The following is a 56929-nucleotide window of genomic DNA, read 5'->3' as shown; positions in this document are numbered from 1 at the left end:
CGCCTTCTCCGGGTCGGTCTCGCCCTCGCCGTAGGAGGGGCAGAGCGGCGCGATCGGGCAGGCGCCGCAGGCGGGCCGGCGGGCGTGGCAGATCCGGCGGCCGTGGAAGACGACCCGGTGCGAGAGCATCGTCCACTCGCTCTTCGGGAAGATCTCCGCGACCACCGCCTCGACCCGCTCCGGGTCGGTCTCGTCCGTCCACCCGAAGCGGCGCGCGAGGCGGCCGAAGTGGGTGTCCACCGTGATGCCGGGGACGCCGAAGACGTTGCCCAGCACCACGTTGGCGGTCTTGCGGCCGACGCCGGGCAGGGTGACGAGGTCCTCCAGCCGGCCGGGCACCTCGCCGCCGAAGCGGTCCCGCAGCGCGGCGGACAGCCCCAGCAGCGACCTGGCCTTGGCCCGGAAGAAGCCGGTCGGCCGGATCAGCTCCTCCAGCTGCTCCGGGTCCGCGGCCGCCATGTCCTCCGGCGTCGGGTAGCGCGCGAAGAGGGCGGGCGTCGTCTGGTTCACCCTCAGGTCGGTGGTCTGGGCGGAGAGCACCGTGGCCACGAGCAGCTGGAAGGGGTTCTCGAAGTCCAGCTCGGGGTGCGCGTACGGGTACACCTCGGCCAGGGCGCGGTTGATGCGCCGGGCCCGCCGGACCATGCCGAGCCTGGTCTCGTTCCCCGGGGCGGCCTTCGGGGCCGCCTTCGCGGCCTTCTCCGGGCCGCGTCCCGGCGCGCTCCGCGCCCCCGCCCCGGACGGCGCGGTCTCCGGTGCGGCGGCGGTCCTCGGGACCGCGGGGGTCTTCGGCGCGGGGGTCTTCGGCACCCGACCAGCCTACGGCCCGGCGCCGACGGCGAGCGGCGAAGCGGTCGATCCGCCCCGGTGGCGCCCTGCACGACCCCCTTCCTCATATGATCGGTACTGAATGCGTCATCCTTGTGATTGATCGCACTGTTTTCCCGTCGGGCATGATGGGGAGCCGGACGTACCCGGCGGAACAGGAGGACTCCCGTGGACGACGTTCTGCGGCGCGCGCCGCTCTTCGCGGCTCTCGACGACGAGCAGTCGGCGGAGCTGCGTGCCTCGATGACCGAGGTGACCCTCGCGCGCGGCGAGTCGCTCTTCCACGAGGGCGACCCTGGCGACCGGCTGTACGTGGTCGTCGAGGGCAAGATCAAGCTGCACCGGGCGTCCCCCGACGGCCGCGAGAACATGCTGGCCGTCCTGGGCCCCAGCGAGATGATCGGCGAGCTCTCCCTCTTCGACCCGGGCCCGCGCACGGCCACCGCCACCGCGCTCACCGAGGTGAAGCTCCTCGGCCTGGGCCACGGCGACCTGCAGCCGTGGCTGCACGCCCGCCCCGAGGTGGCCATGTCGCTGCTGCGGGCCATCGCCCGCCGGCTGCGCAGGACCAACGACAGCATGTCGGACCTGGTCTTCTCCGACGTGCCCGGCCGGGTCGCCAAGGCGCTGCTGGACCTCTCCCGGCGCTTCGGCGTGCAGTCGGAGGAGGGCATCCACGTGGTGCACGACCTCACCCAGGAGGAGCTGGCCCAGCTCGTCGGCGCCTCCCGCGAGACGGTCAACAAGGCCCTCGCCGACTTCGCCGGCCGCGGCTGGCTGCGGCTGGAGGCCCGCGCGGTCATCCTCCTCGACGTGGAGCGCCTCGCCCGCCGGTCCCGCTGACCCGGGGCCGCCCGCACCGGACCGGTGCGGGCGGGACCCGGTGCGCGGCGACCGCACGCGCCGGACAGGGCGCATGCCGGACAGGACTCGTGCCGGACAGGACTCATGCCGCCAGGGCGCATGCCCGGCGGAGCACACGCGGCCCGGACACCGTGCGGTGTCCGGGCCGCGGCGCGTCCGCGCTCAGATGAGTCCGTGGTCCTCCAGGTACCGCAGCTGCGCCCGCACCGAGAGCTCGGCCGCCGGCCACAGCGACCGGTCGACGTCCGCGTACACGTGCGCCACCACGTCCGCCGCGGTGCGGTGGCCCGCCTCCACCGCGGTCTCCACCTGCGCGAGCCGGCTCGCCCGGTGCGCCAGGTAGTAGTCCACCGCGCCGAGGGCGTCGGCCAGCACCGGCCCGTGTCCGGGCAGCACCGTCGCCACCCCGTGCTCGGCGGCGAGGATGCGCAGCCGGCGCAGCGAGTCGAGGTAGTCGCCGAGCGTGCCGTCCGGGTGGGCGACCATGGTGGTGCCCCGGCCCAGCACGGTGTCGCCGGTGAGGACGGCGCCGTCGGCGGGCAGGTGGAAGCAGAGCGAGTCGGAGGTGTGGCCGGGGGTGCCGAGGACCCTCAGCTCCAGGCCGCCCGTGGTGACGGTGGCGCCGTGGTGCAGCCCCTCGCCGCCCAGGCGGTGCGTCGGGTCCAGGGCGCGCACGGGCGTGCGGGTGAGCTCGGCGAAGCGGGCGGCGCCCTCGGCGTGGTCGGCGTGGCCGTGGGTCAGCAGGGTCAGCGCGACGCGCTTGCCGAGCTCCTCGGCGGTCCGCACCACGGCCCGCAGGTGGTCCTCGTGGAGGGGGCCGGGGTCGACGACGACCGCCAGGTCGGAGCCGGGCTCGGAGAGGATCCAGGTGTTGGTGCCGTCCAGCGTCATCGGGGACGGGTTGGGGGCGAGCACGCAGACGGCCCGCTCGGTGGCCGGGCCGCCGATCCGCGGCAGCGGGGCGCCGGGGAGTATGCCGGTCACCGCGCACCGCCCCTGGCCGGCGGGAAGAGGCCGTCGAGCGTGAGGTGCTCGTGGCCGGGCCAGCGCACCGTCACCCGGTCGCCGTCGACGGCGGTCTCGGCCATGACCGGGTCCAGGCGGCGGTCGCGGGAGGCCGCGAGCGCCGCCGCCGGGGTGCCCAGCGGAGCCAGTTCGCGGAGCACGGTGACGGTCGGCGGCAGCATGCCGAGCCGTCCCTCCTCGAAGCCGGCGACCGCCGCGGCGGGGGCCGTCCAGACCACCCTGTCCGCTTCCCCCGTGGCGTCCGCGGCATGCTGGCCGCCCGGCAGCACCGCCACGAAGAACCAGGTGTCGTAGCGGCGCTCCTCGAACTCCGGCGTGATCCAGCGCGCCCAGGCGCCCAGCAGGTCGCTGCGCAGCACCAGGCCGCGCTCCCGCAGGAAGGCGGCGAAGGAGGTCTCGTGGGCCTCCAGCGCCGCGCGGGCCGCCCGCCACTCCTCCCCCGAGGTGTCGGCGACCACCGAGCCGGCGTCCGGGCCCGCGAGCAGGACCCCGGACTCCTCGAAGGTCTCCCGCACGGCGGCGCAGACCACCGCCTGCGCCGCGGCCGGGTCGGTGCCCAGCCTGCGGGCCCACTCCCCGGGCGGCGGACCGGCCCAGTCGACGTGGAGGTCGGCGTCGCGCGGGTCGACGGCGCCGCCGGGGTAGGCGTACATCCCGGCGGCGAAGGCCATCGAGGCGCGGCGCCGCAGCAGGTACGCCTCCATGCCCGGGCCGGCGTCCCGCAGCAGCACCACGGTCGCGGCGCGGCGCGGGACCGGGGGCTCGTACGCGCCGGCCGCGAGGGCCCTGATCCGGTCCGGCCACGACGGCGGCATCGCGGCGGCCGCGGACGGGCCGCCCGCCGTCCGGCCGTCCGTGCGCCCGCCGCCCATGCGCTGATCACCCATGGGCGGATGCTACGGCCCCGCGCCCGAAAAGCGAACGGCCGCACTGCGGGGCCGCCCACCGGGCGCGGGGCCGGGAGGACTGCGGGGGGAGGTTCAGCCGGCGGAGACCCGCACCTGGATCTCGACCTCGACCGGCGCGTCCAGCGGCAGCACCGCCACGCCGACCGCGCTGCGGGCGTGCACCCCGGCGTCGCCGAGGACCTCGCCCAGCAGCTCACTGGCGCCGTTGACGACCCCGGGCTGGCCGGTGAAGTCGGGCGCGGAGGCGACGAAGCCGACGACCTTGACGACCTGCTCGACCCGGTCCAGGTCGCCGACGACCGACTTGACGGCGGCCAGCGCGTTGAGGGCGCAGATCCGGGCCTGGGCCTTGGCCTCCTCGGGGGTGACCTCGGCGCCGACCTTGCCGGTGTGCTCCATCGTCCCGGCGACCAGCGGCAGCTGACCGGAGGTGAACACGAAGTCCCCCGACCGGACGGCCGGGACGTAGGCCGCGAGCGGGGGGACGACCTCGGGCACGGTCAGGCCGAGCTCGGCGAGGCGCCGCTCCACCGCGCTCACGCCTGCTTCTCCCGCTTGAGGTAGGCCACCAGCTGCTCGGGGTTGTTCGGCCCCGGCACGACCTGCACCAGCTCCCAGCCGTCCTCGCCCCAGGTGTCCAGGATCTGCTTGGTCGCGTGCACCAGCAGCGGCACCGTCACGTATTCCCACTTGGTCATGGGGCGACTCTAACGGCTGCCGCGCCCCTCCCTCGCGGCGCACCCGCCGCGCGGGCGGGGGCGGGAACCCGTCCGGACCCCGACCCGGCCCCGCCCGGACACCCGTCCGGAGGCCTGTGAGGTCAGACACAAAAGGCTGCAAATCCCTCCGCATCCCCGGGCTCTCCCTGCATCCGCCGGGTGCGCTGGCTACCCTCGCAGCGTGGGCACGCCCCCGCCGGGCAGGGGTCCGGCGGCCAGGGATGCACCACGCGGACGATTCGGACGGAGCCGGCGGGATGAGGTCGAGCATGGCGGACACGCCGGAGGCGGGCCCGGACTGGGAGGGCGTCCGGCTGCACGTGGTCAGCGGCAAGGGCGGCACCGGCAAGACCACGGTGGCCGCCGCCCTGGCCATCGCCCTGGCCGCCGAGGGGCGCCGCACCCTGCTGATCGAGGTCGAGGGGCGGCAGGGCATCGCCGAGCTGTTCGGCATCGCGGCCCTCCCCTACGAGGAGCGGAAGGTCGCCTCCGTCTCCCCGGCGCAGCTGGGCCTGGACGGCGCCGGCACCGGCGAGGTGTTCGCGCTGGCGATCGACCCGGAGCAGGCCCTCCTGGAGTACCTGGAGATGTTCTACAAGCTCGGCCGGGCGGGCAAGGCCCTGCGCAAGCTGGGCGCCATCGACTTCGCGACCACCATCGCGCCCGGCCTGCGGGACGTGCTGCTCACCGGGAAGGCGTGCGAGGCGGCCCGGCGCAAGGGCCCCGGCGGCCGCGCCTACGACGCGGTGGTCATGGACGCCCCGCCGACCGGCCGCATCACCCGCTTCCTCAACGTCAACACGGAGGTCGCGGGCCTGGCCCGGTTCGGCCCCATACACAACCAGGCCCAGGCGGTGATGCGGGTGATCCGCTCGCCCGAGACCGCCGTCCACCTGGTGACCCTGCTGGAGGAGATGCCGGTGCAGGAGACGGTGGACGGCGTCGGCGAGCTGCGGGAGGCCGGGCTGCCGGTCGGCGGCGTCGTGGTGAACATGGTCCGGCCGCCGGTGCTGGACGAGGCGGCGGTGCGGGCGGTCGACGGCGACCACCGCGAGGAGGTGGCCCGCGCCCTCGTGGACGCCGGGCTGGGCGGCCGGTCCCGCAGCGCGACGGGGGTCCGCGCCCACGTGGAGCCGCTGCTGGACCCGCTGCTGGACCAGGCCCGCGAGCACGCCGAGCGGGTGCTGCTGGAGCGCGGGCAGCGCGCCGACCTGGAGCAGCTCGACCTGCCCTCGTACGAACTGCCGCTGCTGGGCGGGGGCGTGGACCTGGGGGGCCTCTACCGGCTGGCGGCCGAACTGAAGCGGCAGGGGGCGGCGTGAGCGCGCAGGCGAGGAGCCGGGCCAAGGCGGACGCGACCGGAGCGGACCGGACGGGGACGGACGGGACCGGGACGGCGGAGAAGAGCCCGGCCGGGCTCGCGGACCCCTCCCTCGACGTCGACGCCCTCCTCGACGACCCGGACACCCGGATCATCGTGTGCTGCGGCTCCGGCGGCGTCGGCAAGACCACCACCGCGGCGGCGCTGGGGGTGCGCGCGGCCGAACGGGGCCGCCGCGTCGTGGTGCTGACCATCGACCCGGCCCGGCGGCTGGCCCAGTCCATGGGCCTCAGCGAGCTGGACAACACCCCGCGGCCGGTCAAGGGCGTCGCCGGCGACAACGGCGGCGAGCTGTTCGCGATGATGCTGGACATGAAGCGGACGTTCGACGAGATCGTCCTCGCCCACTCCGACCCGGAGCGGGCCCGGACCATCCTGGAGAACCCCTTCTACCAGTCCCTGTCGGCCGGCTTCGCCGGCACGCAGGAGTACATGGCGATGGAGAAGCTCGGGCAGCTCCGCGCCCGGGACGAGTGGGACCTGATCGTCGTCGACACCCCGCCCAGCCGCTCGGCGCTGGACTTCCTGGACGCGCCCAACCGGCTGGGATCCTTCCTGGACGGGCGGTTCATCCGGGTGCTGACGGCGCCGGCGAAGGTCGGCGGGCGCGGCGCGATGAAGTTCCTCGGCGTGGGCATGGGCCTGGTCACCGGGGTGCTCACCAAGGTCCTGGGCGCCCACGTCCTGACGGACGTGCAGACCTTCGTCGCCGCGCTGGACTCCATGTTCGGCGGCTTCCGCGAGCGCGCCGACCGCACGTACAAGCTGCTGCAGGCGCCCGGCACGGCGTTCCTGGTGGTGGCGGCGCCGGAGCGGGACGCCCTGCGGGAGGCGGCCTACTTCGTGGACCGGCTCGCCGCCGACCGCATGCCGCTCGCCGGCCTGGTGCTCAACCGGGTGCACACCACGGGCGCCCCGCAGCTCACGGCGGAGCGGGCCCTGGCGGGCGCCGAGACGCTGGAGGAGAACGGCGCGGAGCAGGACCCCGACGGCTCCCCCGGGTCCTCCGGCTCCACGGGCGCCCCGTCCGCCTCGGCCGCCGAGGCGGTGGCGGCCGGTCTGCTGCGGCTGCACGCCGAGCGCATGCAGGTGATGGCGCGCGAGCGGAGCACCCGGGACCGCTTCGTCTCGGTCTACCCGGACGTGTCGATCACCGAGGTCGCCGCGCTGCCCGGCGACGTCCACGACCTGGACGGGCTGCGGGAGATCGGGACGCGGCTGGGGCGGACCCCGGCCTGACCCGGACGGCTGCCGGGGGCTCGGGCCGCCGGGCCGCACGCCGCCGGGCGTACCGCCGTCCGGCGGAATCGGGCGCACCGCGCCCGGCCCGGCCGGCGGTGTGCCGACGGGGCCGCGTCCCCCTCCCGGGCCGGCCCTGGCGGCCGGGGGCGGACTGCAGCCCCGTACGCGCGCGGTCCGGACTCCCCCGGTCCGCGCCCCTCCGGGGCGGACCCTCCGGGCCCGGCCCCTCCGGCCGGGCCCCGCCCGGTCCGGCCCCCTGCGCCCCTGCGGCTCAGCCGGCCTGGGCGAAGTCCGGAGCGCCGGTGCCCACCGACTGCTCGTACTCGGTCCGCGCGGTCTCCAGCAGCCTGCGCCACGAGGTCACCGTGGGCCTCCGCCGCAGCAGCGCCCTGCGCTCGCGCTCCGTCATCCCGCCCCACACGCCGAACTCCACCCGGTTGTCCAGGGCGTCGGCCAGGCACTCGGTGCGCACCGGGCACCCGCTGCACACGGCCTTGGCGCGGTTCTGCGCTGCCCCCTGAACGAACAGTTCGTCCGGATCAGTCGTGCGGCAGGCGGCCTGCGCACTCCAGTCGTCAACCCAGCTCATGCTGGCGCCGTCCTCTCCCGAATCGAGGCTCCCCCACGGCGGCAACGGCATATTCACCACTGCCAGTTGAGGACGTTACGGAAGAACGGCAGGTTGCAACAGCCCCTCGCGGCCCAATCTCGAATGGCCCGAACGGACTATGCGTACCGAGGACGTCACTCGCCGGAGTGACAGCAGCCAGGAGGTGCGGTACCGGGCCGACGGAGGCTTCGGGGACCTCCGATCGGCCGGCCGGACCCGGCACATGACCGCGATCCGGTCAAATCTCATCACCCACAAGAGTGAGAGCCGAGGCATCGCGGAACTTGTCGCAACCTTGTGACAAGCCTAAGCGAACATATGGCCAGCTGTCCGGGATTCGCAGCACGTAGTCTTCTCCCCATGGCACAGAAGCGCTCGGGCTCCCCCCTGGACAAGGCCAAGCTCGCCGTGGCCTTCGCCGGCGCCAGCGTCCTGGCAGGCGTCCTCACCGCAGGACTTGCCCTCCCGGCGGCCGGCGCGCTGGGCATCACCGCGAAGAACACCGCGGAGAGCTTCGAGAGCATCCCGGCGGACTTCAAGACGCCGACGCTCTCGCAGGCGTCCTACATCTACGACGCCAAGGGCGGTCTGATCGCCAAGGTCTACGACCGCGACCGGACCATCCTCAGGCTGAACGACATCGCCCCCGTGATGCGGCAGGCCCAGGTCGACATCGAGGACGCCCGCTTCTACCAGCACGGCGCCATCGACCTGAAGGGCGTGCTCCGCGCCCTCACCAAGAACGCCGAGTCGGGCAACGTCCAGGGCGCCTCGACGCTGACCCAGCAGTACGTGAAGAACGTCTCGATCGAGCAGGCGGGCGACGACAAGGAGAAGTTCCTCCAGGCGACGCGCCAGACCATGGGTCGCAAGATCCAGGAGCTGAAGTACGCCATCAAGATCGAGGAGGACCTCACCAAGGACCAGATCCTCACCAACTACCTGAACATCACCTTCTTCGGGAACCAGGCCTTCGGCATCGAGGCGGCCGCCAACCGCTACTTCAGCAAGCACGCCAAGGACCTCACCCTCCCCGAGGCCGCCATGCTGGCCGGCCTGGTCCAGAACCCCGCGGCGTACGACCCCACGCAGCACCCGCAGGCCGCCAAGGACCGCCGCGACACGGTGATCCGCAGGATGGCGGAGCTGAAGCACATCACCGAGGACCAGGCGCAGAAGGCCGTCGCCACGCCGCTGCGGCTGAAGTACTCGCCGCCGCAGAACGGCTGCATCACCGCCCAGAAGGGCATGGGCTTCTTCTGCGACTACGTGCGCAACGTGATCAAGACCGATCCGGTCTTCGGCAAGGACAAAACCGCGCGGGGGAAGCTGCTCTCCCGCGGCGGCCTGAGGATCTACACCACCCTCGACCCCAAGGCCCAGGCCGCCGCCCAGAAGGCCGTCACCCAGCGGGTGCACGCGAGCGACCCGGTGGCCTCGGCCGTCTCCATGGTGAAGCCGGGCACCGGCCGGATCCTCGCCATGGCGCAGAGCCGCCCGTACGGCCTCGACGCGAACAAGCACCAGACCCAGGTCAACTTCAGCGTCGGCAACGACCTCGGCACCGGCGGAGGCCAGCCGGTCGGCTCCACGTTCAAGCCGATCACGGCGGCGGCCGCCATCGACGGCGGCATCCCGGCGACCCAGGTCCTCCCCTCGCCCAACAAGATGCCGTACCCGAACATGTCCACCTGCGCGGGCCAGTGGGTCAACACCGACGGCTCGGTCGTCCCGAACGAGAGCAAGGACGAGAAGGGCCCCTACGGGATGCAGGAGGCGATGAACAAGTCGGTCAACACCTACTTCGTCCAGCTGGAGGAGAAGATCGGCCTCTGCCCGGTGAAGAAGATGGCCGACAAGCTGCACCTCGGCGTCCAGGCCAACGGCAACAAGCTGCCGCAGGTCGGCTCGACCACCCTGGGCGTGTTCAACTTCTCGCCGCTGCAGATGGCGAGCGCCTACGCCGCCTTCGCCTCCCGCGGCACCTACTGCACGCCGGTCGCCATCACCGCGATCACCTACGGCAGCAAGCGGCTGGACGTGCCGAGGACGAAGTGCACCCAGGCCATGTCCGAGAGGACCGCCGACACCCTCAACACGCTGCTGCTCGGCGTGACCCAGGACGGCACCGGCACCAAGGCCGGCCTGCAGGACCGGCAGAGCGCGGGCAAGACCGGCACCACCGACGGCCGCCTCAACGCCTGGTTCACCGGCTACACCCCGGACATCGCCGCCTCGGTGTGGCTGGGCGACCCGCTGCAGAAGCGGTCCATGCGCAACATCACCATCGGCGGCACCTACTTCCCCAGCGTCTTCGGCGCCGACGGCCCCGGCCCGATCTGGCGGCTCGCCGTCAGCGGGGCGCTGGTCGGCACCCCGGCGAGCTCCTTCACCACCGTCGACATCCCGAAGCCGCAGCCGCCGCAGGACAAGGGCGGCAAGCCCGGCAAGCCGGGCGACCCGAAGGGCGGGGGCCTGACCGTCGCGGGGACCGTCAACGGCGGGGTCACCCTGCCGCCCGGCTTCATCGGCGGCGGCAACGGCCGCGCCGGAGGCGGCAAGGGCGGCGGCACGACCGGCCCCTGAGGCCCCGGCGTCCGGCGGCGGACCGCCGCCGCCCCGCACGACGGAGGGGGCACCCCGGAATCCCGGGGTGCCCCCTCCCTGCTTCCTGCCGCTTCCCGCCTCCGCCGCGCCCCGGCACCCTTGTTGCGGCGCGCGGCGAGCGGTGGCGGTGGCGGTGAGCGGTACGCCGCTCTGCCGTACGCGTCCGTGCCGCCGTGCGACCGGTCCGGTCGGCCGACCGGACCGGGTCAGCCGGCCAGGGCCCGCTTCACGGCGGCGGCGACACGGCCGCCCTCGGCGCGGCCCGCGACCTTCGGGTTCACGATCTTCATCACCGCGCCCATGGCGCGCGGCCCCTCGGCGCCGGCCGCCGCAGCCTCCCGCACCGCCTCGGCGACGAGGGCCGTCAGCTCGTCGTCGCCCAGCTGCTGCGGCAGGTAGCCGGCCAGCACCTCGCCCTCGGCCTGCTCGCGGGCGGCCGAGTCGGCGCGTCCGGCCTGGGCGAAGGCGTCGGCGGCCTCCCGGCGCTTCTTGGCCTCGCGCGTGATCACCTTGAGCACCTCGTCGTCCGAGAGCTCGCGGGCCTCCGTACCGGCCACCTCGGCGTTGGTGACCGCCGTCAGGGTGAGCCGGAGGGTCGACGAGCGCAGCTCGTCGCGGGCCTTGATGGCAGCGGTCAGGTCCTCCTGCAGCTGCTTCTTGAGCGTCATGCCCCACATTGTGCCCCCGCCGCACCGGCACTGCGCCCGATTAACGCGGCGGCGCACAACCATCGGGGCGCACGGGGCGTCCTACCTCGAGAAATGGTCCGATCATCGGACCATATTCACCCATTCTGCCCGCATTGCCCCGCCTCGAACCGCCCCTCCTCGAAACGGAGAGCCCATGAGATCCGGTCGCACCGGAGTCCGCCGCCTGGCCGTCGCCCTGGCGACTGCCGCGGCCACCGCCCTGGTCGCCGTCCCGGCCGCCACCCCCGCCCAGGCCGCCGGCGGGCCGTCCGGCATCGGCGCCAAGGGCGCCGTCCTCATCAACTCCTCGGACGGCAAGGCCCTCTGGGGCATATCCGCCGACACCAGCCGGCCGATGGCCAGCACCACCAAGATCATGACAGCCACCGTGGTGATGACCTCCAAGGGCCTGAACCTGGACCGCCTGGTCACCATCAAGAAGGAGTACCCGGCCTACGTGGCCGCCAAGGGCGGCTCCTCGGCGGACCTCCGCGTGGGCGACCGGCTCACCGTCCGCCAGCTGCTCTACGCGATGATGCTGCCCTCCGGCTGCGACGCCGCCATGGCGCTCGCCGACACCTTCGGCACCGGGACGACCGTCTCCGCCCGCACCAAGAACTTCATCGCCAGGATGAACGCCAAGGCCGTCTCGCTGGGCCTCAAGGGCACCCACTTCGACTCGTTCGACGGCATCTCCAGCACGGGGAGGAACTACACCACCCCCCGCTCCCTGGCCCTGCTCGCCCGCTACGCGATGACCGCCAGGACCATCCGCACGGTCGTCGGCAGCACCAAGACCGTGCAGAAGGCCACCAACGGCCGCACCTACACCTGGTACAACACCAACAAGCTGCTCGGCGCCTACTCGGGCGCGGTCGGCGTCAAGACCGGCACCAGCACCCCGTCCGGGCCCTGCCTCGTCTTCTCCGCCACCCGCAACGGGCGCACGGTGGTCGGCGTCCTGCTCAACGACACGAACAACCGCTTCACGGACGCCGCCAAGATCCTGAACTGGACCTACGGCGTGACGCAGTCGGCGGGCACCACCTTCGTGCCGCGCCGCCTGCCGGCCGGCGTCCCGACCGACTGACGCACCGCCCCGTCCGACGGACCCCGCCGGGGCCGGTCCCGCACGCGAGCCGCGTGCGGGACCGGCCCCGGCGCCGTGCGCCCGGCTGCCGTACGCCCGGCCGCCCCGCCCCCGGCCGCCCCGCCGCCGGCCCCGCGGTCCGTCCCCGCGGTCCGTCCCCGCGGCCCACCCCGGCCCGCCCGCACACCCGGCCCTCGCCCGCACGCACTGACGTGCCGTCTGCGACCATGGACCGATGCGACCGCTGTACGCCGTACCCCTGGGAATCGCCGCCGCCGGCGCCGCCTGCCTCGCCTACTCCGCGGGGTACGAGGTACGCGCCTTCCGCCTCCGCCGGATCGAGGTCCCGGTACTGCCGCGCGGGGCCCGGCCGATGCGCGTCCTCCAGGTCTCCGACATCCACATGGTCTCCGGCCAGCGGAAGAAGCAGCGCTGGCTGCAGGGGCTGGCGGCGCTCCGCCCCGACCTGGTGGTCAACACCGGGGACAACCTCTCCGACCCCGAGGCCGTCCCGGACGTCCTGGACGCGCTCGGTCCGCTGATGGAGTTCCCCGGCGCCTACGTCTTCGGCTCCAACGACTACTACGGCCCGGTCGCCAAGAACCCGCTGCGCTACATCGGCGCCCGCCTCTCCGGCGACCACGGGCTCAACGCGGCCGACGGCAGCGCCCGCCGCGGGATCACCGGAGCCGTCCACAACCCGTGGGAGCAGCTGCGCGACGGCTTCGACGCCGCCGGATGGCTGAACCTCACCAACACCCGCGGCCGCCTCAAGGCCGGCGGCCTGGACATCGCCTTCACCGGCCTGGACGACCCGCACATCCGGCGCGACCGGTACGCGGAGGTGGCGGGCGGCCCCGACGCCTCCGCCGACTTCTCCATGGCCGTCGTCCACGCCCCCTACCTGCGGGTCCTGGACGCCTTCACGGCCGACGGCTACCCCCTGGTGCTGGCCGGCCACACGCACGGCGGCCAGGTCTGCGTCCCCTTCTACGGCGCGCTGGTCACCAACTGCGACATCGACCCGGGGCGGGTCAAGGGCCTCTCCACCCACGCCGCGTCCGGCCGCAGCGCGTACCTGCACGTCTCGGCCGGCTGCGGCACCAACCGCTACACGCCGGTCCGCTTCGCCTGCCCGCCGGAGGCCACCCTGCTCACCCTGCTGCCCCGCCCCTGACCTGCGGCGCAGCCCCGCGCCCCGCCGTCCCGGAATCGGATTTCGTCTCCCGCCAGCGGTCCGGTAGAGTACTACTCGTCGCGCCGGAGACGGCGCGACACCGGGGTGTAGCGCAGCTTGGCAGCGCGCTTCGTTCGGGACGAAGAGGCCGTGGGTTCAAATCCCGCCACCCCGACCCAGGAAAGTGCAGTTCAGGGCCGGTCCTCCCTTCGGGGAGACCGGCCCTGAGCCGTTTCCGGGGCGGCTTTGGGAGAAAACTGGGAGAAGATCTTGGAATCTCTCTGCCGGGCCCGTCCGCCTGCCCGGGGTTCAGGAGCGCGTCCAGGGCCGCCACCGGCGAGCGCGGCGCCAGCCGCCGCCGGGCTTCGAGGGACTCCCGCCACACCTCCGTCAGCCTCTCCGCCAACCGGCGGCGCATCACCGGTGTGACGTGGGAGTAGCGGGACTGCACCGAGCCGTCCTCATGGCCCAGCCGTTCGTCCATCAGCTTGGGCGGGGTCCCCATCTCCTCCATGAGCGACTTGTGGGTGTGGCGCAGGCCGTGCGGCGTGAGTCCCGGCGCGATCGGCGCCCAGCACGCCCGGGCCCGCTGGGATGCGCCGCGCCCGCGCACGGGTATGCCGGGCCACGGCTCGGCGGTCAGCGGCACGGGGTGCTCCGGCTGCGGGGCCCGGCGGGGGTAGCGGCCGGTGGCGGCCGGCTGGAACAGCCAGGAGGCGAAGCCGCTGCGCCGCCAGTGCTCCGCCGTGCGCGCCGGGGTCCGGTCGCGTACGTAGCCGAGCTCGGCGACGGCAGCCTCCACCCGCAGCCGCTTCTCCTCGGATACGGCCTCGGGGCGGTTGAGCACGTTGGAGACCGTGCCCGTGGACACACCCGCCAGGCGGGCCACGTCGACGAGCTTCGCGCCGGTGCCGCGGGCGGCACCGTTCGCCGACCCGTGGCCGCTGAACACGTAGACCAGCCCGTGGCAGGCGCACGGCTCCGGCCGCTTGCGGGAGATGTGGCCCGCGAGCAGGACGGCCAGCCAGTCGGGGAGGTCGATGGTGCGGTACGAGTCGTCCTTGGGCGGGCAGCGGTGGAACTCGCCCGTGTCCAGCTCGTAGAGCTGCCACTCGACCCGGATCCCGGCGGGGCGGACGAAGGCGGTCTCCAGTCCGACCAGCTCGCCCCAGCGCATGCCGGTGTAGCCCTTGGTGACGCAGGCGACGAACTCGTCGTCCCGGCCGGAGAGCAGCGCGGCCCGCTCGGCGACGAGCAGGATCCCGAGGGCGTCGGTGATCACCTTCTCCGGCCCGCGGTTGCGCGAGCGGCCCGCGCGCCTGCCCCGGCCGCGCCGTTTGGCGGCGGGGTTGGAGTCGCGGAGCTGGTCGTCGACCGCGTCGCCGAGGATCAGGTGGAGGGTGCCGCGCCAGGTCTTGACGCTGCTCGGTGCGTAGACCTCCCGCTCCCGCTTCTCCCAGGCGTCGATGTCGGCCTTGGTGATGCCGCCGATCGGCGTGTCGTCGAACTCCGGCAGCAGGTGCTCCTCGATGTGGCGCCGGTAGTTCTGCATGGTGGAGGCCGCCAGGTCCTGCGCCGCGTACCAGCGGGCGGCGTACTCGCCGAAGGTGACACGGCCGGCCGACGGGTCGTGCCACCGGCCGCCGCGCACCTTCGCCTCCTCGGCGTCGGCGGCCTGCTCGGCGGCGCGCTTGGTGCGGAAGCGGAGGACCTCGCCGTTCGCGTCGGCGAGGGTTCCGTACTTGCCGGGGGCGATCTTGTAGCGGGCGCGCCAGTAGTCGCCGCGCTTCTCGCCGTAACCCAACAGGGTCTCCTTTCTCGGGTGCCGCCGTGTCCAGCGGTGGTTCAGGTCTGTTGCGGGGACTGGTTCTTGGTCGTGCGGGCCCTGCGCGGGGGCCGGGCGGTGAGCCGGACCACGGGGGCCGCGGAACGGGGTGCGCGCTGAGGCGAGCGGGTACCGGGGAGCACGTCGCCTCCGTGGCCCGCCGCGGCTGCGGGGCGTTCCTCGAAGATGCGGATGATCTCTGCCAGGTGGTCGGCGGTGAACCGGTAGCCGCCGCCGATCCGGCTGAACGGGATGCGGCGCCGGCGCGCCTGTTCCTTCACCCACCACTCGGAGCAGCCGAGGATCTCGGCGACCTGGGCGGGGCGGTAGAGGACGAAGGCGGGATCGGGGGACGGGTGTCGCGGAGAGGGGGCAGGTCGCACGTCACGGCTTTCGGGCAGCGGGGCAGGGCGGGCAGCGGCGGAACGCGGTGGATGACGGGGACGGGCCGTCAGGGCGTTCTGCGGAGGCGGGGGATGCCGATGCTGCCGATGTGGGCGGAGCTGCACGGAGGAGCGGGCACAGGCGCAGATCGTGGCGTGCTGCACGAGAGAGAGCGGGCGGATCGGCGGAGCATGGACCTCCTGATGGCAGGGCGGAGTGCGGAGCAGAACGAAGGGGGCGCCCTGGAGTCACCCCTCCGGGTAGGTCCGGCCCCCTTCCTCGGGCTCGTCGGGCTCGTCGGGTTCGAGGGACATGAGCACGGGCCCGGGGTACCGACCGGCGGCGGCGTCCTCGGCCATGGCCTGCGCGATGGCGCCCTCGGCCTCCTCGCGGACCTCGGGGTGCCGGTCGAGGTAGGCGTCGAGGGCGTCCCGGGCCGCGATGAAGGCCGCCCCGGCCTGCAGGTACTCGCGCTGCCGTCGGCGGACGTCCTCGATCAGCTCCCGGACCCGGGCGTGCATCGCCAGTCGGGGCGGGCTGAGGAGGTCCTCCAGGGACAGGCCGAAGACCTCCGAGAAGCCGATCGCCTCTTCGAGGTTGATGCGGCGGCGAGGCGTCCCGCTCTCGATGCGCCAGACCGCGGACTGGTTCATCGGGTAGCCGGCCTGGGTCAGCCGGTCGGCCAGTGCGCCGGTGCTCCATCCGCGGGCCTCGCGTTCGAGGCGTACGCGTTCGGCGAGGTTCTCCTCGCTCCACAGGGTCTGGGGACTGCTCCGGGGTGGTTCCGTCCCGTCAACCATCCGATCCTCCTCGGTTAGATTCCGATCCGTTTTGCATGGCGGCCACTGTAGCCTATCCTCAGCCGCCAGGGATCAACATCAACCCGAAAGGAATTGACCATCTGGACGGCCCCACCCGGCCGCACCCATCCCGCCTCGACACCGCCCCACGGAGGACTGTGAAGCGCACGCCCCGCAGCACTGCATCCCGCAGGCCCCCGGCATCGCCGCCGCACCGCCGGGAACAAGCACACCCTCCACGGGGGCGGACGAGCGGAGCTGCCACCTGGATCGGACCGCGGTGCCTCGCCGTACCCGTATCCGGTCAAAGCATCTCGGATCGGCGGACCCTGAGGTCGCGTCATGTGGTAGCTTCCGTGCTCCACCAACTGAAAAAGGTGACCCCGGCAGCGCGGCAACGCTCCGGGGTCCGGCACAAGGAGATTGAGCTCCTCATGCACGTTCATCGTAGCCAACACACGCGTGGCTTCACCGTCCTGCCCAACACCCTGCTGCAGGACCGGCGCCTGTCCTACACCGCCCGCGGCCTCCTGGCCGACCTGCTCTCGCGCCCGGACGGCTGGTCCGAGGACGGTCGGCGCATGGCCGACACCAGCCCCCAGGGACGCCACGCGGTCGCCAAGGCCCTCCGGGAGCTGGCCTCTTTCGGCTACTACCGCGTGGACAGGGTCCGCCGGAGCGACGGGACCTTCGTCAGCGAGGTCCACGTCTATGACACGCCCCAGCCGGCACCGGATCCCATGCATCCGGGATCCGGTCGACGGGCTCCCGAAGCCCCTGCCTCCCACCCCGTAAAGAACCGCGGGAAAGCACCCTCCCTCCCCGCCCAGCGGACCGGCGCCCACGACCGCGGCCCCGGCACGGGGGCGGAGGGGCGGGACGAAACCCCCTCCTCCACCGCAGCACCGGAGCCCCCCATCCCGGTGGACGCCGGCGTGCGCGAAGCGGTGGCCCTGCTGCACCGGGTGATCCGGCCCGAGCCGCGCCTGCGGATCGGCGCCGCCGACGCTCTGGCCCTCGCGCCACTGGTCTCGGCGTGGCTGGAGCGCGGCTACCGGCAGCGCGACCTCTCCGAAGCCCTCCTGGCCGGTCTCCCCCAGCGGGTCCACTCGGCGCAGGCCCTGCTCCGGGACCGGCTGACGCGAAAGCTGCCCGCCGTCCCCGAACCGGCACCCGCGCCGCAGCTGCACTCCGCCGAGTGCGCCGCATGCTCCCGGCCGATCCCCCACGAGGGCATCTGCCGGGTCTGCGCAGGCCTGGACAGCCGTCCCGACGACACCGCCGAGCGCGCCAGGATCGCCGCACGCGGCCGGGCCGAGGTCCGCGCCGCCCTCCTCGGGCGCAGCCCCGGACACCTGCTCCCCAGCAGAGCCTGACCCCGCCGCGCCGCCCGCATACGCCCGCGACGGCCGCCTGGCCGACGCACGCCCGTACGCGTCTGGGACGCGCACCCCGCCCCTCCATCCCGCATCCGCGCCGAGCGGTCGCATGCCCGGTCACGGCCGCCCACCCACGCCGGTCGTCGGCGCGCTCTGCCACCCTCGCCTGCCTTCCCTGGAGTCCCCATGTCCACTGCCACTCAGCCCTCCCCCGTCGCAACCCCCGCCCCACCGGCCGGCCGCCTTCGGACACGGCAGCGCCGCCGTGCTCTCTGGCCCGACCAACTGGTGATCTTCGTGCTCGGCGCGGCCGGGTGCATCCTGTCCTTCGACGCGCTGCGTCAGGTGGCCCTCGCCGCCCACGTCAGCCCGAACCTGACCTACCTGTTCCCGATCGTCATCGACGGCTTCATCGCCTACGGGGTGCGCGCGCTCCTGGTCCTGCGCGACGCCCCGTGGCACGCCCGCGCCTACGTCTGGACCCTGTTCGCCGCTGCCACCGCCGCCAGCCTCTGGGCCAACGCCCTGCACTCGGTCCGCCTCAACCAGCCGGGCGCCCGCTTCCTCATCCTCGGCAACCACACGGTTGCCGTCCTGTCCGCCATCGCGCCTCTCGCGCTCGGCGGTGCCACCCACCTGCACATCCTCGTCACCCGCCACAGTCGCAGGAACCGGCCGGCCGATACCGGCGACCACGCCGCCGACCCGGCGGCCGGAACGCCCGGCGTGATTCCGGCCGCCACCTCGGCGATTCCGGCCACGCCCTCCACCCCGATCCAGGCGAACCCGCCCGCCGCACCCGTCCTCTCGGCCGCCGGAACCGGCACCACGGCCATCCCCCACCCTGCGGCCGAGTCGCCTACCGACGGGCGGCCGCACCCGGCGCCGGGCGACGACGCAGGCCAGGACGGTACGGATGATTCCGGCCGACGCCTCCACGCCTCGCGGGGCGGACGGCGGGCGGAGGCATCCATCGAGCAGCTCGCCGAGATCATCGCCCAGGCCCACCCCGGAACCGGCCAGATCACCCGCGCCATGGCCCGCAACGCCATCGAGGCCTAGGGGCTCTCGGCCGGGAACGACCGCATAGCCGAGGCTCTCAAGCAGCTGCAGCCCGGCAACGAGGCTCTGCCGGATCCCCACGAGGACTGAACCGGCCGACCGCAGGGGTGCCCGGTCATAGACCGGGCACCTCTCCCCCACCGCACCCAGCCCACCCGCAGCGCGCACAAGGAGCCCATGAACCACGACCGCCACGCCCACCAGCCCGGCGCCGACCACCGCACCACCCCGGCGGACGACCGGACCGACCCCCGCCCCCACGGGGGAGCAAGCAAGTGCGCACGACCGTCCTACGGCCGGTCGTGCGCGGATGCCTCCGCCCAGGGGGGCGGAGGCGAGCCGGCGGTGCCGCGCGCGAGGGCGCACGCGGCACCGCCGGACCTGCGGCACCAGGGGGTGCCACAGGAGGAGCAGCCCATCCCTGACCCGTCCGCCGCTCAGACCCCTGCCGCCGCCCGAGCCGGCCACCACCGCACACCGAAGCGCCGCCCTCGCGACCCGCAGAACCTGAAGACCGTCAAGCGCACCGCCCGGTTCGACCCCTCCGAGGACGCCGAGATCCGCCGCCGCGCCACCGCCCTGGGCATCTCCGTCGCCTCCTACATCGCCCGCAAGGCCCTGGCCGACGACGCCGCACCCCTCACCACCCGCGACGAGCGCCTGGACGCGGCCATCGACGAGGCCGCCGCCCTGCGCTCCCAGATCGCCAGGCTCGGCAACAACGTCAACCAGCTCACCCGCGCCTACAACTCCGGCGCAACCCTCCCGCCCGGCCCGGTCCGGGACGCCCTCACCGCGGGCCGCGCCCTGCTCTCCGACGCCCGCGCCCTCCTCACCGCCCTGGACGAGACCGCGATGCGCCTCGCGAAGCGGAGGAACCGGTGATCGCCTCCGTCAGCCGCGGTTCCTCCACCCTGGGCCTGCTCACGTACCTCTACGGCCCCGGCGAGCACAACGAGCACACCGACCCCCACATCGTCGGCTCCTGGGACGGCTTCACCCCCGACCCCGGCCGCCACCCGGACACCACCCTCGCCCAGCTGCGCAAGGCCCTGGACCTGCGTGTCCTCCAAGCCGGCGCCAAAGCACCCAAGGAGCACGTCTGGCACTGCTCGGTACGCGCCGACCCCGGCGACCGACACTTGGGCGACCGGGAATGGGACCGCATCGCCCGCCGCGTCGTGGCCGCCGCCGGCATCGCACCCGACGGCGATCCCGACGGCTGCCGCTGGATCGCCGTGCGCCATGCGGAGGACCACATCCACATCCTGGCCACCCTCATGCGCGGCAACCTCACCCAGCCCCGCATCCGCGGCGACTGGCCGCGCATCGAAGCCGAGCTCACCCGCATCGAACACGACCTCGGCCTGACCGGCCTCGCCCACACCCGCACCCCCGGCCGCAGGCGCACCACCCCCAAGCGCCCCACCCGCCCCGAACAGCGCAAAGCCCGGCGCCGCAGCCTGGACCACACCCCACGTGAGGCGCTGCGCACCGCCGTGCGCCAGTCCCTGGCCGGCGCCGCAGGCGAGGAGGAGTTCCTCGCACGCCTCGCCGGACACGGCGTGCGGGTCAGCATCCGCCGCGCGCCCTCCGGCGACCCGATCGGCTACAAGTTCGCCCTCCCCGGCGACCGCAACGGGCGCCAGGAACCCGTCTGGTTCTCCGGCAGCACACTCGCCCCCGACCTCTCCCTGCCCAGGATCCGCGCCCGCCTCGCCGTCGGAGCAGACCAGCCCCGCTACTCAGACCCCGACCCCCGCACCCGACCGGCCGCCGCCCGACGACAGGCCGGCACCACCGTCGACCACTCCACCGCCACCCTGGTCGAGGACCAGCCCGACGACAGCCGGGCCGCCGCGACGATCAGCGGCAGTATCGAGATCCTCGACGCACTCGCAGCCACCAGCACCGTTCTCACCAGGAAGGAGATCGCGCAGGCGGCCCGCGCACTGGACCGCACGGTCATCGCCCATACCCGGGCCGCCACGGCCGACCTGCGCGCCATGCGCTCGGCCGCCCGCGCCCTGCTGACCGCAGGACCGGCCCTCGGCCGCGACGAGGACGGCGCCGCAACGGCCGCCTTCCTCTCCGGCCTCGTCCTGCTCGCCATCCTCATCGCGAAGCAGCACTCAGCATGCGGCCACCAGCACCAGGCCCAGGCCGCCCGCACAGCCGCCGACCACCTGCGCACCGCCTACACCCGGCAGACCGCCAAGCCCCTGGCCGCCCTCACCACCCGAGGCCGGCACCTCCCCCGGCCCGTCCAGGACCGGCAGGCCACAGCCGTCCGCCAGGCGCTCCCCACCGGCCTGGCCACCCAGATCCTCGACGATCCCCACTGGCCCGCTCTCGCCGCCACCCTCAGCGAAGCCGAAACCGCAGGCCACAACGCACTGAACCTGCTCACCCGGACAACAGGCCACCGCGAACTCACGAGCGCCGACTCCGCCGCCGCGGTCCTCACCTGGCGTATCCGCCGCGACACCCACCTGCCCAGCACACCCACGCCCCCGCACGTCAACGCAGCACGAGCACGCACCAGGACCACCGCCGCCTCCGGAGCGGTCACACCAGCCACAGCCCCCGCACGCACGCAGCCGCCACCGCCCCCGAGGCGGCCCGCCCGCTGACCGGGCATGGGGCCGGGTGCCGGAGTGTTCTCCGGCACCCGGCCCCGATCCGCAGGATTCCCGCGGCGGGCGGGTCCCTGTACCCGTCGGCCTACGGCACCGGCGCGGGTTATCCCACCCGTGGCGCCAGCCGCTCCAACGCCTCCTCCCACCGGAACCTCCCCCGCGCGCCACTGGCCTTGAGGCGGTGCGGCTGGTAGCTGCCGACCAGCACTCCCATGGCACGCAGCTGCTCCAGGCTCCGGACATGCACGGGGTGCGCGGCCTGGGCGGCGTTGTGCTGCCTGCCGACCCCACCGACCTGCGCAGGACCAGTCCACGCCTCACCCCCGGCGGCCGATACGGATGAGGAAGTCGTTGTCCTCGGTGAAGGTGTCGCCGCTGCTGTGCTCGGACAGAGCGGCCTTCACGGCGGTGCCGAAGTCGGTGAGGCGATCGCCGAGGAGATGGGGTGCGGCGAAGCTCGTGGAGTGGAGGCAGCCGAGGATGCCCTCGGTGGTCCACGTCCGGTGCACCGGCACCCGGGTCTCTTCGACCTGGCAGAAGGGGGACTCTTCCATGACCTCGCTGTAGGGCCGGTTGTGGTGCTCGAAGGTGCTGCTGCCGGCGCGCCGTTCTCCGCCGAGGAATTCCTGGACGACGGACCATACGGCCTGCTTCCAGGGAGTGCCGGCCGACCAGAAGCTGCTGTCGCCGAAGACGGCGACTGCGCCGCCCGACGCAACCTGGTCATCGAGGAGTTCGAGCACCGTTGCCTGGTCGAGCCAGTGGAAAGCCCGGCAGATGGTGACCAGGTGGGCCTGCCATCCGGCGGGTGGCCGGAAGTCCTCGGCTCGCGATGCGACGAGGGCCAGGCTGCTTCCAGGGGGAAGAGCGGGCCTCAGGACGGCATCGGCGATATGGAGCATCCCGGTGTCGTTGTCGACGGCGATGATGTCGTCGAACCGGCCCCCCAGGGCTTCGACGACCATGCCGGTTCCGGTTCCGATGTCGAGGAGTCGGCGGGGAGCCGCAGTCGGTGCGGCCCGGTCGAGGACGGCGGCGACCTCCTCAGGGATGCCCGGGCGGTACTGGCGGTAGTAGTCGGCGGTGCCGGTGAACAGGCTCATGGATTCCTTGCGCACTGACTTCCCCCGCTGGTCGACAGGTACTGCAGTCCAGGCGCCCGATCGAGGTTGAGGGTGAAGCACTCGTACCCAACGGGCCGATCCCCAGCAGCGGGCAGGACAAGCGTGTAACCCCTCCCGCGGAAGGCCGCCGGTCCGGCCTGCACAAGGCGGTCGCAGGTGCCTCTGCGCCACAGGTGCAGCGCTCCGTCACTGTACGAGAGCCTCAGCGCACCCGGGACCTGATCACATGTGTAGGTGCCGAGCACCGTGTGCGAGGTATCCGTCTGCCCGACCGCATCTGCGCTGTGGAGGCGGGAAGGGGCAAAGGGGCGCTGATTCAGGGGACGCAGGGCGGCCTGTGAGACCGCAGCGGGGAGATCCCCGTCGGGGTTTCCGCGGATGACGTCGAGCAGCGCGGCGACGACGTGGTCGGCAGGCAGCGCGGCGTGGTTCGACAGGCAGATGACGCGCAGGCCTTCGCGGGCGAGGTGGACGGCGGCGGAGAAGCCCTGCTCATGGCCGTAGTGGAAGACGGCGGCGTGCTCGGGTCGGGCATCGGCGTACAGGCCCGGGCCGTAGAGGTGGGGCGGGTGGTCGCTGACGCGGTAGGGAAGGTCGGCCTCGGCCGGAAGCCGGACATCCGGGTGCTGGAGCCAGGTGCTGTGCAGGTGAGCGAGCCAGCGGTCCAGATCGGCGGCAGTGCACCACAGGGAGCCGGGGCCGGGCAGTGCCACAGGACGGGCGCAGTGCTCCCAGCCGGCCCGGGTGACCTGGTAGGCCGATGCGCTGCCTGGGACAGCCTGGCGCGGGTCGGCCTTGAAGCAGGTGGAGGCCATGCCCAGCGGAGCGAAGAGCTGCTGGTGTGCGAGGTCGAGAAGGTCGGTGCCGTGGACGGTTCGCAGGATCTCGGCGATGAGCAGGTAGCCGGTGTTGCTGTACAGGAATCGGCCGGGCGGGGCAGCTCGACTGGTCTGCCGGTAGGACAGGGCCAGAAGGTCGTCGGCGGTGTAGTGGTCCAGGTCGCGGAGACCGGCCAGGGAGAGCAGGGATTCGGCGTCCCGGACACCGCCGTGGTGGAGCAGGAGGTCTGCCACGGTGACGTCGGGGATGCGGAAGCGCGGCAGCAGAGCAGTGACGGGTCGGTCCAGGGAGAGCAGTCCCTGGCGGGCTGCGAGCAGGACGAGGTGGGCAGTGATCTGCTTGGCCACGGAGCCGACGTTGAAGGTGGTCGTGTCGCCGACGGGGACGCCGAGTTCGAGGTTGGCGGCACCCGTGTGCACCTGTACCGGCGGGCCGTCGCCGGGGTGGACGAGCAGGGCCAGTCCGGGTCCGTCCACGACGAGGGCGGAGGTGTTCACAGGCTGAGCGCCTCCCTGTGGACGACACGGAGACGGTGGAGCAGGTCCGGATCGGGGACGAGGGCAAGCGCCCGGGCGTGGTCGTCGGCGGTCCTGGCCAGGAGTCCTCGCTGCTGGTTGAGGTAGGCGGTGAGGAAGCAGCGGAGGTCCCCGCTCGTCCGGTCGAGGACGCGGGCGGTGTAGAGCATGGTGAGAGGGAAGGCCCAACAAGCGTGCAGGAAGCCGAAGGCGGGCCGGTTCGTGCCCTTCCAGGGCGAGAAGAACCGCTCCTCCTCTCTGATCTTGGTGCCGGTGGCGGTCAAGGCGTCGTTGAGCCAGTTGTGGCCCGCCTCGTGGATGAGGTCGCGGGCCAGGACGACGGGGTCGCCGGCGTGGTCACAGAAGACGGTGCCGGGCAGCCGGGTGATGGTCCAGCTGTCGAGGGTCTCGCCGAGCCTCCTGGGGCGTAGGAGGCAGAGGACGACGGCGTGGTCGGCGAGCAGTGCGCCGAAGCCCGCCTCGGCAGCGGTGGCGTATGCGGTGACGGCCAGTTCCCGCAAGCCGTCCGGGGCTGCGGCGCTGTCGGGTCCGAGCACGTAGTAGGGGGTCTCGGAGATCGGGGATCGGGGCAGGCGTGCGAGCTCGGGGGCGAGGACGGCACGGGGACCGGCGACGGTGGCGGTGGAGAGGGCGGGGACGTTGGCGTCCGGATGGCCGCGGTACCAGTCGAAGGCCGGGATGTCCCGGCGGCGGGCAGCGGCTTCGGCCCCTTCGAGGACATGGTGGGCGAGGGCGTAGTCCACGGAGGCAGAAGCCGGAGTGACGGCGGGTTGCAGCGCTGTGGGCTGGATGACAGCGCGGATCCGGTGAATCCGGGTCCGGTGGAACCGCTGGACGGCGGCAAGGGGCAGCAGGGGGTCGGCGGTCGGTGCTTCCACGGGATGCCTCCTCGGTGGTGTGAGGCCTGGGGCCGGGCTGAGGGCCCGGCCCCAGGTGGTGCGTCTCGTCGTCAGGCGGCGGAGCCGGTTCCGGCCTCGCCGCTCGGCCAGCCCTCGGCCGAGACGCTGGAGGTGTGGGCGGTGGTGCGGACCGACTCGTCGTCGCCGCGCAGGTCCTCGACGGCGGCGAGGAAGTCACTGATCCGGTCGGTGTTCTCCATGGTGTGTGAGCCCTCTCAGGTCGTTGTACGGGTCTTGGATGGGGTGAGCGGCCGGGGCTTCGGCGGGGATCGGGCGGTGCGCACCGCGGTGTCCTTCCGTGCGGGGCTGGTCAGGTTCCGCGTCGGGCAGGCAAGGCGGTCGTGGCCGCCGCCTGTCGTAGCGCGTCGCGCAGCTCGTCCATGGCGGGCCGGTCGGCCGGCTCGGGTGCGAGGGCTGCGGCGATCAGGGGGCGCAGGGGCGCCGGGGCGGTGGCCAGGCGGGGATGGCCGCCGAGTCGGGGAATGTCCGCGCAGAGGAGGCGGTGGACGAGGACGGCGAGGCTGAAGACGTCGGCGGCCGGGGTGGCCCGGTCGTAAGCAGTCGCGTACTCCGGAGGCCAGTGCACTTCGGGGCCGCGTCCGGCGGGGCCGCGTGGGCGGTCCGTGTGACGCGCCGCTCCCAGATCGGTGATCAGCCCCCGGCCGTCATGGACGAGGATGTTCTCCTGGTAGACGTCGCGGTGGACGATCCCGCGCTGGTGGAGGGCGTGCAGTCCCGTGGCGGCGTCGGCGAGGATGCCCAGCCCTGCGGCCAGGCGCCGGGGCTCCGGCTCGGGACCGGAGACCAGCAGGGATCGGACGTTGCCCTGGGGGAAGTACGGCATCGTGTACCAGTCGAACCGGTCGCAACTGCCCTGCTCCAGCAGTGGTACGACGTGCGGCGCTCCGGTGGCGGCCTGCGCGGTGGCGGCCTCGTGGCGGAAGTTGTCCCGGGCAAGGGCGCGCTCCTGCGGGGTCGTCTGGGCGTACCAGTAGAAGCCGTAGGCGGCCGGTCGGATGTCGTGGTCGAGTTCGGCCAGCACGTGGTTGCTGCCGAATCCGGCCTTGAGGACGACGGGCGGATCGCCGTCGTGGCCGACCAGGACCAGGGTGCTGGCTCTGGTGAAGGCGAGCAGGTCGTACACCTGCCAGCCGGAGTCGCGGATCCGGTCAAGGACCCAGGCGGCGGGGTGCAGTGGGTGCAGGCGCATGGTCCGGCTCCCGAGTTCGGGGCGTCGTCCGGGCGGCTTCACGCAGCCGGTCGAGGCAGGCGGTGGTCAGGAGGGCGAGGTCGTGCCCGGTGGTGCACGGGTGCAGCAGGACGGGCAGTCCGGTCGTCCGCTGCCAGGCGGCTGCCGCTTGGTCGTAGAGGTCGGCGAGACGCGCCGCGGTGGGCGGGTCCTCGGTGAAGCGCCGTCGGGCCGTCCTGGCGGCCAGCCTGGCGCAGCACACCGGGGGCGGGGTGGTGAGCAGAACGGTCAGCGCCGGCCGTAGGGGCGCCGTCCTGGCAACGTGCTCCACGTACCCCTCGACCGGCTGCCCGTGCAGCAGGGCCAGCAGGCAGGCGGTGGACAGGACGAACCGGTCGGCGACCACGGGCCCCCGGCGGAGGGCCGGGACGAGGTTGTGGCGTGCGTGCAGTTCCAGGTCACGTCGGACGGCGGCCGAGGCATGCTCGGGTTCGGGGGCTGGCTTCCCGGACCGCAGGCTGACGATGGCGCGGGTGGCCCGCAGGGACAACCAGGAGAACTGGCCGATGTGACCGGTCGGGATGCCTTCGGCTGCGGCGGCGGCCAGGATCCGATCGCGCAGGGTGCTCTTGCCGGCTCCGGCGATTCCTTCGAGTGCCAGCAGCACAACTCCTCACCTCCGGGAGGGCGAGGCGACGGAGCAGTCCTCCTCGGCGACGAGCCAGCTGATGAACTTCGCCACCCGGCCTCGGAACACCGGCTCTGTGCCGTGGACGATCTGCGAGCCGTAGAGCAGGGCGGTGCCGGGCCCGGGATCCACGTTCCAGCGGGTGCGGGGCATCATGCGGAACCAGTCCGCGGAGAGGTCGGCGCCGTCGTGGGCCAGCCACATGCCGTCCGCGTAGCCGTGGACCCGGGCGTCGTCGAGCCGGGTGCGCCACAGGTGCTCGCTGGAGGTGGTCTCGACGTAGAAGGTGCCGCCGGCCTCCGCCTCGGTGATCACGACGCTGATGCCGGCGATCTGCCGGGTCCGGGCGAGGGGGTCGGGAGCGATGCCGTCCAGATGGCTGGTGATGTGCTGGCCGGGGCCGTACTCGACGTAGGTCCACGGGCGGCACGTGGTGATGGAGGGCATGAGGCGGGACAGGGAAGGCCTGGCCCGGTCGAAGGCGTGCTGGAGGAGCTTCTCGGCCTCCTCCGGGATCTCGGGGGCCTCGGTGCGGCCGGCAGGCTCGTAGACGGCCATGGCCTGCTCGGCGGTGTGACCGGGGATCTCGTGGATGGAGGTGGTCCGTGCCGTGCCGAACCTCTCGGCTCCGGCGGAGGCGAGGACATCGCTCATGACCTGCGTGAGCGTGGCCCGTTCGCTGTCGTCGATGAACCCCTCGATGCTGCCGACGGTGGCGGTCTCGGAGATGTGGATCACGTGTGGAACCTCCTCGTCTGGAGCACGCGGCGGACGTCGTCCAGGCCGGTGCAGTGGTTGAGCCAGCCGACGACGGGCCGCCGGGCTGCCGTGGCGGGGTCCGTCCACAGCGCCAGGAGTTCACCGGTCAGCGGCAGCACGTCCGGTGAAGGCACCAGGGCAGGCAGGACACGGGCTACGGCGCGGTCCACGGCCGGGCAGGGTTCGGTGTGGCGGGTCGCGAAGGCACCGCCCAGTCGTGCGGCCCCTGCGGTACGGCAGGCGTGCAGGACGTCTTCGGAAGGCGGCGTCCGGTGGTAGGCGCGGTGTTCCGCCTCTGCCCAGGCCGCCGCGACCGCGGCGCTCGCCGTGGCCGTCCGGCAGGCCGCGCAGCAGCTTCCTGACCGGCGGGGGCATACCTGATGGTGGGCGGGGATGGTGGCGGCGACCTCGTCCACGGCGTTCCAGGCGGTGGGCCGTAGTACCTGGTCGACGGTCGGCCAAGCGGGAGCCGGGTCCGGCCCGTGGTTGCAGCACATCTCACCGGAGCTCGGCATCGCCGAGGGATCCAGGACGGGCTCGATGAACAGGACGTGGAAGTAGGTCAGGCGGCCGAGGAGCTGACTGGTCTCCAACTGGTCTCCGGTTCTGTTCACCCCCGTGCCTCCTCTGCCGTCCGGGTTGCGGCCGACAGCGGGGGTGGGCAGGCGCAGCCGGCGCCGGGCTCCGGCCGCTCGTGCCGGAGTGCGGCTGCCAGGTGCTCCGTGGCCTCGTCCAAGGACGCGAAGTAGGCGGACCACCCGCGCCCGGAAGCGGGACGGAGGCGGAGGTCGAGTACCGGTACGGTTCGGCCGGTGGTCTCGCAGGCCAACTCGGAGCGGCCGACGAGCACCCGCACCGGCTCGGGCAGACGGGGCTCGGCGGCCATGGTCGCTCGGCACAGGGCGGAGGCTGCGGCCTGGTACTCGCCGCGGTCGCGGGGAAGGACGCCGACCCGCCGCTCTGCGGGCGGCATGTCCAGCCCGGCGTAGGGGTGCCCCTGACAGCTGTCATAGGTGACGAACCCCCAGGTACGGGTGACGGCGTCGATCAGAGGGCGGGCGCCGGGCTCGATCGCGTCATGCCACTGGGGATGAGAGGGGTCGAGGTCGTCGGCCGCATGGACGCCGGGCAGTCCGACGGTGTTGACGTTCCCGTGGCCGCTGGTGTGCAGGCGCACACGGGCCCGGGATGCGGCCGGGTCGTCCCAGCGGGTCAGGAAGCCGGTGACGTCGCGCATGCTGTTCGGCCTCCTCGGCCGCCAGCGCACCTTCCGGCACCGGGCACCCGCGAGGTCGGCGGGGTGGGCGAGCAGGGCGGCGACGCCGTCGACCAGCCGCATCCGGTGGTCGCAGTAGTCGTCCTGGGCACCGCTGCTGTCGTAGCGCAATCGGGTGGCCGTGCAGCCCCCGCCGCACGTGTCGCGGTACTCGCAGACGGTGCACCGGTGCATCAGGGACTTGGCACTGCCCAGCAGGGGCGAGCCTCGCTGGGCAGCGACGACCGCTTCCTGGTCGGCGGCCTGGTCCAGGAGGGTGAGCCGGGCCTGGGGCCAGGGCAACTCGTCGCAGCTGCCGAGACGGCCGTCGGGGTAGAGGGTGAAGACGTGGTCGCACTTCAGGTCGGAGAAGTGGCAGAACCCGGTGCCCAGCCCGCGCAGGCGGCGGATGGTGGACACCGCGGGCTCCAGTTTCATGCGGGTGAAGTGGCCGGCTGCGATCCAGTGGGCGGTGGCGGCCAGCACGAAGTCGGCGTACTCCGCCGGACTGATCGCCCAGTCCGGGCCGCCCGAGTCCGTCACACGGGCCTGCTGGAGGAGCCGGCTGGCCGGTGGACGGCGGCCGACGGACGCGGTACCGCGCCGGACCGAGGCGTCGAAGCAGGGGACGAAGCTGACGGCGTTCACCGCGCCGAAGTCGGCGAGGTGGTCCAGGACGGCCTCGGCGCGGCCCAGCACGGTTGGAGTGACCGCGGTGATCACTCCGGCCGTGCGGCCTCGTTCGGCCAGCAGCCGCAGGGCCTTGGCGATCTTCGGGTAGACGGGTATGCCGTCGTAGCCGACCCGCCAGGCGTTGCCCTGTTCGTCCCCGTCGAGCGAGATGCCGATCCTCAGGTCCGGGTAGAGGGCGTCGAACAGGTCCAGCCACCGGCCGTCCAGCAGGACGCCGTTGGTCTGCAACGAGACGCGGACCACCGAGGACTGGGCGGCCAGCTCGCCGAGGACGTCGGCGACGTGGTCACGGCCGGCGGTCAGGGGCTCACCGCCGTGCAGTTCGACGGTCAGGGGCCGCCCCCGGAAGAGCTCGGTGAGCCGGCGGACCTGCCGGGCGTCGATCCGCGCTCCTCCGGGGGACTCCTTGCGTTTCTCGTAGCAGTACAGGCAGTCGATGTCGCAGGTCTCACCGCGCAGCTTCAGGATCACCGACACGGCGCTCGCGGTGTCGGCGGGGTCCAGGCTGCGGTACAACTCCTCGATCGGGTCGTGCTGTCCGGTGGTGCGGTGCATCGGCTGCCTCCTCGTGCTGCCGTGACCGGGCGGGGATCAGTCGTAGAGGCGTCCCAGCAGGGCGCCCTGGCCGGACTGGAGGATGTGCGCGCTCTCCAGGGGGATCCAGAAGCACTCGAAGCGGGTGGGCTCCTGCTCCCCGTCGTGCTCCTCCTGGCTGGCCCACCGGGGCGGGGTGGGCTCGGTCAGCTCCAGGTGGAAGACGTGGCGGCGCTGGATCTCGAACCGGTAGGGGCTGATGTCGTACTCGGTCTCGCCGAGCTTGCGCACGACCTTGAAGTCGTGCAGGCCGGTCTCCTCCCGTGCCTCGCGCAGCGCCGCGGCCTCGGGGGTCTCACCGGGCCGCACGCTGCCGGCCGGCACCTGGATGCCGACCTCCTCGTAGCTGTAGTCGGTGTGCCGGAACACCAGCAGCTGCCCGTCGCGGACGACGTAGCACAGCACCTTGTCCTTGGTGACCTTCTCGGGCACGGGACACTCCTCGGTTCGTCGTTCATCGGGACCGGGTGCGCTGCGGAGCGCACCCGGGGTCGTCGGCCCGGGGCATGCCGGAAGCAGTTCCGGCACATCCCGAGCGGGTCGGGGGCCAGAATCGCCGACGACACGCCTGCTCCGCTCCGCCTTGATCGGAGCGGCGGATGAAGCCCACCGCGTGAAGAAGCGCAAGCCAGCGCGTCACCGCGCGCGTGCGCCTGGGGCCCCGGAGGCTCGATGGACGTCTGCCGGCCGGCACGTGGTCCCGGCACCCGGCCGGGCCGGCGCCCCACGTGCTCGGATGTGCGGGTCCGTCCGGAAGTGCGACAGGCCGGAGCTCGTCAGGAGCCCTCCGCAGGGTCCTCGCCGCCACGGCCGGTTCGGCGCTGACCGTGTAGGCCACCCCGTCCTGCCGGAGGTCCACGCTGAAGGAGGCGCCGCTCAGGAGCGCGGAGATGCTGCGGGCGTACTGGCTCTCGTCTCCCAGCCAGTCCGCGGCCATTCGCGGTGCCGGTGGATCGAGCTGTTGGGCGATCTGCTGCAGGCGGGCGCGGACCCACTCCAGAGCGGTAGGGGCCGACCCGACGAGGTGGTCCCCGAACGTGAACGCCCTCCCGTCAGCGGGTGAAGCGGCTCCACTGGTACACCGGTAGCCGGCGGGCAGGCACGCGTCGGGCGTACTGCCGGAACAGGAGGGGATCAGCATGCGTGTACCTCCGCCGGACGCGCGGCGCGATGCGCTGCGTACAGGTATGCGGGAAGGCGCACGGCGAGCAGCGCCCACGTGCACTTTCCGGAGCCGGACCGCCGGGCGACTCCCCAGCGCTTGCTCAGCGCCTCCACCAAGTGCAGACCCCGGCCGCCCTCGTCGTCCTCGCCACCGCGCACCGGAACGGGCATCCGGGGACTGCCGTCGCTCACCTCGACGGTGAGCCCGTGCGGGCCGGGCACCAACCGGACGGTGAACAGCTCCCAACCGGGGACCCGGCCGTGGAGCACGGCGTTCGCAGCCAGCTCGGTCGCCACCAGTTCGACGTCGTCGACCAGTTCCGGGGCGAAGCCCCAGTCGGCCACCGTGCGCCGGACCTGGGCGCGGACCAACGGCACTGAGGCCGGATAGAAGCTGAAGTCCATCCTCCAGGCGAGGGCCCGTACCGTTCCCGGCCGCTGGGTCATGACGCGCATGGGCTCCTCCCTCCCGATGAAGGCCGATGCGAAGCCGACGCCGGCCGACGTCGGCACAGAGTCCTGACGGGCTGCACGGCAGGGTTCCTGCTGCTCGACGACGCCGGGGGTCTCGTGAGCGGAGAAGGCTTCCGGCACATGGACACGTCGACCGCACCCGGCCGGAAGCACGGGCGTGGGCCTCAACGTCGCGCGCGGCCTCTCGACGGCGGATTCGGGGGTCATGGGCCTTCCCGGAAGCTAGGAACCAGTGACCAGCCCAGCGTGGTTCCGACACCCTTCTGCCGGGAATGCCCTTGCGCTGCCCCAGCGCCGAACCGCGCCGCCCCGGTGCCGAACTTCTGCCGAACCTCGCGCGTCCGGGCGTCCGGCCGGTCGAGCAGAAGATCGACCTGGTGCCACACTGGCGGCATGTCGGAACTGAACGGCAGGCCTGTCGGCCGCGACGAGCTCGCGGCACTCGCACTGACCAACTACGGGCACTTCACCTCCATGCGCGTCGACGACCAGCGCGTGCGCGGGCTGACGCTCCACATGGAGCGCCTGGTCCGGGACTGCCGGGCCGTCTTCGACGCCGAGTTGGACCCCGATCGCGTGCGACACCTCGTCCGCAAGGCCGTAAGCACCACCACAGGCTCCTTCGTCACCCGAGTAACGATCTTCGACCCGGCCCTGGAGATGGGGCATCCCGGGGCCGCAGCCGAACCGCACGTACTCGTGACCGCGCGCCCGGCCGCCGATCTGCCTCTGCCGCCTCTGCGCGTCCAGTCGGTCCGCTACCGTCGCGACATGCCCGCCGTGAAGCATGTCGGCCTCTTCGGAGCCCTCTCCCACCGCCGTGCCGCGCAACTGAACGGCTTCGACGATGCCCTTTTCACCGAGGAGGACGGGCTCATCTCCGAGGGCGGCACCTGGAACGTTGCCTTCTACGACGGCGAGCAGGTCGTCTGGCCCCAGGCGGATGTCCTCGCCGGGGTGACCCATGCACCTGCTCAAGCAAGCGCACGAGCACACCACTTCGGCCCCGATCAGGCTCGCCGATCTTCCTGCCATGCAGGCCGCGTTCGCCACCAACACCTCCATCGGCGTCCGCGCCATCGGTCTCATCGACGACACCGCCTACGCCGCAGATCACCCCGTCATCGACCTCCTCCGCAAGGAGTACTCCGAGACCCCGGCGGAGCACCTGTAAAACACGGCGCGACTGAGCATCAGCCGATAGCCTGACCTGCAAGGACCCGCCGAAGGAGTCGCAGGTGGCCACGGTAGAGCGCTGGTCAGGACGAGAAGTCCGCGCCTTACGGGAAGCCAAGCGGATGAGCATCCGCGCGTTCGCCGCACACCTCGGCGTCAGCGACCGCATGATCTCGAAATGGGAGGCCGGCGGGGAGGCGATCCGTCCCCGTCCGGTCAACCAGGCCGCCCTGGACACCTCGCTCGCCCAGTCGGCTCCCGAGGTCCACGCCCGGTTCAGCGCCCTGGCCGACACCCGGCTGGGAGACATCCCCAAACCGCAGGCCGAGGAGAGCCCGGGTCCAGGGGCGTGTCACCAGATCAGGCACCACGGCGACGGCAAGCTGATGTCCTTGGTTGACGGGGGTGTTTTCCTCTGCGGCCCCGAGAATCAACCGGTTCACCTGCCGGCCTACTACATCGACGTCTTCCCGACCACCAACGCCGACTACGCCCGCTTCGTCACCGCCACCGGGCACCGGCCGCCCCTGCACTGGGACGGCGGCCACGTCCCCGACGAGCTCTGCGACCATCCGGTGGTCTACGTGACCTGGCGGGACGCAACCGCCTACGCGGCGTGGGCGGGCAAGGCGCTGCCCAGCAGCCAGCAGTGGGAGAAGGCCGCCCGCGGAACTGCCGGCCGCATCTACCCATGGGGGGACCAGCCGACCCCGGCCAAGTGCAACGTCCGCGAAGGCGGACTCGGGCGCACCACCCCCGTCGGCCGCTACCACAGCGGGGTCAGTCCCTTCGAGGTCTACGACATGTGCGGCAACACGTGGGAGTGGTGCAGCACAGAGACGACCGCCGGTCGCCATGAACTCAAGGGCAGCGCCTTCACCAGCCCGTTCTCCCGAGCCGCACCGGCCACCTTCAACGATGCCTCAGCCGATATGTACGACGACGACACGGGCTTCCGCTGCGTGGCTCCCGTGACCGGCTCAGGGCGTTTGCCGATCGGCGTGCCTACGCAGAAGCAAACCGTTGACTCCATCCAACAGAGCAGCACCAGCAGCCGCTGACGCTCCGGCAACCGCCTGGCTTCGCCCACAACAACGCAAGCCCTGTTCGGTGAACAGAAGGCCGACTGCATCAGATCGACGCTGCTGCGCCGACCGCGCGTCCGTTCATGCAGGAGCGGGATCCATCAGCACACCGCGCAGTACTGAACCCGCGGCCGGGGATACTTCCGCACCTGGCGATGTTCACGACCATACGACGGGCCGGCGGAGCGCATCGGGCACTCGACGAGGCGCGCCGCCACTTCCAGCGCGTCGACCCGGTGGACGACGATCCGGAGTGGGTCCGGTACTTCGACCGCACCGAACCGACGGTGGACACAGGCATCGCCTTGGGCCGGCTCGGCGACGCGGGTGCGACCGAACCTCTCATCTCCGAAGCGCTTCGGGGCGAGCCGACGGCGAACCTGCGGGGCCGGGCGTTCCACACCTTCTGGCTCGCCCGGACTCGCCTCCAACGCGGCGAGGTCGAGTCGGCCTGCGCCACCGCCGCCGAAGCCCTCGATCTCGTGACCGGCGTGGCATCCCCCAGGGTTCTCACCCATCTCGAGGAGTTCCGGCAGGAACGGGCCCCCCACCGCACCGTCCGACCGGCCGTCGAGCTGGCCTCGCGTATCCGGGGCATCTCCCGATGACTACAGGCCGGCCTCGTCCAGCAACAGGTACAGCACACCGACCAGCGACCCGCTGCTGACGATCTCGCGACGGTCGATCATGCCGCGCAGCTCCGACAGCGGGATCCACTCGATCCGATCCGACTCGTTCAGCTCGGTCGGAGGACCCGTGTACTCACCCGCTTCCGCCCGGAAGACGAAGTGCTCGGAGTCGGTGATGCCGTTCGCGGGCTGGGCGTAAATGAGCGGCTTCATCTCCCGGGTCGTCCAGCCCGTCTCCTCCAGCACCTCCCGAGCCGCGGCCTCGGCGGGGCTCTCGTCGGCCTCGACCAGCCCCATGGGCAGCTCCCATGCCCAGGAGTCTGTGACGAACCGGTGGCGCCACATCATCAGCACCTGCTTGTGGTCGTTCACCACTGCGGCCACGGCGAGGTGCCGCAGCTTCACCACGTGGTACTCCCAGCGGCGTCCGTCCGGCTGCTCAATGTCGACCAGCCACAGGTTCACCCAGGGGTTCTCGTAGACAGGACGTTCCCCGTGGATCTTCCACCGCATTGCCGAGGCCCCTCTCGTCCATCTCAGAATGTCAGAACGCTGCCCTCCGGATGGCCGCCCGTGAGTAATTCATGTCAAGTTGACGAATACTGCACTCCGGCGGCTCGGCGTCACCGAACAGGCACGGCCCTCACGACTTCCGCCGACCATGGCAGCGTCGACCAGTCGACTGCTTCACAGCGAGGACGATTCCCATCTCACGATGGTCGCCGTCCTGCGAGCACGTCCGACTACCTCAGGCTCTGGCCACAGTGCCCGACAGCCGAACCACTCGGTGCACACACCTTTTGCCGGGATGGGAGCGGAATCCATAGAAGGCAGGACGCTGCACGGCAGAACCGCCTATGGTCTCGGGGTGATCAGCGAACCCGCCCTCCGCGGCTACCTCCTCGAAGAGGTTCTGGCCTGGCTGCTGCAGTCGAGCGGCTACGAGCTGCTCACCGTCGGAGACGACAGTCCGGACGTGCTCGACGTCCAGAACCACGGCCTCGTCGTCCGCGGCCGCGGCGCATGGCACCAGGCGGACGTCCTCGGCGAGTTCCGCTACGTGCCGCCGTTCTCCCTCCCCGTACGACTCTTCCTGGAAGCCAAGTTCACGAAGACACGTGTGCCGCTGTCCGTCGTACGCAACGGCCACGGCGTCGTACACGACGTCAACGAGAACCACGTCTCGTCACCACGATCACCCCAGGCCACTCCGCGAAGGCCGCGAGCACGGTTCCGCTACAGCTATGCGATCTTTGCAACGGGTGGTTTCACCAGCAGCGCCCAGGAGTACGCACTCGCTCACCAGCTCTCCCTGATCGACCTCTCCCTCCCCGGCTTCCAGGGTCTCCGGGACCTCATCCTGGAGGCGGCCAAGAACATTCACGAGGAGATGAGAGCTCTTCCCAAGGGAGAGCTCCCGTCCGTACAGCAGCTGCGCGGGCAGCTACGCCCCCAGCTCAACGGCGACTATCCCGACGCGTACGTTGCACCTGGAGTGGCGGAGCAGATCTCGATGCTGGCGAGGGGAGTGCACGGGTCCGCACCCGGGCTGATCCTCGCCTTCCCGCCTGCGCCGTTCGTCCTCGGGCTCGTGCCCGCCGATCTCCGGGCGTTCGTCGACTACGCATTGGCCCACCCGACACACACGGTCAACCTGCGACGCATGGACCGGGCCGGAGCACACCGGACGTGGGCACTGCGGCCGGCGGCCGCCCCCTCCGCGTACACGATGACTTTCGGCCTGCCACGGCAGGTGGAGGAATGGGTACTTGACCAGGACGAATCCGTCAGCTCGCGGACGCGCTGGGTGAAGCAGCGCCTCCTGTCCACCATGACGATCTACTGGCTGGAGGGAGACCACGCCCACACGTTCCATCTCCGCTACGAACCAGCTCAACTGCGTGAGGCGTGACCGCGTACGCGGACCCTACACATCCTCACCAGCGGCGCACGGTCATTCGGACTCAGAAAGCCAGGCCTACCTACCCACCCTGCTGGCCGGCCCCGGTCACAACCGGCCGTACCGGCGCGGTCGGCACTCCTGTTACGGCTTCGCATCCGTTGACTCGGCCGCAGGATCCATCAGCACACTGCGCAATGCCGAACCCGCGGCCGGGGATGCTTCCGCTACCTGCCGCAGGGCGTCGCCGCTGATGTACCGGTAGCTCTGCGGCGGGTGGAACGTCCCGGCCGCGCGCAGGGCACTGAGTGGAACCGGCTCCTCGAAGGGAACCGGTTCCTCTAGGGTGAGCCCACTGGCCTGGGTGGCCCCGCTCATGTAGTCGTCGAACTCGTGCCGGCTGATCCCGGTGCGGTCGCAATGGGCCGACCAGACCTCCCGGGGGGAGCCGACCTGAACCGCGGCGATGCGTGCGGTGCCCACCAGGGCCATGGTGGGCGCCGTGGCGTAGAGCACGACCGGCGTACCGGGCGGTGCGGCGACGCGCTGACGGCGCACCTCCACCGTCTTGCTGCCTGCCAGGATCGCGGTGGCGAACCGCGGGTGGACGGACAGCAGCATCGCGCGCGCCGACTCGTTCACGTCCTCCGGTGCCCCTCTTGGTAGACCGCCTGGAACAGCTCGCTGCTGATCTTCGTCAGCTGCATCAGGGACAACGGTAGCCCCAGCTCATTCGCCAGCGCGCGGAAACGCCGCAGCGTCACCGGTTCCGGGAAGAGCTCGGTGTCCGAGAACCTCAGAGCCATGACATTGCCGGACACCCCAGCAGTCGACTTGATCTCCGCCCGACCATACACGCCCAAGTGTTCGAATCTGGAGAAGAGGGCGTCCGGTGTGTCGATCACCACCTCCTCCAGCCGAGAGCAGCCGATCGCCATCTGACCTTCCTGGCCGGGCTGCCCCTCGCTGACGTACCACAGGAGGCGGGCCGGGACGCTTTCGTTCCGGTGTCCGGACGAGCGGTAGTAGACGAGCTCACGGCTGATCCCCAGCTCGTTGCTGCGCGGCAGCAGCGTCGCGGGGAGGTTGAACAGTTCCGTGGACCAGCGGGGCTCGATCGGGACCACGAAGGACGGCATCAAGGAGTCCATGACCTTCGCCGGCCACCACGCGCGCTCCACCACACCGGCCACCTCAGCCGACAGGCCCGCGGGAAGCTCGGCCGCGTCCCTTCCCACTTCGCGGGCCGCATCACCGACCGCCTGCCCGACTGCCCGAGCAGTCCCGCAGACGTCAACCAGCAGGGCGGCCAGTCCGTTGTCGTACTCGAAGAAGCCGTCGTCTCCTGCAGCAGTGCGTGCGGCCGGGGACGGGTTGGCATCCGTGATGCGCACCGCCCTGGCACCGTGCTCGCGGCCGAGGCGCTTGAGCGAGAACAGCAGATGCCTGGCCAGCGTCTCCTCCAGGGGATGGGCGGCAGTCCGCAGCACAGGCACCGTCAGCGTCCCCCCGTCCATCGCCCACGCGTAGAGGGCCACCGGGTGCCCCTGGTCGTCGCGCAACAGCTCCCGCCGCCACGCCACCGCATCCTCAGCCAGGGCCCTCAGCCGCCGGGCGAACGCCGAGCCGTTGTCACTGCTCGACTGGTCGAAGAACGCGACCAGCTCGCCCTCCGCGCCACGTACCACCTCTCCCGTTCTGAACGTGGTGCCCATGAGGTCGGCCGGCCGGTACACCTGGGCCTGCCGTAGTTCGTCCACGTGCAGCGCCACCACCGACGGCGACACCACCCGGACATCCGCGACCTCCCAGGCGACATCCGCCAGTCCGAGCAGCAGCGGATCCCGTGTGGCCAGCACCTGCAGTCCGGCACACGACGTCTCGGCCACGTACCGCAGACGTCGGTCCAGGACGGAGTCCTCAGGCAGATCGCGGAGGGCCTTCCGAGCCGTCTGCAGCAGTCCGGTGCGCCGCTCCTCCACTGCCCTCTGGTCGGGGGTGACCTGGCGCAGCCCATGCAGCGCCGACCGCTGGTGCCTGCGCTCTGCGGTGTCTTCGATCTCCCGGACGTCGTGAAGCAACCGCGGAGTGAAGGCGAGCTCGACCATGTCGGCCAACCAGCCCGCTTCGAGCGCCTGCGACTCCGCTGCACCGTCGGCGGGGTTCAGCCCCCGCAGGTCGGCGAACACGCCGTGGTCGATGACCACGGACAGCAGCGCATCGCTCTCCAGCTCGGAGAACAGATCCGGATGTCCGTGGTTCAGCCACCAGCCGTCCAGCGTCTCCCCGTCGCGCCCACGTCCCTGTGCCTCACCACGCGGTACGAAGCCCAGCTTCGACCACATGCCGCTGAGCCCGTAATCCCGCCGGCACTTCACCTTGATCCCGAGCCGCTGCGCGTGTCGTTCGCGGATCGCCTCCACGAGCAGTCGCGCCACGCCTTCCCCGCGGCGCTCCTCGGCCACGCACAGGTGGGCCAGCCGCACATGCGGAATCCGCTTGGGAAGCCCGAAGAGTGCGTAACCGACCACCTCATCACCATCGACGGCGGCCAGGAGGCCGCCGTCCTCCGCCGCCTTTCGGTACGCCGGAGGCGTCAGAAGCCCCAGCGTCCTGGTGTAGCGGTCCCCCAGTGCGACGGTTGCACCGATCAGCTCGGTCTGCGCCTCGGATACAGGCAGGATCCGGATCGCCATCTCTCCCCCTCCAGAAGACTGGTCGACCGCCAGTCTCCGCTTTCATGCGGTGTCCACTACCGGGTTGGCAGGAACTGAGGTCGTCACCGACCGGAAATGTCCGGTGGTCTTCCACCGGGAGTGGTCAACTGGCCAGCAGCCGGACCAGTTCTCCGACCTCCGCCCGCCACGTGCGGACCTGGTCGTGCGAGGGGCCGATCTCGTACTGGTGGTAGTGGCACCCCAGGCAGAGGTGCGACCAGACGGCATTGGCCCGGCGTGCGGTCTCCGCTGCGATGTAGCAGCGGAGGCAGAGCATCTTGGCTCGTGCGGTGGTGCGGGAGAGTCCCGGCACGACACCCTCCAGCACATGGTCGACGGTGATCTCCAGGGCGGTTCGCAGAGCGAGGGAGGCACCGCGGCGGCGGCCGGTGCCCGTGGCACCGAGACGGGAGGTGAGGAGCCGGTCGGCCGTCAGCAGGAGATCTTCGGCAGAAGCCGGGGAGGCGTTCCTCATGCGGTCACCGCCGGCTTGCGCACCTTCTGCGCGAGGGCTTCGACATCGTTCACGAAGCCGTGGGGGTCGGTGATCCGGGCGCCCTGGGGGTGGGCACCGCTCTGGCACTGCCTGACGAGGGCGGAGACGCGCGCCCCGTGGCGGGCGGACAGCTCCGGCACGACGTCGTTGATGCGCTTGACATCGCCGAACAGCGCCAGCGCCGCCACCTTCATGAGCTTGTCGGCGTCGCCGACAGCGGCCTGCAGCTCGTGCTCGGAACCGCCGGAGCGGTGGTGCCGGATCCAGGCGGCATCGAGGAAGGCGTTCTCCAGGGCGATCCGGCACAGGCTGGGCAGCACGTGCGTCCGAGCCGCCGGGGGCAGGTCCGGGGTGCCGGCGATGGCCCGCGCGTCGGCGAGTGCCTGCGCGACCGGGTCGGTGACCGCCTTCACCTTGACCCTGGACGCCGTGCCCCGCTCGACCTCGAACACGGACACCGGAAGCTCCTGGCTGGTGAAAGCCCGCTGGAGCCGGGTGTCATGGGTGAACACGACGACCTGCCGATGCTCCCCGAGCTCGTGCAGGACCTGGGCGAGTCCGTGGACCTTGGCCGGGTCCATGGACTGCACGGGGTCGTCGATGACGATGAAGCCGAACGGGCTGTCGGCGGTGGCCGCCCGGGGCAGGAACAGCGACAGTGCGAGGGAGTGCTGCTCGCCCTGGCTCATGACGCTGAGCGCCGAGGCGTCCTCGCCGTCGACGGAGACGTCCATGACGAGCTTGCGGACAGTGGCCTTCTCAGCCCCCCTGAGGCTCACGGCCTTCAGGTCGATGTCGCTCTCCTGGCGGAGCTTCTCCCAGATCCGCTGCGAGTGCTCGGCGAATCCCTCCATACGCTGTTCGCGCAGCTCAGTGGAGAGCGTCTTGATCCAGGTGCGGGCCTTCCTGATGTGACCCAACCGGAGCTTGCCCTCATCGGCGGCACGAGCCCTTTCAGCCCAGCCGGCCAACCGGGTGGCGAGCCTGCACCAGCGCTCGTCCCGCCTCTCCAGCTCCTGGGCGGCGCTCCTCCCGACCATGGCGCAGGCGTCGGCCAGAGTGGCAGCGGTCTCCTCGGCGCGCCGGGCGAGTTCACGGGGGTCGCTGACCGTCCGGCATGCGGTCCAAGCACTCCACGGATCGGCCAGAGCCGCCGGGATCCGCTGGGGCGGCATCTGTGCAAGGTCCTGCACGGCCCTGGTGGCAGAATGCAGTTCGCGGTGAGCGTCCTGCGCAGCCTCCGCCTCCTGGCGCAGGACGGCGATCTGCTCGGTGGCACTTGCGGCCCACGCAGCGTCCAGGACCCGTTCGGCCCCACAGACCGGACAGGACTCCTCGTCGGGGTGCCGGTCGCTATGGGCCAGGGCACGCTCAAGAAGATCGGCACGCTGACGGGCCATCTCGGCTCCGGTCCCGCGCACGTCTTCGACGACGGCGAGTGCCTCGCGCAGCCGGCTCACTGCCGCACCGACCTGCGCCGGGTCCGGGCCCCGCAGGTCGACCACGGCGCGCAGCTCGGCGAGCAGGCCGTCGTCGGCGCCGGCGGGCAGGCCTGCCACCAGCGCCTCGACGGCCTCGAAGTCCGGCCTCCCCTGAACGTCGACGGCCAGCAGTGCCTGGACCGCGCGGTCGTCGTCCTCCAGCTCGTACAGGGCCTCCTTGATCCCCGGCACCTCGTCCTTCGCCGCCTTCACCGCGTCGTCGAGCGCCTTCTCCTCTCTCCGGAGCCGGTCATCTGCGCCGCTCAGATGGCCCAGGCCGAGGATCGTGGCGATGGCGTCGTACATCTGGGAGGGCTTGCCGCTGATCATGCGGTCGAGGTCGACGTACGACAGGAAGGGCCGGTAATCCGCCAGGGCCTGCTTCCAGTCAACCTGGTCGAGGTGGACGGGAGCGTGCCCGGGCCGCTTGAGTTCGCCCTCGGAATCGCCAACGCCCGTGCCCTTCCAGGTGCGGGTGAGCGTGCTCGCGCCCGCGTCCCCCTCAACGGCGAGCTTGACCTCGATCTTCGGCTTCGTGCCGTCGTGGAGGTTCCGCCAGTTGCTGCTGCGCGTCGCATCCTGCCCGTGCCACCGCATGTTCGTACCGGTGAAGGCGGTCTCGATGGCCTCGGCGATGCTGGACTTGCCGGAGCCGTTGCGCCCCACGACGAGGGTCACCCCGGGCCGGGGGCTGAGGTTCAGCCATGCACGGGGGCCGATGCCGCGGAAGCCGGCGACGGCGACGGAGTCGAGATAGATCCGGGCGGTCGAGGTCGCCGCCTGGGCGTCGCCGGCATCCAGAGCCTCCTTGAGAATGACCTTCACCGGCTCGACCAGCGCCGACTCCGCCAAGCGGGACGCGACCAGCCCGGCGACAGGCAGGGGCCGGTCGACCACGGGCGGAGAAGTGGGACGGGCGGAGTGCTGCACGTTCTGCTCGGACTGTTCCGTCTCGTTCATGAGGTGCCTCCCGAAGGCCGGTTGGGGAATGCGGGGAGGGGGATGGGACAGGGCGTGCGATTGAGGAAGGGGGTCCTCTGCGGCGCCTGCCGATGAGACGGAACCCTAGGGACCGTGAAGGCATCAAAGCAGTTCACAAACTGGTAACCCGAGTTATCAACTGTTCTATAGAGCAAAGAAGTTGGCTGCTTTGGGCGCTCATACGCGAGGGGGCCAGAGCCGCCGCGTCAGCTCGTCCAGAACGAGCCGGTGGCGTCTGGTCATGGGGCTCGGCAGTCGTTGCACGAGCCGGAACGCCCTACGGTGCAGCTCCTTCGCCTCGCGTCGACGGTTCTGCTTCAGGGCGTCCGCGGTGGCGCGCAGGGTGTCCTCCAGCGCCATGAGCAGGTCCGTCTGCGGTGATCCCCCACGCCGGGCCCGCGGCACACCACGGGGGCGGGGAGTGCGCTCATCCCAGACCGGTCCGCCACCGGTGAGTCGTACACGCCGTACGCGCATCGTCGAGCGCCTCCCCTCCCGCTGCGGGTCAACCGCCGAGCGTGAACTCGAGCCCGCCCGCCCGCAGCTCGTCCTCGGTCTCGGTGAGGCCGCCGCGGTGGCCCACCGCGACGGTGTAGAACTTCGAACCCGGCGTGATGTCCCCGACCGTGAACGAGAACGTGCAGCCCGTCTCGGCCTTCTCGCCGGGACCGAGGGAGCCGCTGGCGACCAGGGTTCCCGCCGCGTCGGAGATGTTCACCTGGGTACCGAGGTTGATGTCGGAGTAGCCGCCCGTTCCGGAGCACAGTGCCCCGTCCTCGAGCCCGGCACCGACCTCGGTGAGGGTGATCGTGCCGTCCGTGCCGAACGGCTCCGGCGCCTGCGTCCTCTCCGCCGTGGCAGTGGCGGACGGGCTGCCGCCGGCCTTCTTGCCCTCGTCACCGCCGAGGAGGGAGAAGGAAAGCCAGCAGGCTCCGACCGCCGCGGCTCCGATACCGACGCCCAGGGCCAGGATCACGCCCTGCGGCAACCGCGATCGGAGGGAAGGGCTCGGCCCGGTCGTTGCCGGCTCCTCCGCCAGCGCGGTCGCAGGAGCGGGGGGCACGGGCACCCGCGTGGCGGACTCGACGGCCTCCGCCGGGGCGTGAGCACCCAGGAACTGCTCGGGCTCGGACATCGCGGCCTTTCCTCTCGTGAAGTGAAGGGGGTATGGCGGGTGGCGGTCACACGGCTGCGAACTGCTGGCGCTGTATGCGGTACCGCGGACGGCCCGGGGCAGCAGTGCCCGGTCGTGCACTGGGTCCGGGCCGAAAGACACAAGCCCGGGACGAAGAGCTGAAGGGAGAAGGACCGGACCACCGGGCGACAGGGAAGCGCGGCAGGCCCATGTCGCAGGGCCGGAGGACGCCGGCGGCTCCAGGCCGCGTCAGCCGACCTTCTCCCAGGCCCGGCAGCCCTTGGTCTCGAAGTACTCGCCCTTGCGGACCGTCACACGCGACTGCCCGGTGATGTTGTCGTTGGCGATGATGGCGCCGAGCTCGCCGGAGGTGTTCTTGAGCCGGGCCCAGTAGCAGCCGAAGCCGGAGCTGCCGTCGCCGGGCCCGGCCGTCTTGTAAGTGCCGGGCTGGATGTCCTCGCCGGCCAGGTACTGGCCGTCCCCGTCGATGGTGCTGGGCAGGCCGGGCTTCCTGGTCGGCTTCGGCGTGACGGTGACCTTCTGCGTGGCCTTCACGGTGACGGTCGCGGCCGGTACCGGCGCCGCGGCGGCGGTCTCGGTGACGGTGGCGGCCGGCGCGGGCCGGGGGGAGCCGGCCGGATCGGTGCTCCCCCCGCCGCCTCCGATCATGGCCCCGACGACCAGCGCGGCGAACGCCGTCGCACCGTGGGTCATCCAGGCCCTGCGGCGGGACGCCCCGTTTCCGAGGTCCGGCTGCGCGGGGACGGGCGGCATCGGCGGGGGCACGGCGCCCTGAACGGGGGCGCGGCCGGGCTCGAAGGGCTGCTGGGGGCCGGGCGGGTGCGGAAACATACTGGTCACAGCGGGACCTCCGGATCGTCGCTCGGTGTGCACACGCTGTGGTGTGCCGGCGGCGCCCAGAGTGCAGCGAGTTCAAGCGTTCAGAGGCGTGATTGCGCGGTAACCCGGGTTATCAGCTGTTCCGAACCCGGAGGACAGGGGCCGCTGTAGGGTTCTGGCACCTGTTGAAGACCCGGCGTCCCGCCCGGGTCGCGGCGGACCGGGAGACCCGGCTCGGAAGGGGAGGTGACCGTGCCCACGACGCGCGGAACAGTACCGCTCATCCTGCCCGAGACGCCGGCCTGGCGGATCACCTACGCGGAAATCGCCGCCCTCGCACAGGTGCAGCGCCCCGTCGCCACCACCTGGAGCCGAAGGCACCCGGACTTCCCCGCGCCCGTCGCCCACGAGGACGGACGCCCCCTGTTCGACGCCCGGGCCGTGGTGGACTGGCTGACGACGACGGGCCACGGCAACGCCGACCCCCGCCGGCTGAGCGCCGAACTGGCCCTGCACACCCTCGCCGCCTGGCGGACGGGCGGCCTTTCCGCGTCCGTGCTGGTGGGGGCGCTGACCGCGCTCCTCTGCCTGCGCCAGCAGCTCGACTCCGCCGTCGCGGACCAGAGCTGGGAGGCGCTTCTGAGCCGCGCCGCCGACCTGGACCCCGAGGACCTCTTCCTCCTCTCCGAACTGCACGCCGTGCCCGCCCCCGACCGCACCGGCCCCGCACTGGCCGCCCTGGCCGACGAACTGACCGAGGCCGCCTACACCCCCGCCGAGGCCTTCGACTGGGTCCTAGAGGTGCGCGGCCGGCTCGGCTCCCCCGGCCAGGCCGCCGACGAACCCGCCCCCGCCGTCGTCCGCGCCCTGGCAGCCGTGTCCGGCATCGAGGCCCTCCACGAGGAGTCCGTGGTCGCCACCCCGTGCGCACGGACCGGCGGCCTCCTCGCCGCCCTGCACGCCCTGGCCCCCGAGGGATCCGGGCACACCTACCTCGCCTGCGATCCCGATCCGGCCCGGGTCCGCCTCGTGCGCCGGCGGATGCTGGTACGCGGGGTGTACGAGTTCCACCTCGACGTCACCGAGGGCGAGGAGCTCTCCGTCGACGAGTGGGGCGACCCCGACCTGCTCGCGTGCGTCCTGCCGTACGAGGCGGCGGAGACCCGCCGCCCACAGGCCGTCCTGCAGCGGGTGCAGGAGCTCACCAACTACCTGGGCACCGGCTGCACGGCCATCGTCCTCGGCCCCGCCGACGTGCTCGTACGCCCCCTGCCCCGGTACGACGAGGCCGATCGGCTGCGCCGGTCCTTCCTCCACGCGGGCCTGCTCAAGGCAGCGATCAGCCTTCCCGACGGGGTCCTCCCCTACCGCCCCGGCCACCGCACAGCCGTGTGGGTGCTGGTCCGTACGGCGGAGGAGGACCGTACCGGCCGCGTCCTGCTCGCCGACCTGTCCGCGCAGCCGCTCACCGAGCCGGTCCTCGACGCCCTCGCCGAGGACATCGCCATCTGGCGCGCCTCCGGCTGGCAGGGTGACCGCCGGCACCAGCCGCGCCACGCCGTGATCGTCACCGCCAAGGAACTCGACGACCGGCCCGGCTCCGCCTTCGTGCCGCGGCACCGGCCGGCCGAGGCCCGCTACACACGGGACGTCCTCGATCGCCCCGGCCGCATCAGCGTCTTGGAGCAGCGTCTGACGGAGCTGCACGGGCAATCCGCGCGCCACTCGGCCGACCTGCGCGCGGCGCTGGGCCTCCAGGTCGTCCCGCGCTCCGAGGGACAGCAGCCGGTCCGGTACACCACCGTCAACCGGCTGCTCGAGGAGCGCCGGCTGCGCCGCCGCCCCGGCCACCGCATCGCGGCGGAGCACATCACGGCCGAGGGGCACCACCCCGTGCTCACGCCGGACGAGATCCTGGGCACCGCGCGCGTCGGCGGCCGCCGCATCGACCGGGGTTTACTCCTCACCGCGTATGAGCACGCCCAGTTCACCGAACGCGACGACCTCGTCGTCACCGCGAACCCACGCTTCGGCGTGTACCTCGACGAGGTCGGGGTGTCCGTCGTCGCCGCCCCGGCCCGCATCCTGCGGGTCCACCCGGACGCCGATCCGCCGGTACGACCCCGGGTCCTGGCCGCCCTGCTGCGGGCGGCGGCCGCCGAGCACGCGCGGACCAGCGGAGCCGTACGGGCCTCCCGGTCGATCGAGGACCTCCTCGTCCCCGACCTGGGACGGGCTGAGGCCGAGCGTTTCGACGCGCTCCTCGCCGAGGTCGAGGGCCGTACGGCCCTCCTGCGGGAGCAGTGCGCCGCCCTCGACGACCTGGCCCGCATCACCGCCGCCGGTGTCACCGACGGCACCCTGACGATCCAGCACCTCCCCGGAACCGACCACTGAGCATCCACCGAAGGAGACGGTCTGCCCGATGGCCACCACCCGTACGAAGAAGCCCGCGGAGCAGGCGCAGCTGTTCAGCGCCTCCACCGCCAGGGAGATCCAGGCGATCCTGTGGAAGGCCGCGGACAAGCTGCGCGGCTCCATCGACGCCGCGCAGTACAAGGAGTTCGTCCTCGGCCTGATCTTTCTCAAGTACGTCTCCGACGCCTTCGACGAGCGCCGCGCCGAACTGACGAAGGAGCTGGCCGAGGACGGCATGTCCGAGGACCAGATCGGCGACTTCCTGGAGGACCGCGACGAGTACACCGGCGCCCACGTCTTCTGGGTGCCGGAGACCGCCCGCTGGTCCTGGATCGCCGCCAACGCCAAGAGCCAGGGCGTCGGCAAGCTCCTCGACGACGCGATGGACGCGGTGATGCGGGAGAACGCCGCGCTGACCGGCGTCCTGCCGAAGATCTTCAACCGCGACAACGTCGACCAGAAGCGCCTGGCCGAACTCGTCGACCTCATCAGCGACGCCCGCTTCGGCGGCACCGAGGACAAGCCCGCGCAGGACGTGCTGGGAGAGGTGTACGAGTACTTCCTCGGCAACTTCGCACGGGCGGAGGGCAAGCGGGGCGGCGAGTTCTACACGCCCCAGTCCGTCGTCCAGCTGATCGTGGAGATCCTGGAGCCCTACCAGGGGCGGGTGTACGACCCGGCGTGCGGCTCGGGCGGCATGTTCGTCCAGGCGGCGAAGTTCATCGAGGCGCATCGGGGCCGGAGCCACAAGGCCGACATCTCCGTCTACGGCCAGGAGCTCAACGAGCGCACCTGGCGCCTGGGCAAGATGAACCTCGCCATCCACGGCATCGACGGCAACCTCGCCCCGCGCTGGGGCGACACCTTCGCCGACGACAAGCACCCGGACCTCAAGGCCGACTTCGTGATGGCCAACCCGCCGTTCAACATCAAGGACTGGGCGCGGGACGAGAACGACTCCCGGTGGAAGTACGGCGTCCCGCCGCGCAACAACGCCAACTACGCCTGGCTCCAGCACATGGTCTCCAAGCTGGGCGAGCGGGGCACGGCCGGCATCGTCCTAGCCAACGGTTCACTGACCGATGAGCAGGGCGGACAAGGAGATATCCGGCAGGCTCTGGTCGAGGCCGACCTCGTGGCGTGCATGGTCGCGCTGCCGTCCCAGCTCTTCCGGACGACCCAGATCCCGGCCTGCCTGTGGTTCCTGTCCAAGGACAAGTCCCCGCAGGGCGCACGGCGGCTGGACGACCGGCGTGGCGAGATCCTCTTCATCGACGCCCGGGCGATGGGCGAGATGGTCGACCGGACCGAGCGCATCCTGACGAAGGCCGAACTCGCGAAGATCGCCGGCACCTACCACGCGTGGCGCGGCACGGCCTCGGCGCGCGAGGAGGGACTGACGTACGAGGACGAGCCGGGCTTCTGCTTTTCGGCCGACCTGGAGACGGTGCGAGAGCACGGGTACGTGCTGACGCCGGGGCGGTACGTGGGTGCCGTGGCAGCGGAGGAAGAGGACGCGGAGGCAGTGGCGGAGCAAATCACCGCGCTGACGGGGGAGCTGTATGGGCTGTTCAAGCGGTCAACGGAGCTGGAGAATACGGTTCGAGAGCAGCTGGGTAGGGTCGATGTCTGAGTGGGAATTTGTGAGCTACTCCTCCCTTGCATCCAATGAAAAATCTTCATTCTCAATGGGGCCATTTGGATCGAAAATCACAAAGGAAAATTACGTAAATTCCGGAGTTCCAGTAATTCGTGGCATCAATCTCGCGCGAGGAATTTTCGTGGATGACGACTTTGTTTTCGTCACAGCCGAGAAGGCGAATGAAATCTCACCCGCCAACGTGAAGCCGGGTGATCTGATCTTCACGCATCGCGGAACCATCGGGCAGGTCTCAATGGTTCCGCGCATCCCCCGATTTGATCGGTATGTGATTGGGTCTAGCCAGGTCAAGACCCGACTCGACGAAAAGAAGGCGATTCCAGAGTTTTACTACTACTGGTTTCAGTCCCCGAAAGGTCAGCATTCGATCCTGGCGCATGCCTCTACGGTCGGGGTGCCAGGAATCTCAACTCCACTTACGTCGATTCGAAATCTCAAAGTTCCTCACCCCACTCTATCTGAGCAACGGTCCGTAGTTGAAGTGCTCGGGTCGCTGGATAACAAGATCGCCATCAACGAGCACATCGCGGCCACGGCAGACGAGCTGATTCGTGTCCTGTATATCGCCGCCCAACGTGACGAAGGAGCGCAGGAAGCGCCCCTTCTGCAAGCCCTCCAGGTTACGTTCGGGGCGCCATTCGCATCATCCGAATTTACGGAAGAAGGCACCGGTCGTCCTCTTATTCGGATCCGCGACCTGAAGACATACAGGCCGCAGGTTTGGACAACAGAGAGACTAGAAAAAGAGCTCGTTGTTGCCCCAGGCGAGGTGGTGGCAGGTATGGACGCGGAGTTCAGGCCGTCTTTTTGGCTGGGTGCTCCGGCGCTGCTGAATCAACGAGTTCTCCACGCGAAACCCCGTGTGGGAGGTGGCCCCGCCCTGGCGCGGGAGGCACTCCGGCAGCCATTGGCAAAAGTTGAAAACTATAAGACTGGGACGACCGTCGCCCATCTTAACAAGAGTGACCTGTCGGCGCTTACGGTCCAAATCCCCAGTGAAGCCGCCACTGCCACCTTTGAGTCGGCTGCCGAACCCCTACGCCAACGTCTGGTAGCCGCTGCCGGGGAGTCCCGTACCCTCGCAACCCTCCGCGACACCCTCCTCCCTCAGCTCATGTCCGGCCGGCTCCGCGTCAAAGACGCCGAGAAGATCGTCGAGGACCACACATGACGCACGACGACAACGGCAGAGAGCACCACCGCCCCCTGGAGGCCGACTGGGAGCTGCTGGCCCTCGACGAGCTCGGCGAGCTGGCCTGGGAGCCCGCGTCCGGTAACGCGTTCGCACCCGGCTCCGGTCACCGCAAGTCCTGGGACGACCTGGTCCTCTACCCCGACCTGCGCGAGGCTATCGAGCGGCTCAACCCCACCCTCCCCCCGGACGCCGTCCGCGACGCTATCTCGGTCGCGGCGACGCCGGCCTCCCAGGACACGTACGAGGAGAACCGCACCGCCCACGCGTACCTGACGGCCGGCATCCGCTCCGTCTCGTACACCGACGCCTTCGGTGCCGAGCACAACCCCACCATCCGCCTCGTCGACCTGACCGACCCGGACGCGAACATCTACCGGGCCCTCAACCAGGTCACCGTCATCGACGGGGAGAAGAACCGCCGCTTCGACGTCGTCTTCTACGTCAACGGCCTCCCCCTAGCCGTCCTGGAGCTCAAGCGCGCCGGCAATGAGGACGCCACGCTCAAGGACGCGCACTCCCAGGTCAGCCGCTACGTCGAGGAGTTCCCGACCGCATTCCGCTACAACGCCGTCGTCCTGCTCTCCGACGGCATCACGGCGAAGTACGGCACGCCGTTCACCCCGTACGAGCACTTCGCGCCGTGGAACACGGACGAGTTCGGGGCCCGCGTCGACGCGCTCGACGCCGACGGGATGGCGGAGACCGGCCAGAACCTGGCGCTGCACGGCCTGTTCAACCACCCCCGCTTCCTCTCCCTCCTCCAGTCCTTCGTCAACTTCGTCCCGTCGAAGCGGATGAAGCGCATCGCCAAGCCGCACCAGTACCACGCGGTGACCCGCGCCGCGGACGCCGTCCGCGAGGCAGCCGCGACCGACGGACGGGCCGGCGTCGTCTGGCACACGCAGGGCTCGGGCAAGTCCGAGGAGATGGTCCTCACCACGACGATGGTGATGCGCGACCCGGCGCTGCTCAACCCCACCGTCGTCGTCATCACCGACCGTACGGACCTCGACGACCAGCTGTACTCCACCTTCCTGGAGAGCGAGATCCTCCCGGAGGCGCCCCGCCAGGTCCTCACCCGGGCCGAGCTGCGCGCGGAACTGGCCGCCAAGCGCACGGGCGGCATCCTCTTCACCACCCTGCAGAAGTTCGGCAGGACCAAGGAGGAGAAGGAGTCCGGCGCCGACCACCCGCTCCTCTCCGACCGCCGCAACATCGTGGTCGTCGTCGACGAGGCGCACCGCAGCCACTACGACTCCCTCGACGGCTACGCCCGCCACCTGCGCGACGCCCTCCCGCACGCCACACTGCTCGCCTTCACCGGTACCCCGATCTCCGAGGCCGACCGCAACACCCGCGAGGTCTTCGGGGACTACATCGACGTCTACGACCTCAAGCGCGCCGCCGACGACGGGGCGACGGTCAAGGTCTTCCACGAGGGCCGTGTCATCCAGCTGGTCCTGGACCAAGACGTCGACCCGACGAAGATTGACGAGCAGGCCGACCAGATCACCGACGGCCTGGACGACACCGAGCGCCGCCGCGTCGAGCAGGCCGTCGCCACGATGAACGCCATGTACGGTGCGCCCGCCCGGATAAGGGATCTCGCCCGCGACCTGGTGGAGCACTGGGAGGCCCGGCGCGAGCGGATGCAGCCCTTCGTCGGCGTCTCGGAGGTGGGCGGCGCTCCCAGCAAGGCGATGGTCGTCTGCGCCACCCGCGACATCTGCGTCCGCGTCTACGACGCCCTGCGCGAGCTGCGGCCCGAGTGGCACAGCGACGAGGTCGACAAGGGCGCCATGAAGATCGTCTTCTCCTCGGACTCCCGCAAGGACCCCGACCACCTGCGCGCCCACGCCCTGCGCGACAGCCAGCGCAAGTCGGTCATCAACCGCGCCAAGGACCCCGACGACCAGCTCGAGCTGCTCATCGTCAACAACATGCTCCTGACCGGCTTCGACGCCCCGCCGGTCCACACCATGTACCTGGACCGGCCGCTCAAGGGCGCCAATCTGATGCAGGCCCTGGCCCGGGTCAACCGCCGCTTCCGCGGCAAGGAGGACGGCCTCCTCGTCGGCTACGCGCCCCTCACCGAGAACCTGCAGAAGGCGATCGCCGAGTACACCGCCGCAGACCAGCAGGACCGCACCCTCGGCCAGGACCTCGACCGGGCCCTGGACGAACTGCGCAACGAGTACGACATCCTCACCGACATCCTGCGCGGCTTCGACTGGCGCGGCCTGCTCGGCCGGCCGACCAGGACGGCGTTCATCGACGCCGCGCTGAAGACCGCCAACTACCTGCGCGACCCGCGTACCCCAGGCAACAACCCGGACAAGCTCGACGACCCCCACCAGACCCTCGGCCGCCGGTTCCGCGACCACGCCCACCGCCTGGAGCGGTTCTACGCGCTGTCCGCCAGCGCCAGGAACATCGGCGAACGCTTCCCCGACCACCCGGCCTGGCGGCGCGACATCCAGTTCTTCGTCGAGGTCCGCGCCTACATGGCGAAGCTCGACGCGATGGACCGCGAGGCCCGCGGCCTGCCCGTCGCCCGCGACGTGGAGCTGTACCTCGCCCAGCTGACCTCGTCCGTCATCGAGACCGGCGGCGTGACGGACCTCTTCGCCGAGGCCGGCCTGGAGACCGCCGACCTCACCCACCTCAACGACGCCCTCGTCGACCAGCTGCAGAACAGCGAGACCCCGCACCTGGCGGCGGAGGCCCTGCGGCGGCTCATCGAGCAGAAGATGCGCGAGGTGACCCGACACAACGTCGTCCGCCGGACGACCTTCTCCGAGCGGCTGCAGGACCTCATGGTCCGGTACATGCGACAGCAGTACACCAGCGCGGAACTCATCGCGAAGCTCGTCGAGATGGCGAAGGAAGTGATGGACGACGCCCGCCGTGGCGAGAAGTTCCACCCGCCGCTGGACTGGCGGGAGCTCGCCTTCTACGACGCGGTCGCCGACCACGGCACAGCGCGCTCGGTCATGGGCGACGAGGTGCTGGCCGGCATCGCCCGCGAGCTGGTCGCCGAGGTCCGCAGCAAGCTCAAGCCGGACTGGATCGCCCGCGAGCCGGTCCGCGCCCGCCTGCGCAGCGCCATCAAACGTCTCCTGGCCCGCCGCAACTACCCGCCGGACCAGGCCCCCGAGGCCATCAACCTGGTCCTCAAGCAGATGGAGCACTTCGCCAACGAGTGGTCCAAGACCGGTATTCCGGGGGACTGACGCACCCGGAGCTGGATCCAGAACGCAAGTCATGAGAAGTCTGCCACGAGAGTTTCCCTGACATGAGTCGGCCAGCAGCAGGGGAAGGGGGATGAGGTGTCGCGTGGAGTGCCGGAATATCTCAGCACTGCGAAAGATCCGCCGGTCGGCAATCGCGAGCGTGGACTGCGACGGATTTTGCGCATTCGAGGTGACCGGCGAGGATCATCGCCAGGTTTTCGGGAAACAGGACATGGCAGCGGGCGGAGCTACGGCATGCGCTACAAGAGTGAAGACGAGATCAAGCAGGCACTTGGGATTGAAACCTGGAGACACCTCTCCAAGGACAAGATGATCAGGTTCGCAGCAATGATGCCCGACATGGGCACTGAGGTGGCCCTGAAGATCGTTGAACAGTTCCCAACGTTCAAGGACTTTGCCACGGGCGTCATAGGTGCGGTGGAGAAAGCGCATGAGTCCACGCTCTCAAGCAACAACCAGAGCCAGGATCATTTCTATCAAGCCTGCCAGCAAACCAGAGAAATCCTCAGGGGCGAGCTCGACAAGGACTATCTGAGCCCAGAGGACAAGAAGTTCGTCATCGAGCAACTCATGGAACTTGCAAGGATGGAGTTCTGCAAGGACAGCGAGAGCAAGCAATTCTTGGATGCGGGACTCAAAAGGGTGCTGGCCGTTGCCGGTGTCGCACTCGCTCTAGGAGTGGCTTTTGTCGGCGGCAAGGTGATTGTTGAAAGCAAGGACAGCCCTGAAGAATCCCTGGAGAATTGACTGACGCGACGGCCGAAATGGACCTTTTCCGACCCGGCAGCCGAAGTTTTTGATCGTTGATTCGTTTGCACTTTTCGGCCGGCGGGAGGGACGGGGGCGGGACGCGAAGGGAAACCGCGGCGGTGAGCCATGACGCTCGGGATGCGCTGGCGCCCGGTGAAGCTGCTCGCCGTCGCGGTCTTGGCCGTTACCCGCACCCGCACCACCGCTACCGCGGTCGACAACCTGGTGCCGGACGGGTATCCGCCAGCTGCCGACCGCGCTCCGCGCTACCGTCCTGCCCGCGCCGAGGCGTGACCGCGAGCACGTCCCGCACTGGTCGCCCGGCGCCGCCGACACCAGGCACTGGGCATCCCTGTCACCAGCGCTGGCACAGCATCACGGCGATCGCAGCGAACAGACCCCACCGCATCGATCAACACCTACAGCTGCCGGGACTGACACAGCTTCATTCCCGTGATGCTGAAACTTGCCCCGCCGGGGGGACGCCCTCCACCGGGGTTTCGTAACCACCGTTTGGTCCGACTCTCTGCCGCAGGTCGGCGACATGATCGTGAAGCCCACGCCATGGCCCTGCCTCGGGTTCCGGATGTTTCAGTCCCAGCCACAGTCACGCAGTTGGTGCGACTGTCGTACGATCAGCAGATCGACTGTCGGTACTTCGGGGGACGTTGTGGCAGGTACGGGTGATCACTTCTCGATCCATCCGGAGGAGATCCGGGCGGCCGCGCCGGCTTTCTCGCGGGAGAGCGCGCACCTCGACCGGGCGCTGAGCACGCTGCGTCAGACCCTGGACGGACTCGGCGCGCCCTGGGGCGCCGACGCGCAGGGCAGGCAGTTCGGCGACGCCTACACCCCGCAGCGCGACGCGCTGTTCCGGGCCGTCGGCGTGCTGGTGCAGGGCCTGGAGAGCATCCACGAGGGACTGTCCGCCCACACGGACAACCACGTCCACGGCGACCGGCACACCAAGAGCACCTTCAGGCACTGACCGGCCGCGCGCGGCCACGGGGGGAAGCGGTCCATGGGGGAGTCCACGACGGCGAAGATCGTCCGGGAGACCACCGGCATGTGGTGGCCGGACGCCGACTCCGGGGGCCTGCGGCAGGCCGCCGACGCCTGGCGGGCCATGGCCGAGGCCGTCGACGACGTCACCGCCCCCGCCAACCAGGCCGCCCAGCGCGTCGTCTCCGGCAACCACGGGCCGGCCATCGACGCCTTCCACGCCTTCTGGAACCGCTACTACGACGCCGGCAGCGGCGCCCTGCCCGACGTCGCCCACGCCTGCCGGCAGATGGCCCAGGCCCTGGACCGCTTCGCCGACGAGGTCGACAAGGCCGTGCACCGGCTCGAGGAGGAGGCCGCCATCGTCGGCGCCACCCTCGTCGCCGGCACCGCCCTGGCCGTCTTCACCGCCGGCATCTCCGAGGCCGCCGCGGGCGCCGCCACCGCCGGCATCATCGCCGCCGCCGACGCGCTGGGCGTCGCCGTCTCCGAGACGGTCGCCACCATCGCCGCCACCACCCTGACCGGCGCCGCCTTCGGCGCCGTGGAGTCCGTCGCGGTCGACGCCCTCGTCGCCCAGCCGGTCCGCATCGCCTTCGGCGACGGCGGCTTCAGCGGCACCGAGCTCCTCTCCACCGCCGAGACCGGCGGCCTGGCCGGCGGGCTGGCCGGGGGCTTCGGCGCCGGAGCCCGCTCGGTGGCCAACGCCGCCGAGAGCGCGGAGAACGCCTCCGCCGCCCTGACCGCCCTGGGGAAGGTCTCCACCGGCCTGGACACCCTCCCCGGCCGCATGGCCACCGGAGCCGCCCTCGGCGCTGGCCAGGACGCCCTCCTCAACGGCGGGACCGTCAACCCCCTCGACGTCGCCACCGGCGCCATCGGCGGAGCCGCAGGACTGCGCAGACGCGCCCCGATGGAGCCGGGAGGTTCCACGACGAAGCAGGGGGGTTACACAGGAGCCACTGCGGAGGGCCGGCCCGGTCTCGGCGGATATGACGCCGGCGACGGTTTCATATACGCCGAGAAGCCCGACGGCAGGTCGCACGAGATCTACCAGAAGTACCGGGGCATGACGGACGACGTGCAGAAGGTGGCCGACCACATCGACGTCGATCCGCGGGTCGTCCAGGTCGCCAAGGAGAATCTCATGATCAACAAGCATGACGTCCCGGTTGGTCCCGGAGACGAGGTCATCAAGGGCATCCACTTCACTCCGGATGAGCAGGTCGCCACCTTCTGGGACAAGGCCTACAAGGGCACGCTCAAAGGCTCGGACGTCGACTACCTGCGCGGGACCATGGCTCATGAGTACGTGGAGGCGAAACTGATGGAGGCGGGCATGCCCTACCTCTCGCCGCATCCGGACGCATGGAGTCCCGAGGGGCCTGCGCGCAGCTGGGAGCACTTCGGCGCGCACAACATCGCTCCCGCCAGCTTCCATCCCGGCCGTGTGAGCACCGAACCTTCTGGTTCACTGAAGCTGTGGCGGTTCTACGGGCTCGAAGGGCCTTCGGTCCCGATCGAACGCGACCTGTCCAACCTGGACGAGGTGGTCAGGGCCGCAAAGGAAGGGCTGGGACTGTGAACCGGGGTACGAGGGCAGAGCGCATGGCCGAACGCCTCTTCGCCATCGAGTGGGCGGACACCGAAGCGGCGTTCGTCCACGACTGGTCGCGCGTGCTGCTGATGCGGGAGTACCTGCGGCGAGCGGCCCTGTGGGTGCAGGCGTACGGGATCGACGACAGCTGGCCGTTCTTCGACCTGGCCGCCCATATCGACCCGACGGTGCGCGCGGCGCCGGAACTCGTCGCCCGCATGGAGGAAGCCCTGGACGGCCGGGTCGGCCTTCCCCTCGCCTACAACAGCTGCTTCCACGCCACGCACTGGGCCGCCCTCCAGGACGCGCGTGAACTTCCGGCACTCGACGACCCCTTCGAGCCGCTGATCACGCTGTTCGAGCGCGGCGGGGGCTTCGGGACCGAGAACCGGTCGGCCGACTTCACCCTCGCCATGGTTCCGTTCAGGACGTGGGAGCACCACGTCGCGTCGGAGCCGGTCGTCACGCTGGATCCGGCGGTCCTCGACCGGCTCGACCAGGAAGGCTGGAAGCGCGTCGGCCCCCCTGCAGCCGGCCGCACACCTGGCTGAGAGCAGGACGTGCAGGGTCCGCCCCCGCAGAGCCGCAGGCAGGACCGGTCCCCTTTGGGAGAAGTCCGGGAGAAGATCATGGAAGAACCTCCTCCCGAGACCAGGCCGGACCAACCCACACCGACGCCCTGACCTGCGGTTTCGCGATTCCCGCAGGTCAGGACGCGGGCCTTACCTCATTCGGGACGAAGAGGCCGTGGGTTCAAATCCCGCCACCCCGACCCAGGAAAGTGCAGTCCAGGGCCGGTGCTCTCGTGAGAGAGCACCGGCCCTGACTCGTTTCAGGGACGCTGGGGGCTGGCCCGGGGGCTGATCATGGAATCCGGCTGTCTCCCGGGGCCCCGGCGCGCCCCTTCAGCAGCGCGTCCAGCACGGCGACCGGCGAGCCCGGTGAGAGCCGGCGGCGCTCCTCCAGCGACTCCTCCCACCTCTCGGTCAGCACGTCCAGCACCCAAAGCGCCATAGCGTCCAGGAGTAGCCACGGAGCGGTAGGCCCTGACCTACCGCCAAATTTTTCTGCTGCGGGGTGCATCCGGGTCCGCGAAGGCGGCGGAAGCAGGGCGTGACGGTCACCGGGACCGTCGCTACCGAGTCTTCCAGGGAGTCCCCATGAGCAT

General features: G+C 71.3%; 51 protein-coding genes, 1 tRNA gene and 3 pseudogenes (1 of these 55 cut by a window edge). 25 read left to right on the top strand and 30 right to left on the bottom strand.

All coding sequences use genetic code 11. From position 1 onward, the window contains the following. Positions 1 to 810, bottom strand: partial view of an endonuclease III gene (nth, locus tag ACFY07_RS13345; RefSeq protein ID WP_390868776.1) — the 5' portion only. It extends 150 nt beyond the left edge of the window; the window shows 810 of its 960 coding nt (coding positions 1-810); its start codon is at positions 808 to 810; its stop codon lies beyond the left edge, outside the window. A 186-nt stretch (positions 811 to 996) separates the two neighbouring features. On the opposite strand from nth, the gene ACFY07_RS13340 reads away from it, so the two are divergent. Further along, a complete protein-coding gene (locus ACFY07_RS13340; protein WP_230649316.1) occupies positions 997 to 1671 on the top strand; it encodes a Crp/Fnr family transcriptional regulator in 675 nt (224 codons plus the stop codon). 183 nt (positions 1672 to 1854) lie between these two features. On the opposite strand, the gene ACFY07_RS13335 is transcribed toward ACFY07_RS13340, so the two are convergent. The 4 genes from ACFY07_RS13335 to ACFY07_RS13320 form a co-directional block, all read right to left on the bottom strand. Beyond that, positions 1855 to 2676 carry an MBL fold metallo-hydrolase gene (locus tag ACFY07_RS13335; RefSeq protein WP_390868775.1) on the bottom strand — a complete coding sequence of 274 codons (822 nt, stop codon included), beginning with the start codon at positions 2674 to 2676 and terminating at the stop codon, positions 1855 to 1857. Beyond that, positions 2673 to 3590, bottom strand: coding sequence for an NUDIX hydrolase (locus ACFY07_RS13330; RefSeq protein ID WP_390868918.1), 918 nt, complete (start codon positions 3588 to 3590; stop codon positions 2673 to 2675). The genes ACFY07_RS13335 and ACFY07_RS13330 overlap by 4 nt, the downstream gene beginning before the upstream one ends. A 108-nt stretch (positions 3591 to 3698) precedes the next feature. Next, entirely contained in the window at positions 3699 to 4166 is a 468-nt protein-coding gene (locus tag ACFY07_RS13325) for a RidA family protein (protein ID WP_230649314.1), read from the bottom strand. After that, positions 4163 to 4324 (bottom strand): DUF4177 domain-containing protein, encoded by a 162-nt coding sequence (locus tag ACFY07_RS13320; protein ID WP_003981536.1) that lies wholly within the window; start codon positions 4322 to 4324, stop codon positions 4163 to 4165. Before ACFY07_RS13320 ends, ACFY07_RS13325 begins: the two co-directional genes overlap by 4 nt. Before the next feature lie 290 nt (positions 4325 to 4614). Between ACFY07_RS13320 and ACFY07_RS13315 the strand changes: the two genes are divergently transcribed. After that, entirely contained in the window at positions 4615 to 5667 is a 1053-nt protein-coding gene (locus ACFY07_RS13315; RefSeq protein ID WP_390868774.1) for an ArsA-related P-loop ATPase, read from the top strand. Then, positions 5664 to 6965 carry an ArsA family ATPase gene (locus tag ACFY07_RS13310; protein ID WP_390868773.1) on the top strand — a complete coding sequence of 434 codons (1302 nt, stop codon included), beginning with the start codon at positions 5664 to 5666 and terminating at the stop codon, positions 6963 to 6965. The genes ACFY07_RS13315 and ACFY07_RS13310 overlap by 4 nt, the downstream gene beginning before the upstream one ends. Positions 6966 to 7239: 274 nt before the next feature. Here the strand turns inward: ACFY07_RS13310 and ACFY07_RS13305 are convergent, their stop codons facing one another. Then, on the bottom strand, positions 7240 to 7557 hold the full coding sequence (locus ACFY07_RS13305; protein WP_230649311.1) for a WhiB family transcriptional regulator: 318 nt from the start codon (positions 7555 to 7557) through the stop codon (positions 7240 to 7242). A gap of 381 nt (positions 7558 to 7938) precedes the next feature. On the opposite strand from ACFY07_RS13305, the gene ACFY07_RS13300 reads away from it, so the two are divergent. Next, the gene (locus tag ACFY07_RS13300; RefSeq protein WP_390868772.1) at positions 7939 to 10164 is read left to right on the top strand and encodes a transglycosylase domain-containing protein; all 2226 of its coding nucleotides are present in this window, start codon (positions 7939 to 7941) and stop codon (positions 10162 to 10164) included. Between the two features lie 227 nt (positions 10165 to 10391). On the opposite strand, the gene ACFY07_RS13295 is transcribed toward ACFY07_RS13300, so the two are convergent. Continuing rightward, positions 10392 to 10853, bottom strand: a complete 462-nt coding sequence (locus ACFY07_RS13295) for a GatB/YqeY domain-containing protein (RefSeq protein WP_230649309.1) — start codon at positions 10851 to 10853, stop codon at positions 10392 to 10394. Between the two features lie 175 nt (positions 10854 to 11028). On the opposite strand from ACFY07_RS13295, the gene ACFY07_RS13290 reads away from it, so the two are divergent. The 3 genes from ACFY07_RS13290 (at position 11029) to ACFY07_RS13280 (ending at position 13316) form a co-directional block, all read left to right on the top strand. Next, positions 11029 to 11964, top strand: coding sequence for a D-alanyl-D-alanine carboxypeptidase family protein (locus ACFY07_RS13290; RefSeq protein ID WP_230649308.1), 936 nt, complete (start codon positions 11029 to 11031; stop codon positions 11962 to 11964). 235 nt (positions 11965 to 12199) lie between these two features. Further along, positions 12200 to 13141, top strand: coding sequence for a metallophosphoesterase (locus tag ACFY07_RS13285; RefSeq protein WP_230649307.1), 942 nt, complete (start codon positions 12200 to 12202; stop codon positions 13139 to 13141). 101 nt (positions 13142 to 13242) lie between these two features. Continuing rightward, positions 13243 to 13316: transfer RNA gene (locus ACFY07_RS13280), tRNA-Pro, on the top strand. A gap of 603 nt (positions 13317 to 13919) precedes the next feature. Here ACFY07_RS13280 and ACFY07_RS13275 read toward each other — a convergent pair. From ACFY07_RS13275 to ACFY07_RS13265, 3 genes and pseudogenes are all read right to left on the bottom strand, one after another. Next, positions 13920 to 14792 (bottom strand): annotated as a pseudogene (locus ACFY07_RS13275) (LacI family DNA-binding transcriptional regulator); the annotation flags it as partial. Between the two features lie 194 nt (positions 14793 to 14986). After that, entirely contained in the window at positions 14987 to 15349 is a 363-nt protein-coding gene (locus ACFY07_RS13270) for a helix-turn-helix domain-containing protein (protein ID WP_390868771.1), read from the bottom strand. A gap of 249 nt (positions 15350 to 15598) precedes the next feature. Continuing rightward, positions 15599 to 16150 (bottom strand): helix-turn-helix transcriptional regulator, encoded by a 552-nt coding sequence (locus tag ACFY07_RS13265; protein ID WP_390868770.1) that lies wholly within the window; start codon positions 16148 to 16150, stop codon positions 15599 to 15601. Between the two features lie 434 nt (positions 16151 to 16584). Here ACFY07_RS13265 and ACFY07_RS13260 point away from each other — a divergent pair, with 434 nt between their 5' ends. The 4 genes from ACFY07_RS13260 (at position 16585) to ACFY07_RS13245 (ending at position 21224) form a co-directional block, all read left to right on the top strand. Beyond that, the gene (locus ACFY07_RS13260; RefSeq protein WP_390868769.1) at positions 16585 to 17526 is read left to right on the top strand and encodes a hypothetical protein; all 942 of its coding nucleotides are present in this window, start codon (positions 16585 to 16587) and stop codon (positions 17524 to 17526) included. Positions 17527 to 17715: 189 nt separating this feature from the next. Further along, positions 17716 to 18591 (top strand): DUF2637 domain-containing protein, encoded by an 876-nt coding sequence (locus ACFY07_RS13255; protein ID WP_390868768.1) that lies wholly within the window; start codon positions 17716 to 17718, stop codon positions 18589 to 18591. A 177-nt stretch (positions 18592 to 18768) separates the two neighbouring features. Beyond that, positions 18769 to 19476 carry a plasmid mobilization protein gene (locus ACFY07_RS13250; RefSeq protein WP_390868767.1) on the top strand — a complete coding sequence of 236 codons (708 nt, stop codon included), beginning with the start codon at positions 18769 to 18771 and terminating at the stop codon, positions 19474 to 19476. After that, complete coding sequence (locus ACFY07_RS13245; RefSeq protein WP_390868766.1) at positions 19473 to 21224, top strand: hypothetical protein; 1752 nt, start codon at positions 19473 to 19475, stop codon at positions 21222 to 21224. The genes ACFY07_RS13250 and ACFY07_RS13245 overlap by 4 nt, the downstream gene beginning before the upstream one ends. A gap of 109 nt (positions 21225 to 21333) precedes the next feature. Here ACFY07_RS13245 and ACFY07_RS13240 read toward each other — a convergent pair. The 12 genes and pseudogenes from ACFY07_RS13240 to ACFY07_RS13185 form a co-directional block, all read right to left on the bottom strand. Next, a pseudogene (locus ACFY07_RS13240) lies at positions 21334 to 21501 on the bottom strand (flavoprotein); the annotation flags it as partial. A gap of 46 nt (positions 21502 to 21547) precedes the next feature. Beyond that, a complete protein-coding gene (locus ACFY07_RS13235) occupies positions 21548 to 22333 on the bottom strand; it encodes a class I SAM-dependent methyltransferase (RefSeq protein WP_390868765.1) in 786 nt (261 codons plus the stop codon). After that, positions 22330 to 23691, bottom strand: coding sequence for a serine hydrolase domain-containing protein (locus ACFY07_RS13230; protein ID WP_390868764.1), 1362 nt, complete (start codon positions 23689 to 23691; stop codon positions 22330 to 22332). Before ACFY07_RS13230 ends, ACFY07_RS13235 begins: the two co-directional genes overlap by 4 nt. Next, complete coding sequence (locus ACFY07_RS13225) at positions 23688 to 24608, bottom strand: aKG-HExxH-type peptide beta-hydroxylase (RefSeq protein ID WP_390868763.1); 921 nt, start codon at positions 24606 to 24608, stop codon at positions 23688 to 23690. Before ACFY07_RS13225 ends, ACFY07_RS13230 begins: the two co-directional genes overlap by 4 nt. Positions 24609 to 24679: 71 nt before the next feature. Beyond that, a complete protein-coding gene (locus ACFY07_RS13220; protein WP_390868762.1) occupies positions 24680 to 24829 on the bottom strand; it encodes a hypothetical protein in 150 nt (49 codons plus the stop codon). Positions 24830 to 24939: 110 nt separating this feature from the next. Then, complete coding sequence (locus ACFY07_RS13215; RefSeq protein ID WP_390868761.1) at positions 24940 to 25839, bottom strand: protein kinase; 900 nt, start codon at positions 25837 to 25839, stop codon at positions 24940 to 24942. Next, a complete protein-coding gene (locus ACFY07_RS13210; RefSeq protein WP_390868760.1) occupies positions 25799 to 26485 on the bottom strand; it encodes a dTMP kinase in 687 nt (228 codons plus the stop codon). Before ACFY07_RS13210 ends, ACFY07_RS13215 begins: the two co-directional genes overlap by 41 nt. A 6-nt stretch (positions 26486 to 26491) precedes the next feature. Further along, on the bottom strand, positions 26492 to 27244 hold the full coding sequence (locus ACFY07_RS13205) for a hypothetical protein (RefSeq protein WP_390868759.1): 753 nt from the start codon (positions 27242 to 27244) through the stop codon (positions 26492 to 26494). Further along, positions 27241 to 27879: a hypothetical protein gene (locus ACFY07_RS13200; RefSeq protein WP_390868758.1), complete on the bottom strand. Its 639-nt coding sequence runs from the start codon at positions 27877 to 27879 to the stop codon at positions 27241 to 27243. The genes ACFY07_RS13205 and ACFY07_RS13200 overlap by 4 nt, the downstream gene beginning before the upstream one ends. Beyond that, a complete protein-coding gene (locus ACFY07_RS13195) occupies positions 27876 to 29768 on the bottom strand; it encodes a radical SAM protein (protein WP_390868757.1) in 1893 nt (630 codons plus the stop codon). Before ACFY07_RS13195 ends, ACFY07_RS13200 begins: the two co-directional genes overlap by 4 nt. A 36-nt stretch (positions 29769 to 29804) precedes the next feature. Then, positions 29805 to 30239, bottom strand: a complete 435-nt coding sequence (locus tag ACFY07_RS13190) for an NUDIX domain-containing protein (RefSeq protein WP_390868756.1) — start codon at positions 30237 to 30239, stop codon at positions 29805 to 29807. A gap of 702 nt (positions 30240 to 30941) precedes the next feature. Further along, positions 30942 to 31652, bottom strand: a complete 711-nt coding sequence (locus ACFY07_RS13185; protein ID WP_390868755.1) for an ATP-binding protein — start codon at positions 31650 to 31652, stop codon at positions 30942 to 30944. Here ACFY07_RS13185 and ACFY07_RS13180 point away from each other — a divergent pair. From ACFY07_RS13180 to ACFY07_RS13165, 4 genes and pseudogenes are all read left to right on the top strand, one after another. Then, positions 31566 to 32381, top strand: a pseudogene (locus ACFY07_RS13180) (aminotransferase class IV); the annotation flags it as partial. The gene ACFY07_RS13185 and the pseudogene ACFY07_RS13180 sit on opposite strands and share 87 nt — an antisense overlap. Before the next feature lie 28 nt (positions 32382 to 32409). After that, positions 32410 to 32619 (top strand): hypothetical protein, encoded by a 210-nt coding sequence (locus ACFY07_RS13175; protein ID WP_390868933.1) that lies wholly within the window; start codon positions 32410 to 32412, stop codon positions 32617 to 32619. 64 nt (positions 32620 to 32683) lie between these two features. After that, positions 32684 to 33682 (top strand): SUMF1/EgtB/PvdO family nonheme iron enzyme, encoded by a 999-nt coding sequence (locus ACFY07_RS13170; protein WP_390868754.1) that lies wholly within the window; start codon positions 32684 to 32686, stop codon positions 33680 to 33682. 179 nt (positions 33683 to 33861) lie between these two features. Beyond that, entirely contained in the window at positions 33862 to 34314 is a 453-nt protein-coding gene (locus tag ACFY07_RS13165) for a hypothetical protein (RefSeq protein ID WP_390868753.1), read from the top strand. On the opposite strand, the gene ACFY07_RS13160 is transcribed toward ACFY07_RS13165, so the two are convergent. Continuing rightward, positions 34315 to 34848: an NUDIX hydrolase gene (locus tag ACFY07_RS13160; protein WP_390868752.1), complete on the bottom strand. Its 534-nt coding sequence runs from the start codon at positions 34846 to 34848 to the stop codon at positions 34315 to 34317. It abuts the gene before it with no gap. Between the two features lie 355 nt (positions 34849 to 35203). Here ACFY07_RS13160 and ACFY07_RS13155 point away from each other — a divergent pair, with 355 nt between their 5' ends. Continuing rightward, entirely contained in the window at positions 35204 to 36247 is a 1044-nt protein-coding gene (locus ACFY07_RS13155) for a hypothetical protein (protein WP_390868751.1), read from the top strand. Between the two features lie 132 nt (positions 36248 to 36379). On the opposite strand, the gene ACFY07_RS13150 is transcribed toward ACFY07_RS13155, so the two are convergent. From ACFY07_RS13150 to ACFY07_RS13125, 6 genes are all read right to left on the bottom strand, one after another. Beyond that, positions 36380 to 36877 (bottom strand): ASCH domain-containing protein, encoded by a 498-nt coding sequence (locus tag ACFY07_RS13150; protein ID WP_390868750.1) that lies wholly within the window; start codon positions 36875 to 36877, stop codon positions 36380 to 36382. After that, entirely contained in the window at positions 36874 to 38931 is a 2058-nt protein-coding gene (locus ACFY07_RS13145; protein ID WP_390868749.1) for a GNAT family N-acetyltransferase, read from the bottom strand. Before ACFY07_RS13145 ends, ACFY07_RS13150 begins: the two co-directional genes overlap by 4 nt. Before the next feature lie 124 nt (positions 38932 to 39055). Next, positions 39056 to 39427 (bottom strand): hypothetical protein, encoded by a 372-nt coding sequence (locus ACFY07_RS13140; RefSeq protein WP_390868748.1) that lies wholly within the window; start codon positions 39425 to 39427, stop codon positions 39056 to 39058. After that, positions 39424 to 41889: an AAA family ATPase gene (locus ACFY07_RS13135; protein WP_390868747.1), complete on the bottom strand. Its 2466-nt coding sequence runs from the start codon at positions 41887 to 41889 to the stop codon at positions 39424 to 39426. The genes ACFY07_RS13140 and ACFY07_RS13135 overlap by 4 nt, the downstream gene beginning before the upstream one ends. A gap of 526 nt (positions 41890 to 42415) precedes the next feature. Next, positions 42416 to 43045: a hypothetical protein gene (locus ACFY07_RS13130; protein ID WP_390868746.1), complete on the bottom strand. Its 630-nt coding sequence runs from the start codon at positions 43043 to 43045 to the stop codon at positions 42416 to 42418. Positions 43046 to 43294: 249 nt separating this feature from the next. Then, positions 43295 to 43897: a hypothetical protein gene (locus ACFY07_RS13125; RefSeq protein WP_390868917.1), complete on the bottom strand. Its 603-nt coding sequence runs from the start codon at positions 43895 to 43897 to the stop codon at positions 43295 to 43297. Between the two features lie 240 nt (positions 43898 to 44137). Between ACFY07_RS13125 and ACFY07_RS13120 the strand changes: the two genes are divergently transcribed. From ACFY07_RS13120 to ACFY07_RS13080, 9 genes are all read left to right on the top strand, one after another. Next, positions 44138 to 46282, top strand: a complete 2145-nt coding sequence (locus tag ACFY07_RS13120; RefSeq protein ID WP_390868745.1) for a hypothetical protein — start codon at positions 44138 to 44140, stop codon at positions 46280 to 46282. A 28-nt stretch (positions 46283 to 46310) separates the two neighbouring features. After that, complete coding sequence (locus ACFY07_RS13115) at positions 46311 to 47936, top strand: type I restriction-modification system subunit M (RefSeq protein ID WP_390868744.1); 1626 nt, start codon at positions 46311 to 46313, stop codon at positions 47934 to 47936. After that, positions 47929 to 49134, top strand: coding sequence for a restriction endonuclease subunit S (locus ACFY07_RS13110; RefSeq protein WP_390868743.1), 1206 nt, complete (start codon positions 47929 to 47931; stop codon positions 49132 to 49134). Before ACFY07_RS13115 ends, ACFY07_RS13110 begins: the two co-directional genes overlap by 8 nt. Next, complete coding sequence (locus ACFY07_RS13105) at positions 49131 to 52391, top strand: type I restriction endonuclease subunit R (RefSeq protein ID WP_390868742.1); 3261 nt, start codon at positions 49131 to 49133, stop codon at positions 52389 to 52391. The genes ACFY07_RS13110 and ACFY07_RS13105 overlap by 4 nt, the downstream gene beginning before the upstream one ends. Positions 52392 to 52487: 96 nt before the next feature. Further along, the gene (locus ACFY07_RS13100; protein WP_390868741.1) at positions 52488 to 53159 is read left to right on the top strand and encodes a hypothetical protein; all 672 of its coding nucleotides are present in this window, start codon (positions 52488 to 52490) and stop codon (positions 53157 to 53159) included. A gap of 129 nt (positions 53160 to 53288) precedes the next feature. Continuing rightward, positions 53289 to 53456, top strand: a complete 168-nt coding sequence (locus ACFY07_RS13095) for a hypothetical protein (RefSeq protein WP_390868740.1) — start codon at positions 53289 to 53291, stop codon at positions 53454 to 53456. A 376-nt stretch (positions 53457 to 53832) separates the two neighbouring features. Beyond that, the gene (locus ACFY07_RS13090; RefSeq protein ID WP_390868739.1) at positions 53833 to 54150 is read left to right on the top strand and encodes a WXG100 family type VII secretion target; all 318 of its coding nucleotides are present in this window, start codon (positions 53833 to 53835) and stop codon (positions 54148 to 54150) included. A 33-nt stretch (positions 54151 to 54183) separates the two neighbouring features. Next, positions 54184 to 55749 carry a WXG100 family type VII secretion target gene (locus ACFY07_RS13085; RefSeq protein ID WP_390868738.1) on the top strand — a complete coding sequence of 522 codons (1566 nt, stop codon included), beginning with the start codon at positions 54184 to 54186 and terminating at the stop codon, positions 55747 to 55749. Positions 55750 to 55772: 23 nt separating this feature from the next. Further along, complete coding sequence (locus ACFY07_RS13080; RefSeq protein ID WP_390868737.1) at positions 55773 to 56312, top strand: hypothetical protein; 540 nt, start codon at positions 55773 to 55775, stop codon at positions 56310 to 56312. Between the two features lie 313 nt (positions 56313 to 56625). Here ACFY07_RS13080 and ACFY07_RS13075 read toward each other — a convergent pair whose 3' ends face one another. Continuing rightward, positions 56626 to 56775, bottom strand: coding sequence for a hypothetical protein (locus tag ACFY07_RS13075; RefSeq protein WP_390868736.1), 150 nt, complete (start codon positions 56773 to 56775; stop codon positions 56626 to 56628). Positions 56776 to 56929 lie beyond the last annotated feature (154 nt).

It is taken from the genome of Streptomyces sp. NPDC001380, assembly GCF_042895785.1.
Lineage (GTDB): Bacteria > Actinomycetota > Actinomycetes > Streptomycetales > Streptomycetaceae > Peterkaempfera.
The sequence above is the reverse complement of the archived record's forward strand: the minus strand, read 5'-3'. Positions and strand labels throughout refer to the sequence as shown.

Excerpts from the sequence above, each read along its gene's own strand:
- ACFY07_RS13330 (WP_390868918.1), bottom strand. The coding sequence starts at position 3,590 with ATGGGCGGCGGGCGCACGGACGGCCGGACGGCGGGCGGCCCGTCCGCG.
- ACFY07_RS13320 (WP_003981536.1), bottom strand. The coding sequence starts at position 4,324 with ATGACCAAGTGGGAATACGTGACGGTGCCGCTGCTGGTGCACGCGACC.
- ACFY07_RS13315 (WP_390868774.1), top strand. The coding sequence starts at position 4,615 with ATGGCGGACACGCCGGAGGCGGGCCCGGACTGGGAGGGCGTCCGGCTG.
- ACFY07_RS13305 (WP_230649311.1), bottom strand. The coding sequence starts at position 7,557 with ATGAGCTGGGTTGACGACTGGAGTGCGCAGGCCGCCTGCCGCACGACT.
- ACFY07_RS13300 (WP_390868772.1), top strand. The coding sequence starts at position 7,939 with ATGGCACAGAAGCGCTCGGGCTCCCCCCTGGACAAGGCCAAGCTCGCC.
- ACFY07_RS13295 (WP_230649309.1), bottom strand. The coding sequence starts at position 10,853 with ATGACGCTCAAGAAGCAGCTGCAGGAGGACCTGACCGCTGCCATCAAG.
- ACFY07_RS13290 (WP_230649308.1), top strand. The coding sequence starts at position 11,029 with ATGAGATCCGGTCGCACCGGAGTCCGCCGCCTGGCCGTCGCCCTGGCG.
- ACFY07_RS13285 (WP_230649307.1), top strand. The coding sequence starts at position 12,200 with ATGCGACCGCTGTACGCCGTACCCCTGGGAATCGCCGCCGCCGGCGCC.
- ACFY07_RS13265 (WP_390868770.1), bottom strand. The coding sequence starts at position 16,150 with ATGGTTGACGGGACGGAACCACCCCGGAGCAGTCCCCAGACCCTGTGG.
- ACFY07_RS13260 (WP_390868769.1), top strand. The coding sequence starts at position 16,585 with ATGCACGTTCATCGTAGCCAACACACGCGTGGCTTCACCGTCCTGCCC.
- ACFY07_RS13255 (WP_390868768.1), top strand. The coding sequence starts at position 17,716 with ATGTCCACTGCCACTCAGCCCTCCCCCGTCGCAACCCCCGCCCCACCG.
- ACFY07_RS13250 (WP_390868767.1), top strand. The coding sequence starts at position 18,769 with ATGAACCACGACCGCCACGCCCACCAGCCCGGCGCCGACCACCGCACC.
- ACFY07_RS13235 (WP_390868765.1), bottom strand. The coding sequence starts at position 22,333 with ATGAGCCTGTTCACCGGCACCGCCGACTACTACCGCCAGTACCGCCCG.
- ACFY07_RS13220 (WP_390868762.1), bottom strand. The coding sequence starts at position 24,829 with ATGGAGAACACCGACCGGATCAGTGACTTCCTCGCCGCCGTCGAGGAC.
- ACFY07_RS13215 (WP_390868761.1), bottom strand. The coding sequence starts at position 25,839 with ATGCGCCTGCACCCACTGCACCCCGCCGCCTGGGTCCTTGACCGGATC.
- ACFY07_RS13195 (WP_390868757.1), bottom strand. The coding sequence starts at position 29,768 with ATGCACCGCACCACCGGACAGCACGACCCGATCGAGGAGTTGTACCGC.
- ACFY07_RS13185 (WP_390868755.1), bottom strand. The coding sequence starts at position 31,652 with ATGACCCCCGAATCCGCCGTCGAGAGGCCGCGCGCGACGTTGAGGCCC.
- ACFY07_RS13175 (WP_390868933.1), top strand. The coding sequence starts at position 32,410 with ATGCACCTGCTCAAGCAAGCGCACGAGCACACCACTTCGGCCCCGATC.
- ACFY07_RS13165 (WP_390868753.1), top strand. The coding sequence starts at position 33,862 with ATGTTCACGACCATACGACGGGCCGGCGGAGCGCATCGGGCACTCGAC.
- ACFY07_RS13160 (WP_390868752.1), bottom strand. The coding sequence starts at position 34,848 with ATGCGGTGGAAGATCCACGGGGAACGTCCTGTCTACGAGAACCCCTGG.
- ACFY07_RS13145 (WP_390868749.1), bottom strand. The coding sequence starts at position 38,931 with ATGGCGATCCGGATCCTGCCTGTATCCGAGGCGCAGACCGAGCTGATC.
- ACFY07_RS13140 (WP_390868748.1), bottom strand. The coding sequence starts at position 39,427 with ATGAGGAACGCCTCCCCGGCTTCTGCCGAAGATCTCCTGCTGACGGCC.
- ACFY07_RS13135 (WP_390868747.1), bottom strand. The coding sequence starts at position 41,889 with ATGAACGAGACGGAACAGTCCGAGCAGAACGTGCAGCACTCCGCCCGT.
- ACFY07_RS13130 (WP_390868746.1), bottom strand. The coding sequence starts at position 43,045 with ATGTCCGAGCCCGAGCAGTTCCTGGGTGCTCACGCCCCGGCGGAGGCC.
- ACFY07_RS13125 (WP_390868917.1), bottom strand. The coding sequence starts at position 43,897 with ATGTTTCCGCACCCGCCCGGCCCCCAGCAGCCCTTCGAGCCCGGCCGC.
- ACFY07_RS13115 (WP_390868744.1), top strand. The coding sequence starts at position 46,311 with ATGGCCACCACCCGTACGAAGAAGCCCGCGGAGCAGGCGCAGCTGTTC.
- ACFY07_RS13110 (WP_390868743.1), top strand. The coding sequence starts at position 47,929 with ATGTCTGAGTGGGAATTTGTGAGCTACTCCTCCCTTGCATCCAATGAA.
- ACFY07_RS13105 (WP_390868742.1), top strand. The coding sequence starts at position 49,131 with ATGACGCACGACGACAACGGCAGAGAGCACCACCGCCCCCTGGAGGCC.
- ACFY07_RS13095 (WP_390868740.1), top strand. The coding sequence starts at position 53,289 with ATGACGCTCGGGATGCGCTGGCGCCCGGTGAAGCTGCTCGCCGTCGCG.
- ACFY07_RS13085 (WP_390868738.1), top strand. The coding sequence starts at position 54,184 with ATGGGGGAGTCCACGACGGCGAAGATCGTCCGGGAGACCACCGGCATG.
- ACFY07_RS13080 (WP_390868737.1), top strand. The coding sequence starts at position 55,773 with ATGGCCGAACGCCTCTTCGCCATCGAGTGGGCGGACACCGAAGCGGCG.
- ACFY07_RS13075 (WP_390868736.1), bottom strand. The coding sequence starts at position 56,775 with ATGGCGCTTTGGGTGCTGGACGTGCTGACCGAGAGGTGGGAGGAGTCG.